This is a genomic window from Mycobacterium ahvazicum (assembly GCF_900176255.2).
Classification (GTDB): domain Bacteria; phylum Actinomycetota; class Actinomycetes; order Mycobacteriales; family Mycobacteriaceae; genus Mycobacterium; species Mycobacterium ahvazicum.
Genome location: NZ_FXEG02000005.1, coordinates 1,129,971 through 1,187,641, shown reverse-complemented (window position 1 = coordinate 1,187,641; position 57,671 = coordinate 1,129,971). Strand labels below are relative to the sequence as shown.

Annotated in this window: 45 protein-coding genes and 1 pseudogene (2 of these 46 cut by a window edge); 21 read left to right on the top strand and 25 right to left on the bottom strand. The window is 67.2% G+C overall.

Going from position 1 to position 57,671, the window contains the following annotated elements; all coding sequences use genetic code 11:
* The 5 genes from MAAFP003_RS26785 to MAAFP003_RS26765 all read left to right on the top strand — a co-directional run.
* Window positions 1-293: the final stretch of a lysophospholipid acyltransferase family protein gene (locus MAAFP003_RS26785; RefSeq protein ID WP_096290609.1), read on the top strand. It extends 493 nt beyond the left edge of the window; the window shows 293 of its 786 coding nt (coding positions 494-786); its start codon lies off the left edge, out of view; the stop codon is at window positions 291-293.
* A gap of 45 nt (window positions 294-338) precedes the next feature.
* Window positions 339-1,166, top strand: a complete 828-nt coding sequence (locus MAAFP003_RS26780) for an HAD family hydrolase (protein ID WP_096290608.1) — start codon at window positions 339-341, stop codon at window positions 1,164-1,166.
* Window positions 1,167-1,266: 100 nt separating this feature from the next.
* Window positions 1,267-1,935, top strand: a complete 669-nt coding sequence (locus MAAFP003_RS26775; RefSeq protein ID WP_243394211.1) for a hypothetical protein — start codon at window positions 1,267-1,269, stop codon at window positions 1,933-1,935.
* Window positions 1,932-3,098 carry a glutathionylspermidine synthase family protein gene (locus MAAFP003_RS26770; protein ID WP_096290607.1) on the top strand — a complete coding sequence of 389 codons (1,167 nt, stop codon included), beginning with the start codon at window positions 1,932-1,934 and terminating at the stop codon, window positions 3,096-3,098. Before MAAFP003_RS26775 ends, MAAFP003_RS26770 begins: the two co-directional genes overlap by 4 nt.
* Before the next feature lie 32 nt (window positions 3,099-3,130).
* The gene (locus tag MAAFP003_RS26765; RefSeq protein ID WP_096290606.1) at window positions 3,131-3,598 is read left to right on the top strand and encodes a DUF350 domain-containing protein; all 468 of its coding nucleotides are present in this window, start codon (window positions 3,131-3,133) and stop codon (window positions 3,596-3,598) included.
* A gap of 10 nt (window positions 3,599-3,608) precedes the next feature.
* Here MAAFP003_RS26765 and MAAFP003_RS29780 read toward each other — a convergent pair whose 3' ends face one another.
* The 3 genes from MAAFP003_RS29780 to MAAFP003_RS26745 all read right to left on the bottom strand — a co-directional run bounded on the left by MAAFP003_RS29780 (window position 3,609) and on the right by MAAFP003_RS26745 (window position 8,424).
* On the bottom strand, window positions 3,609-5,534 hold the full coding sequence (locus MAAFP003_RS29780; protein WP_243394210.1) for a spermine/spermidine synthase domain-containing protein: 1,926 nt from the start codon (window positions 5,532-5,534) through the stop codon (window positions 3,609-3,611).
* Between the two features lie 47 nt (window positions 5,535-5,581).
* A complete protein-coding gene (locus MAAFP003_RS26750; protein ID WP_423790959.1) occupies window positions 5,582-7,237 on the bottom strand; it encodes an N-acetylmuramoyl-L-alanine amidase in 1,656 nt (551 codons plus the stop codon).
* A 146-nt stretch (window positions 7,238-7,383) separates the two neighbouring features.
* Window positions 7,384-8,424: a PirG gene (locus MAAFP003_RS26745; protein WP_207768618.1), complete on the bottom strand. Its 1,041-nt coding sequence runs from the start codon at window positions 8,422-8,424 to the stop codon at window positions 7,384-7,386.
* A gap of 252 nt (window positions 8,425-8,676) precedes the next feature.
* Here MAAFP003_RS26745 and glf point away from each other — a divergent pair, with 252 nt between their 5' ends.
* The 11 genes from glf (at window position 8,677) to MAAFP003_RS26690 (ending at window position 28,090) form a co-directional block, all read left to right on the top strand.
* Window positions 8,677-9,876 (top strand): UDP-galactopyranose mutase, encoded by a 1,200-nt coding sequence (gene glf / locus MAAFP003_RS26740; RefSeq protein WP_096290603.1) that lies wholly within the window; start codon window positions 8,677-8,679, stop codon window positions 9,874-9,876.
* A 115-nt stretch (window positions 9,877-9,991) separates the two neighbouring features.
* Window positions 9,992-11,902: a glycosyltransferase gene (locus tag MAAFP003_RS26735; protein ID WP_096290602.1), complete on the top strand. Its 1,911-nt coding sequence runs from the start codon at window positions 9,992-9,994 to the stop codon at window positions 11,900-11,902.
* Window positions 11,895-12,413, top strand: coding sequence for a phosphatase PAP2 family protein (locus tag MAAFP003_RS26730; RefSeq protein WP_207768617.1), 519 nt, complete (start codon window positions 11,895-11,897; stop codon window positions 12,411-12,413). The genes MAAFP003_RS26735 and MAAFP003_RS26730 overlap by 8 nt, the downstream gene beginning before the upstream one ends.
* A 26-nt stretch (window positions 12,414-12,439) precedes the next feature.
* Window positions 12,440-13,351, top strand: a complete 912-nt coding sequence (locus MAAFP003_RS26725) for a decaprenyl-phosphate phosphoribosyltransferase (RefSeq protein WP_096291446.1) — start codon at window positions 12,440-12,442, stop codon at window positions 13,349-13,351.
* Window positions 13,338-15,335: a terminal beta-(1->2)-arabinofuranosyltransferase gene (gene aftB / locus MAAFP003_RS26720; RefSeq protein WP_279304561.1), complete on the top strand. Its 1,998-nt coding sequence runs from the start codon at window positions 13,338-13,340 to the stop codon at window positions 15,333-15,335. The genes MAAFP003_RS26725 and aftB overlap by 14 nt, the downstream gene beginning before the upstream one ends.
* A 324-nt stretch (window positions 15,336-15,659) precedes the next feature.
* Window positions 15,660-16,700 carry a diacylglycerol acyltransferase/mycolyltransferase Ag85A gene (ag85A, locus tag MAAFP003_RS26715; protein WP_096290600.1) on the top strand — a complete coding sequence of 347 codons (1,041 nt, stop codon included), beginning with the start codon at window positions 15,660-15,662 and terminating at the stop codon, window positions 16,698-16,700.
* Between the two features lie 151 nt (window positions 16,701-16,851).
* Complete coding sequence (locus tag MAAFP003_RS26710; RefSeq protein WP_423790947.1) at window positions 16,852-17,757, top strand: esterase family protein; 906 nt, start codon at window positions 16,852-16,854, stop codon at window positions 17,755-17,757.
* 130 nt (window positions 17,758-17,887) lie between these two features.
* On the top strand, window positions 17,888-18,904 hold the full coding sequence (culp6, locus tag MAAFP003_RS26705) for a carboxylesterase Culp6 (protein ID WP_096290599.1): 1,017 nt from the start codon (window positions 17,888-17,890) through the stop codon (window positions 18,902-18,904).
* Between the two features lie 313 nt (window positions 18,905-19,217).
* Window positions 19,218-21,116, top strand: a complete 1,899-nt coding sequence (fadD32, locus tag MAAFP003_RS26700; RefSeq protein ID WP_096290598.1) for a long-chain-fatty-acid--AMP ligase FadD32 — start codon at window positions 19,218-19,220, stop codon at window positions 21,114-21,116.
* 11 nt (window positions 21,117-21,127) lie between these two features.
* On the top strand, window positions 21,128-26,488 hold the full coding sequence (gene pks13, locus MAAFP003_RS26695; protein WP_096290597.1) for a polyketide synthase Pks13: 5,361 nt from the start codon (window positions 21,128-21,130) through the stop codon (window positions 26,486-26,488).
* Window positions 26,489-26,509: 21 nt separating this feature from the next.
* The gene (locus tag MAAFP003_RS26690; RefSeq protein ID WP_096290596.1) at window positions 26,510-28,090 is read left to right on the top strand and encodes an acyl-CoA carboxylase subunit beta; all 1,581 of its coding nucleotides are present in this window, start codon (window positions 26,510-26,512) and stop codon (window positions 28,088-28,090) included.
* A 51-nt stretch (window positions 28,091-28,141) separates the two neighbouring features.
* Here the strand turns inward: MAAFP003_RS26690 and MAAFP003_RS26685 are convergent, their stop codons facing one another.
* The 3 genes from MAAFP003_RS26685 to MAAFP003_RS26675 all read right to left on the bottom strand — a co-directional run bounded on the left by MAAFP003_RS26685 (window position 28,142) and on the right by MAAFP003_RS26675 (window position 30,926).
* Complete coding sequence (locus MAAFP003_RS26685; RefSeq protein ID WP_096290595.1) at window positions 28,142-29,935, bottom strand: acyl-CoA dehydrogenase family protein; 1,794 nt, start codon at window positions 29,933-29,935, stop codon at window positions 28,142-28,144.
* Between the two features lie 53 nt (window positions 29,936-29,988).
* Window positions 29,989-30,387 carry an FHA domain-containing protein gene (locus tag MAAFP003_RS26680; RefSeq protein ID WP_243394237.1) on the bottom strand — a complete coding sequence of 133 codons (399 nt, stop codon included), beginning with the start codon at window positions 30,385-30,387 and terminating at the stop codon, window positions 29,989-29,991.
* A gap of 71 nt (window positions 30,388-30,458) precedes the next feature.
* Window positions 30,459-30,926 (bottom strand): hypothetical protein, encoded by a 468-nt coding sequence (locus MAAFP003_RS26675; RefSeq protein ID WP_096290593.1) that lies wholly within the window; start codon window positions 30,924-30,926, stop codon window positions 30,459-30,461.
* A gap of 179 nt (window positions 30,927-31,105) precedes the next feature.
* Between MAAFP003_RS26675 and MAAFP003_RS26670 the strand changes: the two genes are divergently transcribed.
* Window positions 31,106-31,372: a DUF1918 domain-containing protein gene (locus MAAFP003_RS26670; protein ID WP_096290592.1), complete on the top strand. Its 267-nt coding sequence runs from the start codon at window positions 31,106-31,108 to the stop codon at window positions 31,370-31,372.
* Between the two features lie 24 nt (window positions 31,373-31,396).
* Here MAAFP003_RS26670 and MAAFP003_RS26665 read toward each other — a convergent pair whose 3' ends face one another.
* The 3 genes from MAAFP003_RS26665 to MAAFP003_RS26655 all read right to left on the bottom strand — a co-directional run bounded on the left by MAAFP003_RS26665 (window position 31,397) and on the right by MAAFP003_RS26655 (window position 38,637).
* A complete protein-coding gene (locus MAAFP003_RS26665) occupies window positions 31,397-31,903 on the bottom strand; it encodes a hypothetical protein (RefSeq protein WP_096290591.1) in 507 nt (168 codons plus the stop codon).
* Between the two features lie 192 nt (window positions 31,904-32,095).
* Entirely contained in the window at window positions 32,096-35,329 is a 3,234-nt protein-coding gene (locus MAAFP003_RS26660; RefSeq protein ID WP_096290590.1) for an arabinosyltransferase domain-containing protein, read from the bottom strand.
* Window positions 35,326-38,637, bottom strand: coding sequence for an arabinosyltransferase domain-containing protein (locus tag MAAFP003_RS26655; protein ID WP_096290589.1), 3,312 nt, complete (start codon window positions 38,635-38,637; stop codon window positions 35,326-35,328). The genes MAAFP003_RS26660 and MAAFP003_RS26655 overlap by 4 nt, the downstream gene beginning before the upstream one ends.
* A gap of 136 nt (window positions 38,638-38,773) precedes the next feature.
* On the opposite strand from MAAFP003_RS26655, the gene MAAFP003_RS26650 reads away from it, so the two are divergent.
* Entirely contained in the window at window positions 38,774-39,907 is a 1,134-nt protein-coding gene (locus MAAFP003_RS26650) for a BTAD domain-containing putative transcriptional regulator (RefSeq protein WP_096290588.1), read from the top strand.
* A gap of 3 nt (window positions 39,908-39,910) precedes the next feature.
* Here the strand turns inward: MAAFP003_RS26650 and MAAFP003_RS26645 are convergent, their stop codons facing one another.
* From MAAFP003_RS26645 to MAAFP003_RS26635, 3 genes are read right to left on the bottom strand one after another with little or no spacing between them, the layout of a single operon-like run.
* Complete coding sequence (locus tag MAAFP003_RS26645) at window positions 39,911-40,537, bottom strand: maleylpyruvate isomerase family mycothiol-dependent enzyme (protein WP_096290587.1); 627 nt, start codon at window positions 40,535-40,537, stop codon at window positions 39,911-39,913.
* Window positions 40,534-41,019, bottom strand: a complete 486-nt coding sequence (locus MAAFP003_RS26640; protein WP_096290586.1) for an SRPBCC family protein — start codon at window positions 41,017-41,019, stop codon at window positions 40,534-40,536. Before MAAFP003_RS26640 ends, MAAFP003_RS26645 begins: the two co-directional genes overlap by 4 nt.
* A complete protein-coding gene (locus MAAFP003_RS26635; protein WP_207768630.1) occupies window positions 41,016-41,339 on the bottom strand; it encodes an ArsR/SmtB family transcription factor in 324 nt (107 codons plus the stop codon). Before MAAFP003_RS26635 ends, MAAFP003_RS26640 begins: the two co-directional genes overlap by 4 nt.
* Before the next feature lie 210 nt (window positions 41,340-41,549).
* Here MAAFP003_RS26635 and MAAFP003_RS26630 point away from each other — a divergent pair, with 210 nt between their 5' ends.
* Both MAAFP003_RS26630 and MAAFP003_RS26625 read left to right on the top strand, forming a co-directional pair.
* Window positions 41,550-41,774: a hypothetical protein gene (locus tag MAAFP003_RS26630; protein WP_096290584.1), complete on the top strand. Its 225-nt coding sequence runs from the start codon at window positions 41,550-41,552 to the stop codon at window positions 41,772-41,774.
* Between the two features lie 41 nt (window positions 41,775-41,815).
* Window positions 41,816-42,166 (top strand): hypothetical protein, encoded by a 351-nt coding sequence (locus MAAFP003_RS26625; RefSeq protein WP_133160894.1) that lies wholly within the window; start codon window positions 41,816-41,818, stop codon window positions 42,164-42,166.
* Here the strand turns inward: MAAFP003_RS26625 and MAAFP003_RS26620 are convergent, their stop codons facing one another.
* The 8 genes from MAAFP003_RS26620 to MAAFP003_RS26585 all read right to left on the bottom strand — a co-directional run bounded on the left by MAAFP003_RS26620 (window position 42,167) and on the right by MAAFP003_RS26585 (window position 52,153).
* Window positions 42,167-45,442 (bottom strand): arabinosyltransferase domain-containing protein, encoded by a 3,276-nt coding sequence (locus MAAFP003_RS26620; RefSeq protein ID WP_096290582.1) that lies wholly within the window; start codon window positions 45,440-45,442, stop codon window positions 42,167-42,169.
* Complete coding sequence (locus MAAFP003_RS26615; RefSeq protein WP_096290581.1) at window positions 45,442-47,433, bottom strand: galactan 5-O-arabinofuranosyltransferase; 1,992 nt, start codon at window positions 47,431-47,433, stop codon at window positions 45,442-45,444. The genes MAAFP003_RS26620 and MAAFP003_RS26615 overlap by 1 nt, the downstream gene beginning before the upstream one ends.
* A 2-nt stretch (window positions 47,434-47,435) precedes the next feature.
* The gene (dprE2, locus tag MAAFP003_RS26610; RefSeq protein WP_096290580.1) at window positions 47,436-48,200 is read right to left on the bottom strand and encodes a decaprenylphospho-beta-D-erythro-pentofuranosid-2-ulose 2-reductase; all 765 of its coding nucleotides are present in this window, start codon (window positions 48,198-48,200) and stop codon (window positions 47,436-47,438) included.
* Window positions 48,201-49,595, bottom strand: a complete 1,395-nt coding sequence (dprE1, locus tag MAAFP003_RS26605) for a decaprenylphosphoryl-beta-D-ribose oxidase (RefSeq protein WP_096290579.1) — start codon at window positions 49,593-49,595, stop codon at window positions 48,201-48,203.
* Between the two features lie 32 nt (window positions 49,596-49,627).
* A complete protein-coding gene (locus MAAFP003_RS26600; RefSeq protein WP_096291444.1) occupies window positions 49,628-49,993 on the bottom strand; it encodes a GtrA family protein in 366 nt (121 codons plus the stop codon).
* Between the two features lie 96 nt (window positions 49,994-50,089).
* The gene (locus MAAFP003_RS26595) at window positions 50,090-50,569 is read right to left on the bottom strand and encodes a GreA/GreB family elongation factor (RefSeq protein ID WP_096290578.1); all 480 of its coding nucleotides are present in this window, start codon (window positions 50,567-50,569) and stop codon (window positions 50,090-50,092) included.
* 188 nt (window positions 50,570-50,757) lie between these two features.
* A complete protein-coding gene (locus MAAFP003_RS26590) occupies window positions 50,758-51,882 on the bottom strand; it encodes an SPFH domain-containing protein (protein WP_096290577.1) in 1,125 nt (374 codons plus the stop codon).
* A gap of 46 nt (window positions 51,883-51,928) precedes the next feature.
* Window positions 51,929-52,153, bottom strand: coding sequence for a hypothetical protein (locus MAAFP003_RS26585; protein WP_096291443.1), 225 nt, complete (start codon window positions 52,151-52,153; stop codon window positions 51,929-51,931).
* Between the two features lie 303 nt (window positions 52,154-52,456).
* Between MAAFP003_RS26585 and MAAFP003_RS26580 the strand changes: the two genes are divergently transcribed.
* Window positions 52,457-53,179, top strand: a complete 723-nt coding sequence (locus MAAFP003_RS26580) for a C39 family peptidase (protein ID WP_096290576.1) — start codon at window positions 52,457-52,459, stop codon at window positions 53,177-53,179.
* Here MAAFP003_RS26580 and MAAFP003_RS26575 read toward each other — a convergent pair.
* The 5 genes and pseudogenes from MAAFP003_RS26575 to MAAFP003_RS26555 form a co-directional block, all read right to left on the bottom strand.
* Window positions 53,160-54,701: a carbon-nitrogen hydrolase family protein gene (locus MAAFP003_RS26575; RefSeq protein WP_096290575.1), complete on the bottom strand. Its 1,542-nt coding sequence runs from the start codon at window positions 54,699-54,701 to the stop codon at window positions 53,160-53,162. The two genes, MAAFP003_RS26580 and MAAFP003_RS26575, sit on opposite strands and share 20 nt — an antisense overlap.
* A 124-nt stretch (window positions 54,702-54,825) precedes the next feature.
* Window positions 54,826-55,656, bottom strand: a complete 831-nt coding sequence (wzm, locus tag MAAFP003_RS26570) for a galactan export ABC transporter permease subunit Wzm/RfbD (protein ID WP_096290574.1) — start codon at window positions 55,654-55,656, stop codon at window positions 54,826-54,828.
* Between the two features lie 233 nt (window positions 55,657-55,889).
* Window positions 55,890-56,795 (bottom strand): annotated as a pseudogene (gene glfT1, locus MAAFP003_RS26565) (galactofuranosyltransferase GlfT1); the annotation flags it as partial.
* On the bottom strand, window positions 56,788-57,636 hold the full coding sequence (gene wzt, locus MAAFP003_RS26560; protein ID WP_096290572.1) for a galactan export ABC transporter ATP-binding subunit Wzt/RfbE: 849 nt from the start codon (window positions 57,634-57,636) through the stop codon (window positions 56,788-56,790). The pseudogene glfT1 and the gene wzt, both read right to left, overlap by 8 nt.
* Window positions 57,637-57,648: 12 nt before the next feature.
* Window positions 57,649-57,671: the 3' end of a bacterial proteasome activator family protein gene (locus tag MAAFP003_RS26555; RefSeq protein ID WP_096290571.1), read on the bottom strand. The gene runs 523 nt beyond the window's last position; only the last 23 of its 546 coding nucleotides appear in the window; its start codon lies beyond the right edge, outside the window — the gene reads right to left on this strand; the stop codon is at window positions 57,649-57,651.

Genomic DNA, 57,671 nt, shown 5'->3' with positions numbered 1-57,671 from the left:
TCCGCAACAAGATTCCGATCACGGTGTCCGCCGGGCGCCCGATTGCTCCGCACGGTTCCGTCGAGCAACTCAACGCGACGCTGCGCCGCGCGTTGAACGAGTTGCTCTACCGGGTGCAGGAGGAGTATCCGCATCCGCCGGGCGAGTTCTGGGTGCCGCAGCGCCTCGGCGGTGGCGCACCGAACCGCGATGACTCCCAGCAGATCCGGCTGGTCGAACTGCAGCAGCGGGCCCTGAAGTACGGGACCGACGGAGTCACCCGGCCGGGCGAGAAGCAAAGCGGACGGCATTGACGAGGGCGGCCGGCCCGGCGGGCGGATCGCCTGAGTGACGGCTCAATGACGGCGCCGACTTCGCGGCCGGCGCTTATCGCCTGCGACGTCGACGGCACCCTGTTCGACGACGACGAAACCATCACCCCGCGTACTCGTGCGGCGGTGCGTGCCGCCGTGGCTGCCGGCGCCAAATTCATTGTGGCGACCGGTCGTCCACCGCGCTGGATCCGTCCCATCGTCGACGAGCTGGGCTTCGCGCCGATGGCCGTGTGCGCCAACGGCGCCGTCATCTACGACCCCGCCACCGACCGCGTGGTGTCGACACGCACGCTGCCCGTCGACACCCTGGCCGAACTGGCCGAGCTCGCGACCCGCGTGATACCGGGGGCTGGTCTGGCGGTGGAGCGGATCGGCCACAGTGCCCACGACACGGCGACCCCGCAGTTCGTCAGCTCGCCGGGCTATGAGCATGCGTGGCTGAATCCGGACAACACCGAGGTGTCGATCGAAGACCTGCTCAGCGCGCCGGCCATCAAACTGTTGATCCGCAAGGCCGGTGCCCGCAGCGCGGACATGGCCGCCGAGCTGGCCAAGCACGTCGGCGTCGAGGGCGACATCACCTACTCCACCAATAACGGCCTGGTGGAGGTGGTGCCGCTGGGAATCAGCAAGGCCACCGGCATCGAGGAGATCGCCCGGCCGCTGGAGATCGTCAGCGACGAAGTGGTGGCGTTCGGGGACATGCCCAACGACCTGCCGATGCTGCGGTGGGCCGGTCACGGCGTGGCCATGGGCAATGCCCACCCCGAAGTGCTTGCCGCCGCCAACGAGATCACCGCGCGCAACAGCGACGACGGCGTCGGACGCGTGCTGGAACGGTGGTGGGGCTAGCCCGGCCGCGCCGGTGCTTATCTCTGCCGAAGCCTCAGCAAATGTGGCAGACTGCCCGCGTGCCCGCCTTCCGGCCTGTTGCCCCTCGTCAGGTGTTGTAGTGGGGTCGCAAGACGAGCCGCCGAAGGGCGGTGAGCCCATCGACGACAACCCCGACGATGTGGACGCCAGGGCCGGCGATAAGCCGGAGCCGGACAAGCTCACCGGCAGCGACGAGGCCGAGCAACCCGAGGACGACCCCGGACGATTCCCGTCCGGCGGCAGCATGGAGTTCCAGGACGCGGCGACGACGAAGCCACGCCCACCCACACCGGCCGAACAGCGGGCCCGGGCCAAGTACGAAAAGAAGCAGAAGGAGCTGGAAGAGGCGCGGCTGGCCGCCGAGCAGAAGCGCCGCCACCAGCGCCGGGCGTTGATGGGCGCCGCGGCCGCCGTGGGCGTGGTGGGCCTGGTGGCCGGCCTCGGATATTGGATGTTGTCGGAACCGGCGACCGTCACCGCCCAGTGCGTCCAGGACGATTCGAGCGGTCAACCGGTGATCGTGCCGGACAGTTACTGCACCGGCCACACCGAGGGACTCAACGGGTTCTTCTACTACGGCGGGCACCAATACCGTTACTACTACGGTAGTTCGGGCTCGGTGGGTTCGCGACCGAGCGGTGGGACGACGACCGCGCCCAAGGGCGCCAACATCACCACCAAGTCAGGGAGCAGCATTTCGCGCGGCGGCCTGGGCGGCTCGTCGCCCGGGAAGAGTAGCGGCTCGTGAAGCGCGCCAGGCAGCGACCGCGGCCGAACTGGCAGACGATCGTCGAATCGCAAGGCCTGGTGTATGGAACGCCCGCGCGTGACGCCAGGGGCCGCGACCGCCCGTACTGGGACGAATCGGTGTATTACGAGTTCGAGATGGACGAGATCCTGGCGCTGGAAGCCGATGTCGAACTGCTGCACTCGATGTGCCTGAACGCCGTCGAGCAAGTGGTGCTGATGGAGCGCTACGCGGAATTCGGTCTGCCGGAATGGAGTTGGCAGCCGATTGCCGAATCGTGGCGGCGCGCTGACCCACATGTGTACGGCCGCTTCGACTTACGCTACGACGGGCGGCGGCCGGCGGTGCTGCTCGAGTACAACGCCGATACACCGACCACGCTGCTGGAAGCCGCTATCCTGCAATGGTATTGGCTCAAGGACTGCTTCCCCGGCGATGACCAGTGGAACTCCCTGCACGAACAGCTGGTCGACCGGTGGAAGCAGCTGCGCGATCTGCTGCCCAACGACGAGCTGCACCTGAGCTGGTCGGGCATGGAGGCCACCGGCGAAGACCAGATCACCACCACCTACATGCAGGAAACCGCCGCGGAGGCCGGCTTTGCGACCGTAGGCCTGACGATCGAGGACATCGGCTGGGACTCCGCGCTCAAGCGCTTCGTCGACCTCGAAGAGTCACAGATCCACGCGGTCTTCAAGCTCTACCCGTGGGAGTGGGTGCTTGACGACGAGTTCGGCAAGAACGTGGTGTCCAGCCTGCCGCAGACGGCTTGGATCGAACCGCTGTGGAAGACGTTGTTGTCCAACAAGGCGATTCTCGGAATCCTGTGGGAGATGTATCCGGGTCACCCGAACCTGTTGCCCGCCTACATCGACGATCCGCATGAACTGACCGAATACGTCCGCAAGCCCAAGCTGGGGCGTGAAGGCGCGAACATCACCGTCGTCGGCGCCGGCATGCAAACCGCGACCGGCGGTGTCTACGGCGAAGAGGGATACGTCTATCAGCTGCTGGACCCGCTACCGGAATTCGACGACATGCGGCCCGCGTTGGGCGCGTGGATCGTCGGCGACACCGCCGCCGGCCTCGGCATCCGCGAGACCGCGGGCCTGATCACCGACGACGGCGCAGCCTTTGTCCCACACCGGATCCCCCAGAAGTGAACTTCTGAGCAAGTGAACGGAGTTGATCGTCGATGACAACCATCGTGGCGCTGAATTCAGGCTATTGGGACCAGGGCTATTGGGCGGTGCTCGGCCGTGGCGCCGGCGCCATCATCTTGTACGCGATCGTCGGACTGATCCTGATGCTGGTCGGGTTCTACGCCATCGACCTCACCACGCCGGGTCCGCTGCGCAAGATGGTCAACGCGGGAAAGCCGAACGCGATCGTCGTGTCCGCGGCGGGCATGGTCAGCATGGCGTTGATCGTGGTGCTGGCGATCTATTCGTCGTCCGGAAAACTGGCCGAAGGCCTGGTGGGGTCGGCGGTCTTCGGACTGGTGGGCATCGTCGCCCAGGTGGTGATGATGCGGATCGCGACCATGGTGATCGGCATCGACATGGACGCGTTGTTCAACTCCGATGAGTTCAACTACGAGGCGCTGATGGTGGCCGCCGCGCAGGTGGCGCTGGGCATCGTGGTGGCGGTCGCGATCCTCTGACGGTACCCGCCTAGCGGGAGTCGCGGTCCCGCAGGCTCTTTGGCGGCACGGTGGACGAGGTGAGCGTGTCCGCATCGATGGTGTGGGGTCGGTAGGGCAGCGTCGGCAGGCGCGCCGACATCGTTGCGACGGGATGGTCGCAGGTTTCGGTCAGCCCGCACAGAAACGCCCATTCATGTTCGTCGCTACCGAAATAGACGACGGTCGGGAAGGTTTCGCGGAATCGCTGCCACGACGCGTGCAGCGACTCGTTGCGCCACAGCGTAGGACAGCCGGCCTGAGCGACGATCACCCTGCCGATACCCGCGCAGCGTCGCAGGAACTCGGTGCCGTAGAGCCGGTTGTGCTGCACCGCCTCGGTGCGTTCGTCGGGAAGATCGATCACCACGACGTCGTACTGCGTGGTGACGCGCTCGACGAATTCCCAACCGTCGCAATAGTGCATGACAACCGGACCGGAACCTGTTTCCGCCCTGAGGAGTTCGTCCACCGTGTAGCCGTAGGGCAGGTGTCGCGCGCACAGCCGCACGGCCTCGCGATCGATGTCGACGTGATCGACGTGGAGGGCGCCCGCCGACACGGCTTGCTGGCTGACCACGCCCTCGCCCGAGCCGATGACGAGCACGCGCTCGATCCGGCCGGCCAGCAGCAGCGCCGGTACCAGCAGCGCCTCGTGGTAGACCAGCTGACTGAATTCGGTGCTCTGACGTTCGCTGTCGCTGAACAACGACACGCCTTGCCGGGTGCGGCCGATCACCAGGTTCTGGAATTCGGTGTCGACGTCGCAGATGACCTCGGCGAGGTCCCAGATTCGGGTCAGCCCCGGCGCCAGCGGTTCGGCGACTTCCCACCGGTTGTCGGAAGGCTCGTCGAAATATGTTGGCAGCGAGGGGAAGCCATTGAACTGGACCGAGGAATAGCTCGCGGTGTACGCACCGGCATCGGCGATCTCGATGCGGTCGCCGGGACTCAGGGTGACCGGGAGCGGATAGCTCTGATACAGCACATCGTCACCGTCGCAGGTCGGACCCGCGATTACCGCATCTCCGACGGGATCACCATCACGGCCGGTGCGCAGGCGGTACCGGATGTACTCGTTTTCGGTCTCGGCGAGACCGCCGTAGCGGCCGATGTCCAGGTACACCCAGCGCCGGGTGTCGGTGCCCGTGCGCACCGCGACCACCTCGCAGCTGATCGTGCCCGCCGAACCCGCGATCGCCCGTCCGGGTTCGATCGCCAGCTGCGGCCGGTTCGCGCCGAAGTGGCGGCGTAGTGCCGCGTGGACCGCCTCGGCGATGACGTCGAGATCCGGTGCGCCGACTGCGTACGCCAGCGGGTAACCGCCTCCGATGTTGATCGTGCCGATTTCGCCTATTTCTTCGAATACGGCCGCCGCACAACGTATTCCGATCTCCCACGCTGACGGGTCCAGCTGCTGTGACCCGACGTGAAAGCACACTCCCTCGGGGCGAAGTCCCAGCCGCGCGGCCCGGTTCAGCAATTCGGCAGCGGCATCCGGGGCGCAGCCGAACTTGTGACCGAACGGGGTCACCGACGACGGAAAGTCGGGCGCGATACGGCATTCCACCGCCGCGGCCGGCGCGCGTTCGGCGATGGCGTCGAGTCCGCGTTCGGTGTCAAACGCGAACCGCCGCACCCCGCGCGCGTGTGCCAGGGCGATGTCGGCGGGCTTCTTGACGGGGTTGCCGAACGTCAGCAGGCGGCCGTCGATCCCGGCGGAGCCGCACGTGTCGATCTCGCCGACCGATGCGACGTCGAAAGCGCAGTCCTCGGTGGCCAGCAGGCGCAGAATCGGTTCGGCGGGGTTCGCCTTGACTGCGTAGCGGATCTGCGCCTGGGGAAACGCGGCGCGCATCGCTTGGAAGTTCTTGCGCACCCGAGAAAGATCGATGCTCAGATACGGCGTCTCGGGCACAGGTCGCAGACTAGTACGCGCGGCAGCGCCGTGTGCGGGGCCCGCGGTCAGGCGTCCGGATGTGCCGGCAGCGAGAAGTGTTCCGGCGGGACGGCCGGGGCGCTCGGGGCCTGTCCAGAAAGCTGCGTGGTGATCCCGTCGAGGATCTGGCTGACGTCGCCGGTGAGGCGGTTGTAGTTCAGCGTGCCATGCTGGAAATTCTGCGTGATCCGCAGCGGCTCTTGGATTTCGGCGCTGGTCGGCAAGCCGAGCGGGCCGCGCTCGTAACTTTGTGCGGCCCAGGCGTCATAGATCGCACCGGTGACGGGTTGTGCTCCGGTCGCCGGCGACCAGTACATCGCGCCCCTGGCGAAGGTGGAGTAGCGGGCACCGCCTTCGGCGTTGTCCTCCGGCGAGGTGGGCGCGCCCAGCACGCTGTTCATCCCGCCCAGCTCCAGCCAGTGCTGGTAGATCGCGCCGCCCTGCAGCGCCTTGATCAATTCCTCGGGTGGGTCGTTGAAATGAGATGCGATATCCCGGATTTCGTCCATCAGCGCGTAGGCGGCGTTACCGGGGCAGTCGGTGTTGCCGACGTCGCGGTGGGTGAAGATGGTCGGCAGCGTCGCAACGGCGCCGGCCGGGTAGGTGGTGTAGTGGCTGCCCGCGGACTCCAATGTCACCGTGCCCTTGGGGTCCACGCCGTCCAGGCCGAGGCGCCAGCCCAGCAACCGGCCGACCGAGCGAAGCTGCAGCGGCGTCGGTGGCACGTCGTCGAAGTTGCCGATCATCGCGACACCCCAGGTGTTGCGGTTGAAGCCGCCGGTGTGGAAGCCCTCGACGGCCTTGGTCAGACCGCCGGCGCTGCCTTCGAACACCTGGCCGTACTTGTCGACCAGTGCGTTGTAGGCGATGTCGCACCAGCCCAACGTCTTGCTGTGGTAGGTGTAAATGGCCTTGACGATGCCCGCCGATTCGAGCGGTGAGTAGTCGTTGCTGCCCGCCGTGTGATGAATGACGGCCGCGCGAATCCCGTTGTCGTACTGCGGACTACCGCAGCGCAGTGACTCGTCGGCGCCCCATTCCTCCCGGCTGATGATGGGCGGCGCCTGGCCGGGCATCACGACTCCGGCCGGCGGCGTCCACTGTGTCTTGACGGGCGCCTGCGGCGGGGAGATGAGGATCGCGGAGATGTTCTGCCCGAACGGTTGTTCCCGGGAGGCGGGGCGGTAGCCCAGACCGTTGACCGGTGCGGCGGGTGGCGCCGCCACGGTTTCCGCGGCGTCGAGCGGGCGGGTGACCGCGATCTGCACGGTCGTCGTGGTGCCGACGAACACCGGATCGGTGCTGCGGGGTCCCTCGGTCGGTCCCGGCGGCAGGGCCGATTCGGCGGCCGGTGGGCCGTTGTCCGGCGCCGCGGTCTCGTACTCGGTCTGGTACCAGGGCCCCCACGAACCGTCCGGGTGCTTAGCCCGCACCCGGGTGGAGGTGCCGGCCAGGTCGCCGGTGAGCGCGACCAGAGAAAACGGCGTCTCCTGGGTCACTTCGCGAACCGTGACGCCGCCGCCGAGCCCGACCAGCGGCTGCTCGGCGAGCTTGGTGTCGTGGGTCGGCCGAGGGGCGGGCGGGGCGCCGTGGTCGCGGGTCAGGTCCGCGACCGCCGAGACCAGGACAACCGTCGCCGCGATGGCGGTCAGCAACATCGTGGGCGGACGGTGACGAGACAACACCAGCTGATGTTACGTGTGTTTCTGATGTTATTAATGAGGCGACACGTTTTTCCGCGTGTCAAAACCGGTCCTGAAACTGTTCGACGGCACCGCAGAGCAGTGGTGACTCTGCGGTGCCGTCAGGTGACAGGACCCCCGAAGTTCTAGACGGGCGGCAGCGCCGGCGGCAGCGCCGCAGCCGCGCCCGGCAGGGCGCCAACGGCACCCGGGAGCGCACCGGCGGCACCCGGCAGGGCACCGGCGGCACCCGGCAGGGCCGCAGCCGCACCCGGCAGGGCACCCGCCGCACCCGGCAGGGCGCCAGCGGCACCCGGCAACGCACCGGCCGCGCCGCCCTGAGCCTGCATGATGGCAGGCATCACCAGGCCCTTGAGCAGGTCGATGGCCTGACCGGCGCCAAGCTGGTTGGCGGCCTGCATCACGTCGTTGACGAGGCCGCCACCGCCGCTGCTGCCGGTGCCGGCACCGCCGATCGGCGAACCGCCGCCCAGCGTCGACGGGTCACCGAGGATCGGGTAGGTGCCGTCGGCACCCGGGTCCATCGGCGCGCTGATCGGCACCTCGTTGGGAGCGCCCAGGCCACCGGGAGTCAGTCCGGCCGGGCTGGTCAGCCCGGGGTTGGCCAGCGCCGGGTTCAGTCCGGCACCAGGCATCGTCGGCATACCCGGCGTGGTCGGCGTACCGGGCACACCGGGCGTCAGCGCACCGGGCGCGGCACCAGGCGTCAGACTCGGGCTGGTAAGACCGGGGGTCAGGCCGGGGCTGGTCAGACCCGGACTCGTCAGGCCCGGACTGGTCAGGCCCGGACTCGTCAACCCCGGACTCGTCAGGCCGGGGGTGCCCAGGCCCGGGCTGGTCAGACCGGTGGTCCCGAGGCCCGGAGTGCCCAGGCCCGGGCTGGTCAGTCCAGTCGTCCCGAGGCCCGTCGTCCCGGTGCCGGCACCGCCCAGGGCGGGAATCGGCGGCAGGTTGACCCCGAACTGGGACAGACCCTGGGTCAGCGCGCCCACCAACTCGCCGGGCAGGTCGGTCATGACCGCGGCCTGCTTGAAGTCGTGGTGCTCGACCGGCTTACCGCTGGCGGTCGATTCGTAAACAAGGAAGTAAGCGCATGGACTCGCCACTGCCAGGGCGGCGACCGCGCTCATGGCTGTCGAGAGCTTGCGACGGCGTCGGTTCGGCACGGAAGTCTCCTCAATTCATCGGTTGTGTCGGAAGATCCCGCCGGTCCGTATCCGGTGGGAACCACACAGAGTCGATGGTACGAGTGGGAAAGCTGTTACTAGAGTGGTGATATTGAATCGTGAGGTATTTGCGACCCTGGGCGTTACGTGCGATTCGGGTCACTGCAAACCAGTCTTCACGTGCTCGAATCCCACCGCGCCAGCCTCGCCAACTGGGGTAGCGCCCTTGGGGTCGGATACCCTAAGCAACCGATGACCGCTCGTTTTGACCTCCTCGTCGTCGGATCCGGATTCTTCGGCCTCACCATCGCCGAACGTGTGGCCACCCAACTCGGAAAGCGTGTGCTCGTCGTCGAGAGACGTCCGCACATCGGTGGCAACGCGTACTCCGAAGCGGAGCCGCAGACGGGCATCGAGGTCCACAAGTACGGTGCCCACCTGTTCCACACCTCGAACAAGAGGGTGTGGGATTACGTGCGCCAGTTCACCGAATTCACCAACTACCAGCACCGGGTGTTCGCGATGCACAACGGGCAGGCATACCAGTTCCCGATGGGGCTGGGGCTGGTGTCGCAGTTCTTCGGCAAGTACTTCACTCCCGAGCAGGCCCGGCAACTGATCGCCGAGCAGGCCGCCGAGATCGACACCGCCGACGCGCAGAACCTCGAGGAAAAGGCCATTTCGCTGATCGGCCGGCCGCTCTACGAGGCGTTCGTCAAGGGTTACACCGCCAAGCAGTGGCAGACCGACCCGAGAGAACTGCCCGCGGCCAACATCACCCGACTACCGGTGCGCTACACCTTCGACAACCGCTACTTCAACGACACCTACGAGGGCCTGCCACTGGGCGGCTACACCGCCTGGCTGGAGAACATGGCCGCCGACGAACGCATCGAGGTCAGGTTGGACACCGACTGGTTCGACGTCCGCGACCAGTTGCGCGCCGAGAGCCCCGATGCACCGGTCGTCTACACCGGCCCGCTGGATCGCTACTTCGACTACGCCGAGGGGCGGCTCGGCTGGCGCACCCTGGACTTCGAGCTCGAAGTGTTACCCGTCGGCGACTTCCAGGGCACCCCGGTGATGAACTACAACGATCCCGACGTCCCGTACACCCGCATCCACGAGTTCCGTCACTTCCACGTCGAGCGCGACTACCCGACCGACAAAACGGTCATCATGCGTGAGTACTCCCGGTTCGCCGCCGACGACGACGAGCCCTACTATCCGATTAATACCGAGGCCGACCGCGCCCTGTTGGCCGCCTACCGGGGGAGGGCGAAGTCAGAGACGGCCTCGTCGAAGGTACTTTTCGGCGGGCGGCTGGGCACCTATCAGTATCTGGATATGCACATGGCGATTGCCAGCGCACTGAACATGTACGACAACACCCTCGCGCCGCACCTGCGCGACGGAACCCCGTTGGCCGAAGAGGAAGGCGCGCGCCAATGACCCGTGCCGACGACGATGCAGTGGGGGCACCCCCAGCCGCGCAGCGGCGAGGGGGACGCAGCGATGAGGTGGGGGTACCTCCCAGCCGCGAAGCGCTAGGGGGAGAGTGGCACCAATGACCGCCGTGAGCTTGCTGTCCCGAATCATCCTGCCCCGTCCGGGGGAACCGCTCGATGTACGCAAGCTGTACCTCGAGGAGTCGACCACCAACGCCCGTCGGGCGCACGCGACCAGCCGCACCTCGCTGGAGATCGGCAAGGAGTCCGAGGTCTCGTTCGCCACGTATTTCAACGCCTTCCCGGCGAGCTACTGGCGACGTTGGTCCATCTGCACGTCGGTGGTGCTGCGGGTCGAGCTGACCGGGACCGGACGCGTCGACGTGTATCGCACCAAGGCCACCGGGGTGCGGATCTCGGTGGAGGGCCGCCAATTCGTCGGGACCGACGAGCAGCCGGCCGTCGTCGAAATCGAGGTGCCGCTCAAGTCGTTCGAGGACGGCGGCTGGATCTGGTTCGATGTCACCACCGACACCGCGGTCAACGTGCTCAGCGGCGGTTGGTATGCGACCGAGCCGGCTCCGGGTACGGCCAACATCGCCGTCGGCATCCCGACCTTCAACCGTCCCGCCGACTGCGTCAACGCGCTCGCCGACCTCACCGCGGACCCTTTGGTGGACAAGGTAATCGGTGCGGTGATCGTCCCGGATCAGGGCACCCGCAAGGTGCGCGATCACCCGGACTTCGCCGCAGCCGCCGCGGGTCTGGGCAGCCGGCTCTCCATCCACGACCAGCCCAACCTCGGCGGCTCCGGCGGCTATAGCCGGGTGATGTACGAGGCGCTGAAAAACACTGACTGCCAACAGATTCTGTTCATGGATGACGACATCCGCATCGAGCCGGACACGGTGCTGCGGATCCTGGCGATGAACCGCTTCGCCAAGACGCCGATGCTGATCGGCGGTCAGATGCTCAACCTGCAGGAGCCGTCGCACCTGCACATCATGGGCGAGGTGGTCAACCAGGCGAACTTCATGTGGACCGCCGCGCCGCACGCCGAGTACGACCACGACTTCGCCGAATTCCCGCTGAATGACAAGAACGATCGCAGCGCGCTGCTGCACCGGCGCATCGATGTCGACTTCAACGGTTGGTGGACGTGCATGATCCCGCGGCAGGTCGCCGAGGAGATCGGCCAGCCGCTGCCGTTGTTCATCAAGTGGGACGACGCCGAATACGGTTTGCGCGCAGGCGAACACGGCTACCCGACCGTCACGCTGCCTGGTGCCGCGATCTGGCACATGGCCTGGAGCGACAAGGACGACGCGATCGACTGGCAGGCCTACTTCCATCTGCGCAACCGCCTGGTGGTCGCGGCGCTGCACTGGGACGGCGAGGTCCGCGGCCTGGTGCGTAGTCACCTCAAGGCAACACTGAAACATCTTGCCTGCCTTGAATATTCGACTGTCGTGATCCAGAACCGGGCCATCGACGACTTCCTCGCAGGCCCGGAGCACATCTTCTCGATCCTGGAGTCGGGGTTGCCGGAAGTTCATCGGCTGCGCAAGGAGTATCCGGACGCGGTCGTGCTACCGGCCGCCAGCGAACTGCCCCCGCCGCAGCACAAGACCAAGGCGATGAAGCCGCCGGTGAACCCGGTGTCGATCAGCTACCGGCTGGCCCGCGGGATTGCGCACAACCTCAAGACCGCCGACCCGGAGAGCCACCGGCGCCCGGAGTTCAACGTGCCGACCCAGGACGCGCGCTGGTTTCGGCTGTGCACCGTCGACGGTGTCACGGTCACCACGGCCGACGGATGCGGTGTGGTCTACCGCCAGCGTGACCGGCGCAAGATGTTCACCCTGCTCCTGCAATCGCTGCGCCGCCAGCGCCAGCTGCTGAGCCGATTCGACGAGATGCGCCGGGTGTACCGCGACGCGCTGCCGGTGCTGTCCAGCAAGCAGAAGTGGGAAACCGTGCTGTGCCCCGCAAACGGGAGGCACCCCCAGCCGGAAACAAGCCATGCCTGAATCGGCGCCGCGCGGCGAAGTGGCCGCGATGGTCGCCGTTCAGTCGGCACTGGCTGACCGCCCCGGGGTGCTGGCCACGGCGCGCGGAATGTCGCACTTCGGGGAGCACAGCGCCGGGTGGTTGATCGTCGAACTGCTGGGCGCCCTGTTATGGGAGCGCCGCCGCCGGGAGTGGCTGGTGGCCGCGGCCGGCACGTTCGCAGCGCACGCGGCCGCCGTGCTGATCAAGCGGGGGGGGCGCCGCAAGCGTCCGCATCATCCGGCCGTCGCGGTCAATGTCGGTACTCCCAGCCAGCTGAGTTTCCCGTCCGCCCATGCCACTTCCACGACGACCGCGGCCATCCTGATGGGCCGGGCCACCGGACTGCCGCTGCCGGTGGTGCTGGTTCCGCCGATGGCGGTGTCGCGGATACTGCTGGGCGTGCACTATCCCAGCGACGTGGCCTTCGGCGTGGCGCTCGGCGCCGTGGTCGCTCGCCTTGCACTCTGGCTCGATAGAAAGTCGAGATAGGTGTGGCCGAAATGAGCGAAGCCGAAATGGACGGAGAAGTGGTGACCGGACGACCTCCGGCCAACTTGATCACCGGCGTGATCAAGGCCATGCGCCCGCGCCAATGGGTGAAGAACGTGCTGGTGGTGGCCGCGCCGGTGGCGGCGGCCGGCCGCGGTGTCCGTTACGACTATGCGGAGGTGGCGTCCAAGGTCGGCGTGGCGTTCGTGGTGTTCTGCCTGGCGGCCTCGGCGATCTACCTGATCAACGACGTCCGCGACGTCGAGGCGGACCGTGAGCACCCCACCAAGCGATTCCGGCCGATCGCCGCCGGCGTGGTACCCGAATGGCTGGCCTATGCGCTTGCCGTGGTGCTCGGCGCGGCGTCACTGGGGATTTCCTGGTGGCTCACGCCGAACCTCGCGGTGGTGATGGGCATCTACCTCGCGATGCAGCTGGCCTACTGCTTCGGCCTGAAACACCAAGCGGTGATGGACATTTGCATCGTGTCGTCGGCGTATCTGCTGCGGGCCATCGCCGGGGGTGCGGCTACCGACATCCCGTTGTCACAGTGGTTCTTGCTGACGGCGGCGTTCGCGTCGCTGTTCATGGTGGCGGGCAAGCGCTACGCGGAATTGCAGTTGGCCGAGCGAACCGGAGCGGCGATCCGCAAATCGCTGGAAAGCTACACCAGCACCTACCTGCGATTCGTCTGGACGCTGTCGGCGACGTCGGTGGTGTTGTGTTACGGGATGTGGGCGTTCGAGCGGGACCGCTATTCGGGTTCCTGGTTCGCGGTCTCGATGGTCCCGTTCACGATCGCGATCCTGCGTTATGCGGTCGACGTCGACGGCGGACTGGCCGGCGAGCCCGAAGACATAGCGCTGCGTGATCGGGTGTTGCAGCTGCTGTTCCTCGCGTGGATCGCAACAGTTGGTGCCGCCGTTGCCTTCGGCTAGTCCGGGTCTCGAGACCATCAAGCGCTTCAACGGCACCATGATGCGCCGCCGGTCCAGGGTCGGTCGCCGGTCGCCGTTCCCATACGACACCTCGGTTCGGGTGAGCCTGTGGGTGAGCGTGGCGGTGGTCGCCGCGCTGTTCGGCTGGGGCGCTTGGGAGCGACGCTGGATCGCCGACGACGGACTGATCGTGTTGCGCACGGTACGCAACCTGCTGGCCGGCAACGGGCCGGTTTTCAACCAGGGTGAGCGGGTCGAGGCGAACACCTCCACGGCGTGGACCTACCTGGTGTACGTCGGAAGCTGGGTCGGCGGACCGGTGCGCATGGAGTACGTCGCGCTGGCGCTGGCGCTGGCGCTGTCCGTGTCGGGCGTGGTGCTGTTGATGCTGGGCGCCGGCCGGCTGTACGCCCCCAGCCTGCGGGGACGCCGGGCGATCATGCTGCCCGCCGGGGCGCTGATCTACATCGCGTTGCCCCCGGCGCGGGACTTCGCCACCTCAGGGCTGGAGAACGGGCTGACGCTCGCCTATCTGGGATTGCTGTGGTGGATGATGGTCCGCTGGGCGCAGCCGTTGCGGAACCGGCCGGACAACGACGTGTTCCTCGGGGTGCTGGCCTTCGTCGCCGGGTTCAGCGTGCTGGTGCGTCCGGAGCTGGCGCTGATGGGCGGTCTGGCTCTGATCATGATGCTGATTTCGGCGCGGACCTGGCGCCGGCGGGCGCTGATCGTCGCCGCCGGCGGGTTGCTTCCGGTGGCCTACCAGATCTTCCGGATGGGCTACTACGGCCTGCTGGTTCCCGGGACGGCGCTGGCCAAGGACGCCGCTGGTGACAAGTGGTCCCAGGGCATGATTTACCTGTCGAATTTCAGCGCGCCCTACGCCGTGTGGCTGCCGGTGCTGCTGCTGGTGCCGCTGGGGCTCCTGCTGACGATGGTGCGGCGGCGGCCGTCGTTCCTGCGCCCGATGCTCGCGCCCAACTACGGCCGGGTGGCGCGGGCTGTGCAAAGCCCGCCGGCGGTGGTGGCCTTCGTCCTCGTAAGCGGTCTGCTGCAGGCCCTCTACTGGACCCGGCAGGGTGGCGATTTCATGCATGCGCGTGTGCTGCTGGCACCGCTATTTTGTTTGCTGGCCCCGGTCGCCGTGATCCCCGTGCTGATCCCCGACGGGCAGGATTATTCGCGCGAAACCGGCTACTGGCTGGCCGGTGCCGCCAGCCTGCTCTGGCTGAGTATCGCGGGCTGGTCGCTGTGGGCAGCAAACTCGCCGGGGATGGGTTACGACGCCACTCACGTCACCTACAGCGGCATCGTCGACGAGCGCCGCTTCTATGCCCAGGCGACCGGGCACGCGCACCCGCTGACCGCCGCCGATTACCTCGATTACCCGAGGATGGCGGCGGTGCTGGCGGCCCTGGACAACACCCCGGACGGGGCGCTGTTGTTGCCGTCGGGCAACTACATTCAGTGGGATATCGTGCCCCAGCTGCAACAGCCGCCGCCGGCCCCGGGAAGTCCCCCCGACAGCAAACCGCCGCAAAAGCCGCAACACGCAGTGTTTTTCACCAACCTGGGCATGCTGGGCATGAACGTCGGGCTCGACGTCCGGGTCATCGACCAGATCGGATTGGCGAACCCGCTCGCGCAGCACACCCAGCGCCTGACGCACGGCCGGATCGGGCACGACAAGAACCTTTTCCCGGACTGGGTGATCGCCGACGGCCCCTGGGTGAAGGTGTATCCGGGCATTCCTGGCTATCTGGACGCGAATTGGGTTGCCCAGGCGGTGGCGGCGCTGCAGTGCCCGGAGACCAAGGCGGTGCTGGCGTCGGTGCGCGCCCCGATGTCGCTGCACCGGTTCGTCTCAAACTTCTTGCACTCCTTCGAATTCACCGCCTACCGAATCGACCGGGTCCCGCTCTACGAACTCGCCAGGTGTGGCCTGCCGGTGCCGGAGCCGAGTCCACCGCCGCCCCGCGAGTGAATATTGCGTGGACAAATCTCACAGATCGCGAACCCATCACAATTTCCCGGACCAGCACACGTACAGCAAATTCACATTTGCACCGTCACCAGTAGTCGTTCACCGTCCGGCACATGCGGAAATGCCGATTTCGACCGCCCGATGCCGTGCGAAAACCCCACGAAAACGGCCTGGAATGACGGTTTGCCCAGCGTCCTCGATGAGAGCCCGTGGGGGTTCGTGTGGTTCACTAAGCCAGTACTGCCGCGCCCGTTGCGCATGCAGTGCGAACCAATCACCGACGCGCCCTGATGACGGATGCGCCGAAAAGATGAGGAAGCAAGAATGACGCTTGTTGACAGGTTTCGCGGCGCCGTGGCTCGGATGCCACGTCGGCTCGTGGTGGGTGCCGCGGGGGCGGCTCTGCTCTCGGGTCTGATCGGCGTCGTGGGGGGCCCGGCCACTGCGGGGGCGTTCTCGCACCCCGGTCTGCCGGTGGAGTACCTGCAGGTTCCGTCGGCCGCAATGGGCCGCGACATCAAGGTTCAGTTCCAGAGCGGTGGCGCCAACGCGCCGGCGCTGTACCTGCTGGACGGTATGCGTGCGCAGGACGACTTCAACGGCTGGGATATCAACACCCCCGCGTTCGAGTGGTACAACCAGTCCGGCATCGCGACCGTGATGCCCGTCGGTGGCCAGTCCAGCTTCTACTCCGACTGGTATGCGCCCGCCTGCGGTAAGGCCGGCTGCACCACCTACAAGTGGGAGACCTTCCTGACCAGCGAGCTGCCGCAGTACCTGGCGGCCAACAAGCAGGTCAAGCCGACCGGCAGCGCGGCTGTCGGTCTGTCGATGGCCGGTTCGTCGGCGCTGATCCTGGCGGCCTACCACCCCGACCAGTTCGTCTACGCCGGCTCGCTGTCGGCGCTGCTGGACCCGTCCCAGGGCATGGGGCCGACCCTGATCGGCCTGGCCATGGGTGACGCCGGCGGCTACAAGACCAAGGACATGTGGGGACCGTCCAGTGACCCGGCCTGGCAGCGCAACGACCCGTCTCTGCAGGTCGCCAAGCTGGTTAGTAACAACACCCGGATCTGGGTCTACTGCGGTAACGGCAAGCCGTCCGACCTCGGTGGCGACAACCTGCCCGCCAAGTTCCTGGAGGGCTTCGTGCGGACGTCCAACCTGAAGTTCCAGGAGGCCTACAACGCGGCCGGCGGTCACAACGCGGTCTGGAACTTCGACGCCAACGGCACCCACGACTGGCCCTACTGGGGCGCGCAGTTGCAGGCGATGAAGCCTGACCTGCAGTCGGTCCTGGGCGCCACCCCGGGCGCCGGTCCGGCGACGGCCGCGCCCGCAACCGCGCCGAGCCAGGGCACCTAAACCCGGTAGAACACAAGACTGACGGCGGGAACCCTTCGGGTTTCCGCCGTTGGTCGTTGTGCGGTGTGACTTGTTTCACTACCCTGCGGGTCGGCCGCACTTCGGCCCTGGTTACTGTGCAAACACAGCGACTACACGATGGAGGGCGGACATGGGTAGCGTGCGGGGTCTGGCGATGCTGCTGCGGGTGCTTTGCGTTGCCGCGCTGACACTCGGATTCGGCGGTCTGGCGGCCGGAATCACGGGTAAGGCCAAGGCGGCGCCCTACGAGACGCTGATGGTGCCGTCCGGCGCGATGGGCCGCGACATCCCGGTCGCCTTCCTCGGTGGTGGTCCGCACGCCGTGTATCTGCTGGATGCGTTCAACGCCGCGCCCGACGTCAGCAACTGGGTGACCGCGGGCAACGCGATGGGCACCCTGGCCGGCAAGGGGATCTCCGTGGTCGCACCCGCCGGCGGCGCCTGGAGCATGTACACCAACTGGGAGCAGGACGGCAGCAAGCAGTGGGACACCTTCCTGTCCTCCGAGCTCCCCGACTGGCTGGCCGCCAACAAGGGGCTGGCACCCGGCGGCCACGCCGCCGTGGGCGCATCCCAGGGTGGATATGCCGCGTTCGCGCTGGCGGCCTTCCACCCCGACCGTTTCGGCTTCGCCGGCTCGCTGTCCGGATTCCTGTATCCGTCGAACACCACCACGAACGGTTCGATCCTGGCCGGCCTGCAGCAATTCGGCGGCGTGGACGGCAACGGCATGTGGGGCGCTCCGCAGCTGGGCCGGTGGAAGTGGCACGATCCCTACGTGCACGCCGCGCTGCTGGCGCAGAACAACACCCGGGTGTGGGTCTGGAGTCCGACCAACATGGGCGGCGACGCGCCCGCGATGATCGGGCAGGCCGGCGAGGCGATGGGTAACAGCCGCATGTTCTACCAGCAGTACCGCAGCGTCGGCGGCCACAACGGCCACTTCGACTTCCCGGGCGGTGGCGACAACGGCTGGGGCTCGTGGGCCGGGCAGCTGGGCGCCATGTCGGGCGACATCGTGGGAGCCATCCGCTAGCCACGCGGGCCCGCTGGCAGGACGGACGGCGCGGCGCGGCGAGCCGGTACCGTGTATTGAGCAGCAGAAGGCGGGGTGGCCGCTTGCCTGGTAACAAGCTGCGACCTACCGACTCTGCTAGCAGGAGACCATGACCTCGAATGCCCAGCGGCTGCGCAAGCGCCGCCGAATTCTCGCCTGGGTGGCCGCGCTGTCCATGGCCGGCGTCGTGCTGTTGGTGATCGTGGCCGTGGTGACGATGCTGCGCAGTACCGAGGCGCCGCCCAGCGCGGTTCCGCCGGGCATTCTGCCGCCTTCCTCGACGACGACGCATCCGCACAAGCCGCGGCCGGCCTCCCAGGACGCTTCCTGCCCGGACGTGCAGATGATCGTCGTTCCCGGTACCTGGGAGTCGTCGCCGACCGACGATCCGCTCAACCCGATGCAGTTCCCGAATGCGTTGTTGCACCCAGACACCCTGGCGATCGCCCAGCAGTTCCCGTCGTCGCGGTTGCAGACGTTCACCGTCCCCTACACGGCTCAATTCAACAATCCGCTGGGCGGCGTCAAGCAGATGTCGTACAACGACAGCCGAGCCGAAGGCACCCGCGCGACGATCCAAGCGCTGACCGATATGAACAACAAGTGCCCGTTGACCAGCTACGTTCTGGTCGGCTTCTCGCAGGGCGCGGTGATCGCCGGCGATATCGCCAGCGATATCGGCAACGGGCGCGGACCCGTCGACGACGACCTGGTGTTGGGTGTGACGTTGATCGCCGACGGTCGTCGCCAGCAGGGGGTGGGCAACGACATCGGGCCGAACCCGCCGGGCCAGGGCGCGGAGGTCACCCTGCACGAGGTGCCGGTGCTGTCCGGGCTGGGTTTGACGATGACCGGCCCGCGGCCCGGCGGCTTCGGCGACCTCAACGGCAAGACCAACGAGATCTGCGCGGCCGGCGACCTGATCTGCGCGGCTCCGGACGAGGCGTTCAGCGTCGCGAACCTGCCGAATACGCTCAACACGCTGGCCGGCGGGGCGGGCCAGCCGGTCCACGCGATGTACGCCACCCCCCAGTTCTGGAACCTGGACGGCGCCACCTCCACGGATTGGACATTGAACTGGGCGCGTAATCTCATCGCAAACGCGCCACACCCCAAGCACGGGTAACCGCCCGGGTGCCTTGCACATCGCCAAGGCAATGCCGGCGAGCTGGGCAAGGGGACACAGCAGTTAGGTAGGCGGTGCCGAGGGCAATCGGCGGTACCTTGAGATTTGGTCTGCCGCGCGCTGCCGCCTAACATTAAGAGAAAACTAAGAGCGATAAGAGTTTGGTGGTTCCCGACCGGGTGAAGCTCGGCCGGACTGGCGCAAGTTTGCGCCGCGTACGAGGCCGGCCCGCGCGCAGAGAACATCGTCGGCAACGCCGACACCAGAACCGCCGGAGTAACTGACCGGCGAGTGTGTAACAGGAGAGGGCGGCATGGCGTACCACAACCCGTTCATCGTGAACGGTCGAATCAAGTTCCCGGATAACACGAACTTGGTCAAGCACGTCGAGAAATGGGCGAAGGTTCGCGGCAGCAAGCTGGCCTACCGGTTTATCGACTACTCCACCGAGCGCGACGGGGTCTACCGCGACATCGTGTGGTCGGACTTCAGCGCACGCAACCGCGCGGTAGGCGCGCGCCTGCAGCAGGTCACCGAGCCCGGCGACCGCATCGCCATCCTGTGCCCACAGAACCTGAACTACCTCATCGCCTTCTTCGGCGTGCTGTATGCCGGCCGGATCGCGGTGCCGTTGTTCGACCCCAGCGAGCCCGGCCACGTCGGCCGCCTGCACGCCGTGCTCGACGACTGCACCCCCTCGACGATCCTGACCACCACCGAGGCCGCCGAAGGCGTCCGCAAGTTCATTCGCGCCCGGGCCGCCAAGGAGCGGCCCCGCGTCATCGCCGTCGACGCCGTGCCCGACGAGGTCGCCGCCACTTGGGTCGCACCGGACGCCGACGAGAACACGATCGCCTACCTGCAGTACACCTCCGGCTCCACCCGCACCCCGACCGGCGTGCAGATCACCCACCTGAACCTGCCGACCAACGTGCTGCAGGTGCTCAACGGCCTGGAGGGCAAGGACGGCGACCGCGGCCTGTCCTGGCTGCCGTTCTTCCACGACATGGGTCTGATCACCGCCCTGCTGTCACCGGTGCTCGGCCACAGCTTCACGTTCATGACGCCCGCCGCGTTCGTGCGCCGGCCCGGCCGCTGGATCCGGGAGATGGCGCGCAAGCCCGAGGACGGCCCGGACTGCGAGGTCTTCACCGTGGCGCCCAACTTCGCGTTCGAGCACGCCGCCGTGCGCGGCGTCCCCAAGGACGGTGAGCCGCCGCTGGACTTGAGCAACGTCAAGGGCATCCTCAACGGCAGCGAACCGGTGTCCCCGGCGTCGATGCGCAAGTTCTACGAGGCGTTCGAGCCCTATGGTCTGCGCAAGACCGCGATCAAGCCGTCCTACGGTCTGGCCGAGGCGACGCTGTTCGTGTCCACCACCCCGATGGACGAAGCGCCCACCGTCATCCACGTCGACCGTGACGAGCTGAACAAGCAGCGCTTCGTCGAGGTGGCCGCGGACTCGCCGAACGCCGTCGCACAGGTATCGGCCGGCGTCATCGGCGTCGACGAGTGGGCCGTCATCGTCGATCCCGACACCGCCAGCGAGCTGCCGGACGGCCAGATCGGCGAGATCTGGCTGCACGGCAAGAACCTGGGCACCGGCTACTGGGGCAAGGAAGCCGAGACCAACGAGGTGTTCCGCAACATCCTCAAGTCGCGGATCAGCGAGTCCCACGCCGAGGGTGCCGAGGACGACGGGCTGTGGGTGCGCACCGGCGACTACGGCACCTACTTCAACGGCCACCTCTATATAGCGGGCCGCATCAAGGACCTGGTCATCATCGACGGCCGCAACCACTACCCGCAGGACCTCGAGTACTCGGCGCAGGAGGCCAGTAAGGCGCTGCGCACCGGATACGTCGCCGCGTTCTCGGTGCCGGCCAATGAACTGCCGCAGGAAGTTTTCGACAACCCGCACACCGGGCTCAAGTACGACCCCGACGACACCTCCGAGCAGCTGGTGATCGTGGCGGAGCGCGCCGCGGGCTCGCACAAGCTCGAGTACCAGCCCATCGCCGACGACATCCGGGCGGCCATTGCCGTCCGGCACGGGGTCACCGTCCGTGACTTGCTGCTGGTGCAGTCGGGGACGATTCCCCGCACCTCCAGCGGCAAGATCGGACACCGTGCCTGCCGCGCCGCCTACCTCGACGGCAGCCTGCGCAGCGGTATCGGGTCCCCGGACGCTTTTGCCAGTGCCACAGACTGAAATCAGGAACCATGGCTGACACCGAACCTGACCTGCCCGACAACTCCGACCAGGCGGCCGCCGACGGTCCTGGCGGGAACGCGCCCGCCAAGAGGACTGATTTAACGGTCCCCGAGATGCGCGAATGGCTGCGTAACTGGGTGGGCCGGGCCGTCGGGCAGTCACCCGACGCGATCGACGAGTCGATCCCGATGGTGGAACTGGGCCTGTCCTCGCGCGACGCGGTGGCAATGGCCGCCGACATCGAGGACATGACCGGTGTCACGCTGTCGGTCGCGGTGGCCTTCCAGCATCCGACCATCGAGTCGCTGGCCACCCGCATCATCGAAGGCGAGCCCGAACGCCCCGACGACGCCGGCGAAGTCGACTGGACCCGCACCGGGCCGGCCGAACGCGTCGACATCGCGATCGTCGGGCTGTCCACTCGGCTTCCCGGCGACATGAACAGCCCCGAGGAAACCTGGCAGGCCCTGATGGAGGGCCGCGACGCGATCACCGATCTGCCCGAGGGCCGCTGGTCGGAGTTCCTCGAAGAGCCGCGTATCGCCGCGCTGGTCGCCAAGGCCCGCACCCGCGGCGGTTACCTCAAGGACGTCAAGGGATTCGACTCCGAGTTCTTCGCCATCGCCAAGACCGAGGCCGACAACATCGACCCCCAGCAGCGGCTGGCGCTCGAGCTGACCTGGGAGGCCCTCGAGCACGCCCGCATCCCGGCGTCCAGCCTGCGCGGCGAGGCCGTCGGCGTGTATGTCGGTTTCTCCAACCACGACTACCAGTTCCTGGCGGTGTCTGACCCGACGGTCGCGCACCCGTACGCGATCACCGGTACCGCGAACTCGATCATCGCCAACCGGGTGTCCTACTTCTACGACTTCCGCGGCCCCTCGGTCGCGCTGGACACCGCCTGCTCGAGCTCGCTGGTGGCCACGCATCAGGCGGTGCAGGCGCTGCGCAACGGCGAATGCGACGTGGCGCTGGCCGGTGGGGTCAACGCGCTGCTCACCCCGCTGGCGACGCTTGGTTTCGACGAGATCGGCGCGGTGTTGTCTCCCGATGGCCGGATCAAGTCGTTCTCCGCCGACGCCGACGGATACACCCGCTCCGAGGGTGGCGGCATGTTCGTGCTCAAGCGGGTCGCCGACGCCCGTCGCGACGGCGACCAGATCCTGGCCGTGATCGCCGGCAGCGCGGTCAACCACGACGGCAGGTCCAACGGCCTGATCGCCCCCAACCAGGATGCCCAGGCCGAGGTGCTGCGCCGGGCGTACAAGGACGCCGGGATCGATCCGCGCAACGTCGACTACATCGAGGCGCACGGCACCGGCACCGTCCTGGGTGACCCGATCGAGGCCGAAGCATTGGGCCGGGTGGTCGGCCGAGGCCGGAGCGCCGACCGCCCCGCGCTGCTGGGCGCGATCAAAACCAATGTGGGACACCTGGAGTCGGCCGCCGGCGCGGCCAGTCTGGCCAAGGTCGTGTTGTCGTTGCAGCACAACAAGCTGCCGCCGTCGATCAACTTCGCCGGGCCGAGTCCTTACATCGACTTCGAGGGCACCCACCTGAAATTCGTTGACAGCGCGACCGATTGGCCGCGCTACGGCGGCTACGCGCTGGCCGGGGTGTCGAGCTTCGGCTTCGGTGGCGCCAACTCGCATGTGGTGGTTCGCGAGCTGTTGCCCCGCGACCTCAAAGAGCCCGAGGCCCCGGCCCAGGTCATCGCGCCGGCCGCGCCCGGCGCCGACCCGACCGAGGCGCCCACGCTGGAATCGCACTCGCTGCGGTTCGACGACTTCGGCAACATCATCACCGACGAGTATGAGATCCCGGATTTCGAGCCCGAGCTGCCGGGCGTCACCGACGAGGCGTTGGAGCTCAAAGCGGCTGCGCTGGAAGAGCTTGCGGCCCAACAGGAGTCAGAGCCCACCAAGCCATTGATTCCGCTTGCGGTGTCGGCGTTTTTGACCTCCCGCAAGAAGGCCGCCGCGGCCGAACTGGCGGACTGGATGGAAAGCCCCGAGGGGCAGGCGGTTTCGCTGGAGTCGATCGGCCGATCGCTGTCGCGGCGCAACCACGGCCGCTCGCGGGCGGTGGTGCTGGCCCACGACCACGAGGAAGCCATCAAGGGCTTGCGCGCGGTCGCCGAGGGCAAGCAACGGCCCAACGTGTTCAGTGTGGACGGTCCGGTGACCAACGGCCCGGTGTGGGTGCTCGCCGGATTCGGTGCGCAGCACCGCAAGATGGGCAAGAACCTGTACCTGCGCAACCCGGTGTTCGCCGAGTGGATCGAGAAGGTCGACGCCCTGGTGCAGGACGAGCTGGGCTACTCGGTGCTCGAGTTGATCCTGGACGACTCGCAGGACTACGGCATCGAGACCACGCAGGTCACCATCTTCGCGATCCAGATCGCGCTCGGTGAGCTGCTCAAGCATCACGGTGCCAAACCCGCTGCGGTAGTGGGACAGTCGCTGGGTGAGGCCGCCTCGGCCTACTTCGCCGGCGGCTTGTCGCTGCGCGATGCGACCCGGGCGATCTGCTCGCGCTCGCACCTGATGGGCGAGGGCGAGTCGATGCTGTTCGGCGAGTTCATCCGGCTGATGGCGCTGGTGGAGTACTCCGCCGACGAGATCAAGACGGTGTTCTCCGACTTTCCGGACCTGGAGGTGTGCGTCTACGCCGCGCCGTCCCAGACCGTCATCGGCGGACCGCCCGAGCAGGTGGACGCGATCATCGCCCGCGCGGAATCCGAGGGCAAGTTCGCCCGCAAGTTCCAGACCAAGGGCGCCAGCCACACCTCGCAGATGGACCCGCTGCTCGGCGAGCTGGCCGCGGAGCTGCAGGGCATCAAGCCGATGAGCCCCACGGCCGGGATCTACTCGACCGTGCACGAGGGCAGCTACGTCAAGCCCGGCTCGGAGCCGATCCACGACGTCGACTACTGGAAGAAGGGGCTGCGGCACAGCGTCTACTTCACCCACGGCATCCGCAACGCCGTCGACAGCGGGCACACCACGTTCCTGGAGTTGGCGCCCAACCCGGTGGCGCTGATGCAGGTGGGTCTGACCACGGCGTCGGCCGGATTGCATGACGCCCAGCTGATCCCGACGCTGGCCCGTAAGCAGGACGAGGTCGAGTCGATCACGTCGACCCTGGCGCAGCTCTACGTCTACGGACACGACCTGGACATCCGGACGATGTTCACCCCCGCCAAGGGGCCCTGGGACTACGCCAACATTCCGCCGACCCGGTTCAAGCGCAAAGAGCACTGGCTGGACGCGCACTTCAGCGGCGACGGCTCGATCATCATGCCCGGCACGCACGTCGCATTGCCGGATGGCCGCCACGTGTGGGAGTTTGCACCCCGGGGCGAGACGGCAGACCTGGCCGCGTTGGTGAGAGCCGCTGCGGCTCAGGTGATTCCGGACGCGCAGATGACGGCGGCCGAGCAGCGCGCGGTGCCGGGCGAGGGTGCCCGGCTGGTGACGACGATGACGCGGCATCCCGGCGGCGCCTCGGTGCAGGTGCATGCCCGCATCGACGAGTCGTTCACGTTGGTCTACGACGCGCTGGTCGCGCGGGCGGGTGCGGCCGTGGGCGCATTGCCCACCGCGGTGGGCGCGGGTGCCGCGATTGCACCCGTGGCCGAAGCGGGATCGACGCAAGCACCGGTCGCGGGGCCCGTCGAAGAGGACGTCGACGCGGAAACGTTGTCGGACAGCCTGACCAACCGCTACATGCCGTCCGACTTCGTCAAGTGGTCACCGGATTCCGGTGAGACCATCGCCGATCGCCTGGGCGCGATCGTCGGCGCCGCGATGGGTTACGAGCCCGAGGACCTGCCGTGGGAGGTCCCGCTGATCGAGCTGGGGCTGGACTCGTTGATGGCGGTGCGGATCAAGAACCGCGTCGAATACGACTTCGACCTGCCGCCAATCCAATTGACGGCGGTGCGTGACGCCAACCTCTACAACGTCGAGAAGCTGATCGAGTACGCGATCGAGCACCGCGACGAGGTCGAGCAGCTGCACGAGCACCAAAAGACCCAGACGGCCGAGGAGATCGCCCGGGTGCAGGCCGGGTTGCTCAGCGGCGCAACGCCGGAATCGCTGACCGCTCCCGCGCCGGATCCGCAGGCTGAGCCGCAGACCCAGCCGGCTGCACCGCCGTCGGATGTGGCGATTCCGCCGCCGCCGACCGATCCGTCCGGCCCGGCGGGCAACGGCGCCAAGCCGAACCTGGCCGGAGCGGCCGAAGCGCTCAACTCCGAAGCGGTCGCCAAGGCGCTGAACTCCGATGTGCCGCCGCGCGATGCCGCCGAGCGGGTCACGTTCGCCACTTGGGCGATCGTCACCGGCAAGTCCCCGGGCGGCATCTTCAACCCGCTGCCCAAGCTGGACGACGCCAGTGCCGCCAAGCTGGCCGAACGGCTTTCCGAGCGCGCCGAAGGGCCGATCACCGCCGAGGACGTGGTGAGCTCAGAGAACATCGAGGCGCTGGCCGAGAAGGTGCGCCAGTACCTGGAGGCCGGCACCGTCGACGGGTTCGTGCGCACGCTGCGGGCGCCGGTCGAGGGCTCGACCAAGCCACCGGTGTTCGTCTTCCACCCCGCCGGCGGATCGACGGTAGTGTACGAGCCGCTGCTCAACCGGTTGCCCGCGGACACTCCGATGTACGGGCTGGAGCGCGTCGAGGGCACGATCGAAGAACGTGCGGCGCAATACGTTCCGAAGCTGATCGAGATGCAGGGCGACGGGCCCTACATCCTGGCCGGCTGGTCGCTGGGCGGGGTGCTGGCCTACGCCTGCGCGATCGGACTCAAGAAGATGGGCAAGGACGTCGCCTGGGTGGGCCTGATCGACGCGGTGCGCGCCGGCGAAGACGTCCCGCAGACCAAGGAAGAGGTCCGCGCTCGCTGGGACCGCTACGCCCGCTTCGCCGAGAAGACCTTCCAGGTCACCATCCCCGCGATCCCGTACGAGCAGCTCGAGGAGCTCGACGACGAGGGTCAGATCCGGTTCGTGCTGGAGGCCGTCAGCCAGAGCGGGGTGCAGATCCCGGCCGGGATCATCGAGCACCAGCGCACGTCGTACCTGGACAACCGGGCCATCGACACCGCCGAGATCCAGCCTTACGACGGGCATGTGACCCTCTATATGGCCGATCGCTACCATGACGACGCGATCATGTTCGAGCCGCGATACGCCGTTCGGCAGCCGGATGGCGGTTGGGGCGAGTATGTCGCCGACCTTGAGGTCGTGCCGATCGGTGGCGAGCACATCCAGGCCATCGACGAGCCGATCATCGCCAAGGTCGGTGCGCATATGACCCAGGCGCTGAACAAGGTCGAGGCAAATTCCACGAGCCGGACGAGTTAGAACTAGATAGGTAGGCAAGTAGTGACGGATGTAGCGCCTGGGCCGGCTCCTGTCGTCCACACCACGGCCGAGAAGCTAGCCGAGCTCAACACTCGTCTGGAACTGGCCAAGGAGCCCGGCGGCGAGAAGGCCGCCGCCAAGCGCGACGCGAAGGGCATCCCCAGCGCCCGGTCCCGCATCCACGCACTGGTCGACCCGGGCACCTTCCTGGAAGTCGGGGCGCTGGCCAAGACCCCGAACGACCCCAACGCGCTCTACGGCGACGGCTGCATCACCGGCCACGCCATGATCGACGGGCGCCCGGTCGGGGTGTTCTCTCACGACCAGACCGTCTTCCAGGGCACCGTCGGCGAGATGTTCGGCCGCAAGGTGGCCCGGCTGATGGAGTGGTGCGCGATGGTCGGCTGCCCCATCATCGGCATCCAGGACTCCGGTGGTGCCCGCATCCAGGACGCGGTCACCTCGCTGGCGTGGTACGCCGAGCTGGGCCGCCGTCACGAAGCGTTGTCCGGAGTGGTGCCCCAGATCTCCCTCATCTTCGGCAAATGCGCCGGGGGAGCGGTGTATTCGCCCATCCAGGACGATCTCCTCGTCGCGGTGCGCGACCAGGGCTACTTCTTCGTCACCGGGCCCGACGTGATCAAGGAAGTCACCGGCGAGGAGATCACGCTCGACGAGCTCGGTGGCGCCGATGTCCAGGCCCGCTACGGCAACATTCATCACGTGGTCGACACCGAGGCCGAGGCGTTTCAGTACGTCCGCGACTTCCTGTCATTCCTGCCGTCCAACATCTTCGACAAACCGCCGGTCGTCAATCCCGGGCTGGAGCCCGAGATCACCCCGACCGATCTGGAACTCGACGCGATCATCCCGGACTCCGACAACGCGGCGTACGACATGCACGAGATTCTGCTACGGATCTTCGACGACGGCGATGTTCTCGAAGTCGCCTCGCAGCAGGGGCCCGCGATCATCACCGCGTTCGCCCGGGTCGACGGGCGTCCGGTCGGAGTGATCGCCAACCAGCCCATGTTCCTGGCCGGGTCGATCGACAACGAAGCCTCGGACAAGGCAACACGTTTCATCCGGTTCTGCGACATCTTCGAGCTCCCGCTCATCTTCGTCGTGGACACTCCCGGCTTCCTGCCGGGGGCCGAGCAGGAGCGCAACGGCATCATCAAACGCGGCGGCCGGTTCCTGTCCGCGGTCGTGGAGGCCGACGTACCAAAGGTCACGATCACGATCCGCAAGTCCTACGGCGGCGCCTATGCCGTGATGGGATCCCGGCAGCTGACTGCCGACTTCAACTTCGCCTGGCCCACCGCGCGCATCGCGGTGATCGGCGCCGAGGGCGCTGCCCAGCTGCTGATGAAGCGGTTCCCCGACCCGACGACGCCCGAAGCCCAGCAGATCAAGAAGGACTTCATCGAGGGCTACAACCTCAACATGGCGATCCCGTGGACGGCGGCCGAGCGCGGCTTCATCGATGCGGTCATCGATCCGCACCAGACCCGGCTGTTGATCCGTAAGTCGCTCCATCTGTTGCGAGACAAGCAGATCTGGTTCCGCGTCGGACGAAAGCACAGTCTGCTTCCGCTCTAGCCACCACGCCGAGTGTGAGTCTTACGACGCGACACGCCGTTTCGGCGTCGCTCAGTTCACGCTCGGCATGACCAGCGCGCCGGCCGCCAACTCGTCGAACCGATCCAGCGCTTCGTCCGACTCGGCGTCGATGCCGCGCAGCGGTCCGCGATCGGCCAGATACCGCTGCGCGTAAAGCTGGGCCACCAGCGCCTTGCGCTCACCGCCGCGGGTCTCCCGCTCCCAGGCCGCCTGCTCGATCAGCAGCGCGCCCGCGTACACGTCACCCATGAATTGGGCCAGCGGGTACAGACGCGCCTCGGCGACGGTGCTGTCGAGTTTGGTCCAGGCCGTGATCGCGGCATCCAGGTCCTCGATGCGGCGCGCCACCAGCCCGGTGGTCTCGTCGTCATCGGAGACCGACACCGCGTCGTGCAACCGCGCCAACAGCGTCTCGTGCGCCTGGGTCTGCTGGATGCCGCGGCGCACATCGAGACACAGGATATTGTCGGGCCCTTCCCAAATCGTGTTCACTTGTGCGTCGCGCAAAAGCCGTGCCACCGGCCAGGTTTCGATGTAGCCGTTGCCGCCGTGGATCTCGATCGCGTCCGAGGCCGCCGTGATGCCCAGCCGGCACACCTTGAGCTTGGTGACGGGCACCGCGATGCGCTGGCGCACGCTGCGCGGCTGGCGATGGTTGGCGGCGCCGGTGCCGTCGAAAACCATTGCTTGGGCGGCCTCGACGTCGACGATCAACTCGGCCAGTTTGCGTCGCATCAACGGCTTGTCGATCAGCGCGCCGCCGAACGCGTGCCGCTGCCGCGCATAGCACAGCGACTCGACCAGGGCGCGGCGCGCATTGCCCAGCCCGAACAAGGCGATGCCCAGGCGCGCGGCGTTGGTCAACTCCATCATCCGGCTCAGGCCTTTGCCATCGGAGGGGCCCGTCTGGGCATCCGGGCCACTTGGTTCACCGGACAACAGGAACGCCTCGGCGTCGACGAACTCGACCTCGCCGGACGCCACCGAGCGGGTGCCGAGCTTGTCCTTGAGCCGGCGCACCCGCACGCCGTTGCGCGAACCGTCGCGGCGGGTGCGCAGCACCAGGAAGTTGGCGATGCCGCGGGTGGAGTCGGGCGCCCCCTCCGGCTTGGCCATCACCACGAATGCCTCGCCGGCGCAGTTGGACGCAAACCACTTGAATCCGTTGAGCAACCACGAGTCACCGCTGCGCCGTGCCGTCGTCTCCAGCATCCCGAGGTCGGAGCCGCCGGTGCGTTCGGTCAGCAGCTGCGCGGTCTCGCCGGCCCATTCACCGGAGGCGAACTTGGCCTGCACATGCTCGGCCACGTCGGCCGGCGCGTAGGCGGCCACCAGCGACTGGACCATGCCGCCGCCGGTGCCCAGCGCGCAGCCCATCCCGATGTCGGCCTGGTTGAGTAGATAGTTGGACGCGAACAGCGCCAGCCCGGAGCTCACCTTCGCGGCCCGCGCGTCGGTGCGCAGTGCCTGCTGAGCCGCCAGCACCGCGCGCTTGGACTGGGTGAACGACGTCGGCATGACGACCTGGCTGACGTCGTGTCCCCACCGGTCGTAGCGCTCCAGCCGCGGCGGGTTGCGGTCCGTTTCCTCCGCCCAGCGGGCGACCGGGCCGCCCATCAGTTCACCGATACTGGTCAAATGTGGCTCTACGACCGCTAATTCATCCGGCCGCAGATAGTAGGCCATCGTGAACTGCAGCGTGGGGTCGGTGCGGTACCAGTTCAGGCCGACCGCTCCGGTGTAGTTGTCCGTCTGGTAGCGCCGCGACTTTTCCTCGGTCCAGAAGGGCAGCCGGTCCACGGCCTCAACGTCGTAGTCGCTCATCCCGCGACGGTATTACAGCCCGGACTCCGGGTGAAGACGCTGCGCCGTACGGTTCAGCTCTTCACCGGCCCGACAAGAAAGAGCAGACGGAAATTGCCGATCTGGATCTCGTCGCCGTCGCTGAGCACAGCCGAGTCGACAGGCTCACGGTTGAGATAGGTCTTGTTCAGGCTGCCGAGGTCGACGATGTGGAATTTGCCGTCTTCCCTGCGGAATTCGGCATGCCTGCGGCTGACCGTGATGTCGTCGAGGAATACGTCGCTGGCGGGATGCCGGCCGACCGTGACGACGGGCTGATCCAATCGGAACTGCGATCCGGCATTGGGACCGCGTTTCACCACCAGGACGGCCGTCCCGCTTCCCACCGTCCGCATATCCTCGACGGCTGCCTCCGCGATCGCCGCCGAGTCGTCGAAGTCGCTGGGCACGCCGTTGCGTAACGCAGCGGGCATCCTGGTGGTCCGCTGCGGGATGTGTTCTGCTGCCGCGGTCATCGTTACCTCTCGGCTCGATCAGGACTCGATCAGGCGGCTCGGGGTAACTGCGGATCGGTGCTCACGGCCTGCGGCTCCGGCCGATGCGGTAGCGGAACCCAGCCGGCGTAGGTCAGGTACAGCCCCACCAGCGCGAATGCGATGCAGATCGCCATCCACCATCCCTGCGCACCGATCATGCTGCTGGCGACCGTCGCGAAGGCCTTGGGAAAGGCCAACAGAAGCACGCCGCGCAGCGTGATGAGCCAGCCCGTCAGCGACACGATGATCGCGGCGGCGCCGTTCCAATACTGGTGGGTCGCCACGATGACCAGGCCGAAGGCCAGGATGAAGGCACCAGCCACCCACGACCACAGCGGGCTTGCCTCGAAGTCTGAAAGGACCGCCTGCATGTCCGACGCGCGCGCCACGGCCGTGACGTCGACGATGACCAGGAACGGGCCGAGCACGCGGGCGAACATGCGTGTCTTGGCCTGCGCTTGCGGTGAAGCGTCCATTGCCGTGCCTCCGTGGTGTGCTGGTTGTTCACCCTCATCGCAGCATTCGATGGCGTGCTGCGGTAGGGACGGAAGTCCCGTTCGGTTGGGAAATTCGTCAGTGGTGACTTACGGCCCTCGCCGAGCGTGCGAGCCGGGCGCATGATCGGCCCAGAGGTCACAGAGCGAGGGAGACGGCGATGAAGGCCGACGTGGGTGACTGGCTCGTGCTCAAGGGCACCACGACCGGGGTAGTGGATCAGCGCGGCTTGATCATCGAGGTGCGCGGCGCGAACGGTGCACCACCGTTTGTGGTGCGCTGGCTCGCCAGTGGCCACGAGGCGACGGTGTTTCCGGGTTCGGATGCCATCGTCGTCACGGCGGCCGAGCAGCGACGGTCCGACGAGCAGGTACGCGAACGGGTAGCCGCAATGCAGTCGGAGCTGACGCATCACCATTACCAGTGACGGTGTTGCGCCGGCCAGTGGGTGTTAGACCGGCGCGACGAACTCCGAGGTGTAGAACTCGGCCGGACTCTGCGAGTGCGGATTCGGACGCTGGATAACGACCCAGACGCCCGTCGTGCCTGGGCGGATGGTGTCGGAAACGGTCACCGTTGCGCCGCCGGCGGGGTCGGTGTCCATCCCGGAAAACGCGGTCCCGGGATCCCCGGGACCACAGCCACCCGACCCCGGCCGGGGTTCCTGAATCAAGCCGACGTCGAAATGGGCTCCCGGTTCGGGCGCGTCCGACAAGTGCACCTCGGCAATCGCTTTCCCTCCGGCGGAATGGACAATGACCGACCCGGTGCCGAGGGCAGATTGCGGCACCATAGGTACGGTACTTACCAGACTGAAATCGCAACGCCGCAATTTGCTGTCCAAAACGACTGTTGTCCCGGCTTCGGCCCCCGCGGTGGCGATCCCCGTTGTCGCCACCGTCGACATGGCCGCTATGAATGCCGCCCGGTATCCGGCGCGGCGTGTTCGTGTGTGCATAAGGTCCTCGATCCCTCCCCTGCTGTGTTACCCGGATCACAGCGGAGTAGGTATTGACCCTTATTTGCTGAATTTAAACCAATTCAGCGAATTACACCTGTGCCAATTTAATAGCTCTATTCGACCGGTGACTAATTATGATTTCCGCATTTCGTAAAACCCTTGCAAGGCAGCCGTTTTCGTCGGGCCCTTTTAGGGCTTGATCCGGATCTGGCCGGGCGACCACCATCCGGTGCGCGTCGCGGTGCCCAAGTCGAGCTGCGCGGGCTGGGCGTCGGCGATCGTCTCGAACCGGCGCAGTGACCCCCAGTCCCGGCCCCAGTCGTGGGACAGGTAGGTCGACATCACGTGGGCACGCAGCAGCAGGTCGGTGATGCCCAGCAGGCCGCCGTTGACGCCGTCCTGCCAGGTGTCGGTGTCCTGCTTCTTGGCGTTGTAGTCCGGGGTGATGCGGAACCGCGGGATCTCGGTGACACCGTTGACGTGCAACATCGGTTGCTGGCACGGGAACGCCAACCCGACCGCCCAGTCCATCAGCACCGGCTGCGTCGAGCCGACGTACTCCTGCAACGAGCGCAGTTCCGGCACCCGCGGCGGGGTCACCGCAATCCAGTCGTCGGCCGTCAGGGACAGGTCCTCGGCCACCACTCGCACCGCGACGGCGTCTGCGGGCATCGCCGAGCGCGCGAAGCGAAGATTGCGCCACACCTTGGGCTGTTCCCCGTACAGGTCGTACGGCACCAGTCGGCCACCCGGCGCCACGGTGCCGCCGGGTCCGGGCAAGCCGAATTCCAGTTCCACGGTCTGCCCGCCGGTGTGGTGGTGCAGGATGCTGTTGCCGGCGATCGTGCCCGCGGCGGTCACCACCACCAGCGGGTGCCCGGCGTCCGGCTTCGGCAGCTGGTACCACGCTGAGGTGAGCCTGCTCTGCTGTTGCGCGCCGCTGGTGTAGCTGCCGGCCACCGGCACCCGCGCGGGGTCCAGCCCGTAGGGCAACGGGAGTAGTGACCCGTTGACGCCCGGCGCCGTGAGCTTGGTCGGCCCGTACCAGTCGTAGTCGGTACCGGGCTGCGGGACCGCGGTCTCCCGCACCGCTTCGGCCAGGGTGCGTTCCGGTATCCCGTTGGGGCTGAACCCCGTTGGGTTCACTCCGCCCAGCGGGCCCAACGGGCCGTAATCACCCGGCTCCGCGGTTTTGACGGGCGCCATGAAGCCGGCATTGCTGTCCGGCTCGACGAGCACGTCGTCGGCCAGCCCGCAGCCGCCGCTGAATTCACGCAAGTTGTCCCAGGCGTTGGAGTAGGTGGGGTACTGACGCACGATGCCGGCCGTCATCGACGCGATGAACACCAGCGCCATGAAGCCGGCCGCGATCGGGATCGGCGCCGCCGTCAGTGCCCGCGCCAACCGGCCCTCGCCGTGGCTCGGGTCGGCGAAGTGTAACCACGCCGCGTACACCGCGGTAATCGCGAAGAGTGCGAAAAAGATTGTACTGATTGAGATTCCGCCGACCTTCGGCATCGAACTGTTGAACGGCACGCCATAGCTCGACACGTACCACCAACCGTTGGTGGTGGCGAAGCACAAGGCCAACACGAACATCAGCGCCGCCAGGAACGCCATGCGATTGCGCGACCAGCGCAGCACCTTCGGCGACACCAGCACCGTCGTCAGCGCGGCCATCGCCGCACCCACCGCGGCGAACAGCCCGAAGTGGTGCACCCACTTGGTCGGGGTGAACATCAGGAAGAACATGGTGCCGAAGATGACACCCATCAGCCGCCAGGCCGGGCCGCGCGCCACTCCGGGAACTCGCTTGCGCCGCAACATGATGAACAACGCGGTGAACAAGCACAGCGCGGTGACCAGGAAGCCGAACCGGCGTGACAGCGAACCGTCCACGGTCGGCAGGATCAGATAGTAGTAGCGCAGGTTCTCGGTGTACCAGGCCTGGCTGGGCCCGATGTCGGTGCGAATCCTGGTGGCTTCCAACACCGTTGACAGCGTCTGGTCGGCGAATACCACGGTGAGGATCACGAAGCCGGCGGCCAGGATCGGGGCCACCAGCGGCCAGGTGCCGACCAGGCGATGCCGCTTGACCAGAATGCGCAGGATCGGACGGCCACCGGCGACCAGCGCGGCCACCGCTATCAGACCGGTCGGCTGGACGCCCAGCGTGAATGCCGCGGTGATCACCGCCAACGCCGCCGGGGTCAGCCGAGAGGCGCACATCGAGCGCTCGATCAGCACGTAGGTGATCAGCGAACCCACCGCGATGATCGGCTCGGGGCGCAGCCCGTTGTCGAACGGCATCCACGCGGTCAGCAGGACCAGGCCCGCCGCCCAGTTCGCGGCCTTGCTCGACGTCACCGCGGGCCCCAGCCGGGGCAGCACCTCACGCGAGAGCAGCAGCCAGCACACCAGCCCGGCGATCAAGTCGGGCAGTCGCATCCACAGGCTGGCGTCGCTGACATGGGTCATCAGCGCCAGCAAGTTGTAGTACCAGCCGAACGGGTCTTCCGGACTGCCGAACCAGCGGAAGTAGTTGGACATGTAGCCGGCGCGATCGGCGACCCGGGCCATGCCCAGGATGTAGCCGTCGTCCGACGAGTTCGCCCCGATCACGTGCCACAGCACGAACCCGAAGATCACCGTGGCGTCGGCGAGGGTGAACTTGCGCCAGCGCGTCGGGATCAGCCGGTGCATCCGGTGACCGTCAAGCTGGTCCAGTCGCCACAGCGCGACCAGCGAGACGATCGTCGACAGGATCGCGCCGACCATTGCCAGCAGCTTCAATGTCGTTGGGGTGGTGGAGAACCGGGTGTCGATGGTCGCCGAGAAGCGCAATCCCGGCGGCGCCGGGCCGGTCAGATCGGTGAAGACCCCGACGATCTGCGGGCGCAAATTGGGGTCGTTGAATCCGCCGCCGAGCGGCTTGCCGGCCGGGTCGGTCAGCCCGACGAAGGTGGCGAAAGTGCCGGCACGCGTGGAGGTTATCTCGATGCGCTGGCACTGTGTGGACTCCACCTGCGCGCGCGACGCACTGGCGATCACCACGTTGCGGTCGGTGACGTCGACGCGCTTGGCGTTGACGACGACGAACAGCGCGTTGAGCGCCGCGTCCTTCCCCTTCTTGGGTGCGGTGCTCAGCACCACGCCGCCCTCGGGCGGCAGCCCGCGCGTCGCGTCGCACGGCACGGTGGCCGTCACGTCGACCGGGCTCAGGGAAATGAGCGGAGCCGTCACGCTGTTGAACTGGCCGTTTTGAGGCCAGTTCAGCATCGCGGTGGTCTGCACGACAGGCAGCAGCGGTGTGGCGACCGACAATACGAAGCCGATCAATCCGGCGATCGTGGCGACCCACCGGGTCACCCGGACGTCGTCACGGGCGGCGGCCTCGGCCGGTCTGTCGACGACGATGCTCATGGCAACGCCCGAATCGGTCCCTGGCGGCTCCAGCCGTTCACGGTCATCACACCCTGTTCGATCACGGCATCCGGCGCCTGATCACTCGGCACCAACGGGAAATACTGCTCAACCGATCCCCAGTCGCGATACCAGTCGCCGCGCAGGTAGGTCGAGATCGTCGACGTCCGCAGCATCACCTGGGTGAACAGGAACGGCCCGCCGGTCTCGCTGGCCTCCCACCCGTTCGACGACGACGCCGTCTGCTTGTGGTCGGGCAGGATGCGGAAGCCGGGAAGTTCGGCAACGCCGAGGTGTTCGGAGAACGGCCGCTGGCACGGGAAGTTCGCGGCGGTGGCGATGTCCATCAGCACGGGCGTCTGCGATCCCATCAGCTGCTGCAGGGTCTGCAGCACCGGGACCCGCGGCGGCGTGAACGCGAACCACTGATCCTCACTGAGGTTCGGGTCGTAGGCGACGATGCGGGCCACGTTGGCCTCCGGCGGCGCCCAGGTCAGTGGGAAGCGCAGATTGCGCCACGCCGGCTCGGGCCCGATGTCGATCGGCTGCACCTCGGCGAGCGGCTGGGTGGTCCCATCGGGGCGGGTGACACCCCACTGCAGTTTCAGCGACTGCCCGTAAGTGAACGTGCCGTCCTCTTTGTACGACCAGATGGCGCCCGCGGCGGATACCACCACCACCGGCCGGTCCGGTGTGCGCGGCGGCAGCTGATACCAGGACGAGGTGGCGGTGGCCGCCAGCGAGTTCTCGCCGTAGCTGCCCATCACCGGGGTGCGGGCCGGGTCGAGGCCGAACGGCAGGGCCACGTTCGACCCGTTCACCCCGACCGGGCCCTTCCCGCCGGCGGTCCCCGCGGAGTCACTCATCGCGGCGTTGGGCTTGTTGGGGGACGCGTCGGAATTCACCACCCCGGGTTTGGTCACCACCGGATAGGACCGCAGGTCGTCGCCCACCCCGCCGGGTTTGAACCCGACCGGGTTAACGCCCCCGAGCGGGCCGTCAGGTCCGAACGTCTGTCCCGGAACAGGTTGCAGCAGGCCGAGGTTGGGGTTCGGCTCGGCCAGCACGTCGTCGGCCATCGCGCAGCTGGTCTTCGAGAGCCCCGACTCCAGCGCGGCCAGGTTGGCTTTGGCCGTGGTGTAGAGCGGGTAGCGGAACACCGCGCCCTTGGCCAGCGAGCCGACCTCGCCCAGCACCATGATCGTCGCGACGATCAACAGCGGAGTGGATGCCAAGACGCGGTTACGCCGGCTCTCCTTGATCTCGGTGTGCCCGGCGTAGTCCATCCGGAAGTGCAGCCATGCGGCCAGCAGTCCGGTCGCGATCGACAGCGCCAGGAACATCGTCGTCACCGGGTGGCTGGCGACGACGGGCTGGATGTCGAACCACGGCACCCCGTAGTTGCCGACGTAGAACCAGCCGTTGACGCCCGACGTGGCGACTGCCAGCACGAACAGCAGGGCGGTCACGTACAGCGCCAGGTTGCGGCGGCTGTGCAGACCGATCCGGGCGAAGGCGAACGCGGTGATCGCGCCGAGCGCTCCGGCCAGGCTGGCGAATGCGCCGAACTGCACCGCCCATTTCGTCGGCGTGAACGTCAGCAGCAGCAGCCCGAGCGCGGTGGTGCCGATCAACCGCCAGGCCGGGCCGCTGGCCAGCCCTTGCACCCGGCCACGGCGCAGCAGCACCATCAGCATGCCGAACAGGCAGAGGAACAGCACCAGGACCGCGAAGCGCCGCGCCATCGATCCGTCGGGGTTGGACTCGACGGTGAGGAAGTAGTAGCGCAGCCAGTCCTGGTACCACGCGATCGTCGGCCCGACCTTGTATTTGATGCGGGCCGACTCGGCGATCGTCGCCAGCGTCTGGCTGCGGAACACCACCACCAGGATCAGCGACAGCGACGCCGCCAGCACGGCCAGTGGCGCGAGCAGCCCGTCGGTCGCCCGTCGGCGCCGGATGATCGTCGCGATGGCCCGGGCCCCGGTCAACAGGGCCGCGACGGCGATCAACCCCTGCGGTGCCAGCGTCACGGTGAGCATCGCGACCACGATCGCTACCGCGGCGGGAGCCAGCCGTTGCAGCGCGATCGCACGCTCCACCAGCATCCAGGTGACAATCACGCCGAGCGCGATCAGCGGCTCGGGGCGCAGGCCGTTGTTGAACGGCAGCCACGCGGCCAGGAACACCACGCCGCCGGTGAGCACCGCCACCGTGTTGGATCCCAGTCCGCCCTTGCCGGGCCCGAGCCGGCGCAGCCCCCAATGGCTAAGGATCAGCCAACAGGCGATACCGGCCAGCGTGGCCGGCAGCCGCATCCACACGCCTGCGGTGCTGACCGCCGCCAGCTTGGACAGCACGGCGAGATACCAGTCGAACGGCGCCTCGGTGGTGCCGAAGTAGCGGTAGTAGTTGGCCACGTAGCCGGCCTTCGGGGCTACCCGCGCGATGGTCAGGTTGTAGCCGTCGTCGGACGAGGTGGCGCCGATGACGTGCCACAACAGCAGCGTCGCGATCACGCCCACGTCGCTGAGCCAAGCGGCCCAGCCGACCCGCCACCAGTTGGCCCGTTGCTCACCGGGGCGGTACCGGGACAGCCACGCCACCGGGGAGCGCCAGTTGACCAGGGTGCCACCGCGGCTGTGGCGATCCAGCATCGCCAGCGCGACGATGGCGACCAGGACCGCCAGCACCCCGGCGGCCATCACCAGCTTCTTGAGGGCCGTCGGCGCCGTGATGAAGCGGGTGTCGATATCGACCCGGGCCGACAGCCCCGGTTGCGGCGCGACCTTCAGGTCGGTGAAGATACCGCCGACCTGCGGCTTCTTTTCGGCGGGCAGCACGCCGGCGGCGCCGGGGATGCCGACGAAGTCCGCCCCGGCCGCGCCCGCGTCGGCCCAGACGTGCAGCACGCTGCAGGCGCCGATCGCCGAGCGCTTGGCCACCGCGGCCACGGTGTCGCGGAACGCGACGACGACCACGTCCTTGTCGGCCCGTACGAACAGGCCGTTCTTACCCGGGTCCACGCCGCCGGTCGGCAATGTCGAGACCACTAATCCGCCGCTGTCCGGCAGGGTGGCCATCGCCGGGCAGGGAATGGAGATGTCGAGGGCCCGCGGCGCCCCGGATACCAGGGGCGAGGTGACCTGAGTGATGTGTCCGTCGACCGTGCCCTGCGGCCACAGAATGGTCGCGGTGGTCTGCTTGACCGGGAGCAACGGCACCACGAGGCACAACAGCAGGCCCGCTAGCCCGGCAACGACGGCGACCAAGCGCAGGATCGGCTGCGGTCGCTCGTCGTGGGGCACGGGGTTCGATGGTAAGCGACGCACCTTTGTCGGTTGAGGATGCGGGGCCGCGCAACGGGCCGGTTGCCGCGGTAAGTGCCGCGCACGTTCGAGGATTCATACCTTTCTCCGGCCAGGTCTGAAACCATTTACTGCGATGACGGCCTCAGGTCTGCGGTTCGGTGTGTTGGGTCCCTTGCAGGTGACCGCCAACGACACCCGGCTGAATCTGGGCGCACCGAAGCAACGCGCCGTCCTGGCGATGCTGGTGATCAACCGCAACCGGCCGGTGTCCGTCGACTCGTTGATCGGCGCGGTCTGGGACGAGGATCCGGTGCCGGCCGCGCGGATCAGCATCCAGTCCCATGTGTCCAACCTGCGGCGGCTGTTGCGCACCGCCGAGGCCGAGCAGATGCTGGCGAGCGTCCCGCCCGGTTACCAGCTCAGCATCGCCGACGCCGACTGCGACCTCGGCCGCTTCAGCACCGAGAAGGCGGCGGGCACCCAGGCCGCCGCCGCGGGCCGGTTCGAGGACGCCGGCAGCCACCTGTCCGCCGCGCTGAGCCAGTGGCGCGGGCCGGTCCTCGACGACCTGCGCGAGTTCGCCTTCGTCGACGCGTTCGCCACTGCGCTGATCGAAGAGAAGGTCGCCGTCCACACCGCCCGCGCCCAGGCAGAAATCGCCTGCGGGCGCGCCGAATCCGTCATCGGTGAGCTCGAGGCGATCACCGCCGAGTATCCGTACCGGGAACCGGTGTGGGCGCAATTGATGACCGCCTACTACATGACCGAGCGGCAATCCGACGCCCTGGGTGCGTATCGGCGACTGAAGACGGCACTGGCCGAGGGGCTCGGCATCGATCCCGGGCCGACGGTCACTGAGCTGCATGAGCGCATCCTGCGCCAGGAACCGCCGCCGCGCACCCGGGCGGCCCTGACCACCCTGAAGGTCAGCGTCGACGCGCCCGTCGTCGAGTCTGCCCCGATTCCGACCGACGGGTCGGTCGTTGTGTTGTTGCGCGACAAGGCCGGAAGCCAGTACCGGCTCCACGACGCGACCACCCGGATCGGGCGTTTCATGGACAACGACATCGTCCTCGACGACAACGACGTCAGCCGCTATCACGCCGTGATCACCGACAGCGGAACCGGTTTCGTAATCACCGATCTGCGCTCCACCAATGGCATCGAGGTGCAGGGCAAGCGCGTCCGCGGCAGCGTTGTCCTTGGCGACGGCGATCACATCAAGATCGGCAGCCGAGAGTTCACCGTCGAAATACGTTCGGAATAGCCGTTATTCGGGTAGCCTTGCCGCCAGTGTCGCGCAGCCGGGGCCGTCGAGGTCGGCCAGTGCCGCCCGGCGCCCGGCCATCGCCATCAGCAGGGCCTCACCCGGGCCGGTGACCTCGGGGCCGCTGCCGTGGGTCCAGTCGACATCGCTGGCCCGCAGCCGCAGCCCCCTGATCCGCCGGCCCGCGCCCAGGCGTGGGTTTCCCGGCACCAGGCCGAGCACCCGCTTCAGCCGTTCGGCCGGCACACTGCGGGGCCGACCCAGCGACCGGCGGATGTCCTGGTGATGGATCGTGCCGTCGACGAGGGCGATCATGCCGCCGAAACCCGCTGTCAATCCCCGCGGTTGGAGGTGGCTGCGCAGAAATACGAGCAGTTGCTGGGTGCTCAACACGGCGAATTCGTCGACCCCCACCTGATTGGCCCGGACCACCCGCCCCTTCGCGAAACGCTTCAACAGCCCGACCATGCCGAGCTCCTCGTAGCTGATCACATGTGCGACAACGTCTTTGACGGTCCACCTGGAGCACAGGCTCGGCGTCTCCCAGTCCTGCGGTGACAACGTGGTCAGGAAATCCGCAAGGTCGGCCCGCTCGTCGTGGGCCATGCTCATCATGGACGGGGCGGTCATTCCCGTACTCCGGCGGTGAGGCCGACGTAGCGCTGCAGGTACAACGGCCACCCGGCCTCGCCGTCGACTCCGTCGGCAACCGACTGCCAGCCGGGGCCGTGCCGGTCGAGGTGGCGGTGCTCGAGCTCGACACGCGTGCGTGTTTCGGACTCCGCGGTGAAACGCACCTCGACCTCGCTGGTTCGTGACTGGTCGGCTTCCGGTTGCCAGGACGGACTGATGTCCCAGGTGAACAACTGCCGGTGCGGGGGTTCGTAGGCCAGCACGCGCGCCCATCGGCACTCGGTGCCGTCGACGCCGCGGTCGTATATGTGCCCGCCCGGGTGGGTTTCGAATACCGTCTCGGCGATCGGGACCGCGAGTAGGTTGTGCTCACGTGGTTTGAAGTCACCGAACTGCTCGGTGAAGACGGCGAACGCACGCTCGATCGGGGCGTCGACGATGACCTGATGCTGAATCTCGGATCTTCGCGGCTGGGTCATGACTCCTGTCCTTCGATCTCGGGGAATTTGGCCGCGTAGTTGGCCAGGGCTTGGGTCCAGAACCGGTCCAGCTCGGCGCGCATCGCATCTAGGCCTGTCGGGTCGAGCTGGTAGACGCGGCGGGTCCCCGCCGCCTGGTCACGCACCAAGCCGGCGCATTTGAGCACCTTGAGGTGCTGTGAAACGGCCGGGCGGCTGACGGGTAGATCCCGGGCCAGTTCCCCGACGGCCGACGGACCGTGCGCAAGGCGCTCCATGATTGCCCGACGGGTGCGATCCGCCAGGGCGACCCACGCGTCACCATCGACTTGGTAAGTCATCACGAACCGTAAGTCTACGCTTACCTACCGCGAAGGGCAATGCCTGCGCGGCACCCCCAGAACATCGAATGCCCAGGTCACGGGCACATGAATTTTGCAAGGATCTCGCAAAGACCCGGCAAGCGGCGCGCGTGAGACTACCGGCGTCGGCAAACAAACCAAGAAAGAGTCGCACAAGCCGACGGCGACAAAAGCGCAAAGGAATCGATCATGAACTGGACGCGGATTATTGCCGGGGCGGTGGTGGCGGGTGGCGTTTCGGCTGCGGGGCTGGGCTTGGCCGTGTTCGCGACCTCCGATGGGCCTCAGTACTGGTGCCCCGGGGACGCGATGCCCGCTTCCCCCGGGCTCACCTGGGACATGACCGTCTGCCACCAATACCACCAGCTTTCCGGCGGCCAAATCGCCGAGGGTCCCGCGCCCGGCCGCCGCTGAATGTGGGATCGGTAGCGCTGTTGACCGGATGCACTGGCGACATGAACGTGAACTTCACCATGAAACGAGTACTCGCCGGGGCGGTGCTGTCGGGCGGATTCGCCGTCGCTGGGTTGGGCTTGGCCGCGGGAATCGGCCAGGCTCAGCCCGCCCCAATGGTGTGTCAGGACGGTGGCACCGTCCCAACCCCGACGAACAGCTGCACCTATCAATGGTGCCCGGGCTCACCGATCATGAAGAACATGCCCAACTGGGACCGAAGCGTTTGTCACCCTTGGTATTTCGATCAGAACAGCCCGGTGACCAACTCGACCATCATCGAAGGGTTCCCGCCGCCGCGGCCGCCGTCGCCGCCCTGCATCCCCTTCATCAACTGCCTGCCGGGGCTGTGACTAGCCCCGGCGAAGCGGAGCCGGGTCCCACAGGCCACTGCGCGTCGCCGTGCCCAACTGCAGACGGGCGGGCTGGGCATTGGAGTAGTACGGCGTCAGGCGCTGCAGCGAGCCCCAGTCGCGCGACCAGTCGTCCTTGAGGTAGGTGGAAATCGTGGTCGCCTTCACCAGCAACTCGGTGACACCCAGTGGCCCACCGCCGTTGTTGTCCATCACCGGCGAATTGGCCTCGGCGCCAAACCGATCCGGCAGAATCCGCCACTTGGGTGTCTCGTCGACACCGTTTTGATGGCCGAACGGCCGCTGGCACGGGAATGCCAAACCCACCAGCCAGTCCAGGAACACCGGGTCCGCCGAGCCCACCACCTGCTGCAGCGTGTGCAGCTGGGGAATCCGCGGCGGGGTGACCGCGATCCAGTGCTGCGGCGCCAGATCTTCGTCGTTGGCGATCAGGCGGACCTGGGTCGCGTTCTCCGGAATCCATGACATCGGCATCCGCAGATTGCGCCACGCGGGGGAGGCGCCGACATCGAAGAACTGGAACGACCCACCCGGGTGTCCGCTGGCCGCCTGGTCGTCGGTAGCCCACTGCATCTGCACCTCGCGGGGATCGAACCGGCCGGCCGCCGAGACCACCAGTAGCGGACCGGCCTTGTCGCGCGGCGGCAACCGGTACCACCCGGAGCGAAGCACGGCGGGCACCTGGATGCCAGGCCGCCAGCTGCCCAGCACCGGAGTATGCGCCGGATCAAGGTTGTAGGGCAGCTGGGCGCGCGAGCCGTTGACTCCGGGCGCGGCGCTGGTACCGCCCTCGGTGCCGGCCTCACTGGTGGTCGTCTTACCGTCTTCGTTGACGAAGCTGCGGTCACCCGGACGCTCCATAACCGGGTCGGCCGAGACGTCGGCGGGAATACCGTTGGGCGTGAAGGCTTCTGACAGTCCGGCGCCCAGCGCGTCGCCCACCGGGCCCGACATCGGCGACAGCATGCCGGCGTTGGGATCCTGCTCCACCATGACGTCCTCGGCCAGGCCGCAGGACTTGCCGGTCAATGCCTCCAGGTTGGACCGGCCCACCGACCAGGCGGGGTATTGGCCGGTCATCGCCAGCGTCAGTGAGACGACCTCGAATGTCACCAGTGCCCACGCCGCAATTGCCAACGGGGACTGGACGATTGCGGACATCCGCGCCCGACTGCGGGTCTTCGGTGGTCCACCGGATGGCCCGTCGGGAGACACGAAATGGAACCACGCCGCCAGCAACAGCACCACCAGCGTCAGCCCGAGCAGGACGGTCGCGAACGCGTAGTGCCACGCCGGGAATGCATTCGACCATGGCACACCGAAATTGGAGACGTACCACCAGCCGTTGACGCTGGCGAACGACATCGCCACCAGGAACAGCACGGTCGCGGAGAACACGGTGCGGTTGCGGCGCGAGCGCATCGCCACCCCGGTGACCGCGACCGCCGCCAACGCGCCCAGCGAGCCGGCCAGCCCGGCGAACACGCCGAAGTGGTGGGTCCACTTGGTCGGGGTGAACATCATCGCGAGGAACGAGATGATCGTGATGCCGACGATGCGGCGGCTCGGTCCGGCCGCGGTGCCAGGAATTCGGCCCTTGCGCAACGACATTGCCACCGTGATGCCCAGCGCGAGCAGCACCGCCAGCACCGCGAAGCGGCGGGCGACCGATCCGTCGGGGCTGGCCATGAACAGCCGCTCGTAACGGATGTGCTCGTCGAACCAGCTCAGGCTCGGCCCGAGGGCACGTTTGAGCGCGGTCGCCTGCAGTTCGCCGGCCAGGGTCTGGTCGCGGAAGATCAGGATGATCGTGACGGTGGCCGCGGCCGCAATGGGCGCCAGCAGCGGCAGCGCCCCGAACTGTCGGGATCTGCGGTGGATGATGGTGCGCAACGGCCCGACCGCCACCAGCAGGGCGCCGATGGACGCAATGCCGGTCGGCCCGGAGAACAGGGTCAGCGCGCCGATGATGCAAGCGATCGCCACCGGCAGCAGCCGGTTGGTGGCCACCGCCCGCTCGACCGAGCACCAGGTGAGCAGGATGCCCAGGGCGATGATCGGTTCCGGCCGCAGCCCGTTGTCGAGCGGCAACCACGTCGCCAGGAACAGCCCCGCGGCCGTCCACGCCGCCGCGCGGTTGGTCTTCACGGCGTGGCCCAGCCGGGGGATGACCTCACGGCTGATCGCCCACCAGCAGGTCAGGGCCATCGCCAGGGTGGGCAGCCGCATCCAGACGCTACTGGTGCTGACGTGCGCCCAAATCGCCAGCAGGTCGTAGTACCACCCGAACGGCGCTTCGGGCGTGCCCAGCCACCGGTAGTAGTTGGCCATGTAACCGGCATGTTCGGAGACCCGGGCCATGGTCAGGATGTAGCCGTCGTCGGAGGTGTTGGCGCCGACGAAGTGCCACCACACCAGCACGGCGATCACGAGCGCGTCGAGCCCGCCGATCGACCACCACCGCGACGGCAGGAAGCGGCGGTGCCTGGTGCCGTCGGCGGTGTCGAGCACGTGCAGGGCGATCAGCGCGACGGCGGTCAGCACGACGCCGAGGATCATCGCGGCCATCTTCAGCGGTGTGGGGCTGCTGCTGTAGCGCGTGTCGACGGTCGCCGAGAAGCTCAGGCCCGGCGGCGCCGGCCCGGACAGGTCGGTGAACACGCCGACGATCTGCGGCCGGAAGTCGTAGCCGCTCTTCTCCCCGCGCAGCGGGGAGCCGGGGTGTTCGGCGTTGGGTCCGTAGCTCAGGCCGACGAATTCTGCGGTGACCCGGTCGGCATGCGCGGTGAAGGTCAGGCGCTGGCAGGCCGGACTGAGGACCTGGCTGAGCGGCGCGACCACGACCGGGACATTGCGGACGATCAGCACCAGCTCGTCGTTGGCGCGCTGGATCAGCAGCCCCCGGTCGATGGCCTTCGGAGCCTGCTTGGGCACCGTCGACAACAGCACTGTCTTGCCGGCGCTCTGCGGTCCGATCAGCCCAGCGGCGGCCTGACACGGGACGGAGATGTTCAACTCGGTGGCCACATAGCCGATCAGCGGCGCTTCGACGCTTTGGAAGGTGCCGTTCTGCGGCCAGTTGAGCTGGGCGGTGGTTTGGTTGACCGGCAGCAGCGGTGTGGCGATCGCTAGCAGCGCTCCGAGCAGACCGGCGACGACGGCCACGATGCGAGCGGTCCGGTGCCTTGCTCCCGCTCCCTTCACGGACCTAGATGGTAGTTCTTCGGCCAAGTCGCGCGCGGTGTCGGTCGCCATCAGCGTCCTGCCGCGGGTTGGGCCAGTGGCCGGCGGATGGCCAGCACAAACGGGCCGACGCTTTGCACGGCGAATCGCGGGTCGTCGAACAGGGCGGCCCGCAGGTCGACGGTGTAGCGACGCACGTTGGGCTGGTTGGGGTAAACGTCCTCGGCGAGCCGCAGCGTGTAGGTGTTGTTCGCGCCCCGGCGCATCAGAAACACCGTCGGCGGTGGCCACGGCGAGGTGTCCAGCGCGTGCAGGAACTCGTCGGGACTCGTCAGGCTGGACCACTTCTTGATCTGCGCGGCCCGTAAGTCGAACTGCGCCAGGGGATTGGCATAGTGCGACGTCAGCCCCTGGAAGCCCCAGTAGGGGTAGTAGGACAGGAAGCTGTAGTCGGCGGTCAGCACCACGGTCTGATCCCGCGGCTTGCCGGTGACTGCCGTGATGGCGGTGTCGATGGCGGAGTAGAACTTCTCGGCACCCGGCGGGCGCCGGTCGCCGCGCTGGCCGTGTCCGTCGGTGTCGGTGTAGGCGATGGTCAGGTCCGGGCGCAGCACGTCGGGAATGTCTTGGCTGAAGGCGATGGTGGCGGTCATCCCGATCGCGCCGGCCACCGGGATGGTCGCCCTTTCCCAGGCCCCGCCGCGTTCGTGGAGGGCAAGCGTGGCCTCGATGAAGCCGAACACCCCGGCGGCCACCAGCAGCACGCTCAGCGTCGGCTGTAGCCGGAACGACAGCAGCGTGGTGCGCGCCAGTGTGGTCAGCATCGACAGCAGCGACCAAAGGTAGATGGCCAGCACGCCGATCGTCAGCGCGCCCGCACGCGTGGACGCTCGCGTGCGCACGACCAGCCACAGCGTGCCGAGCATGCAGATCGCTCCGAGCAGCGAGAACTGCAGCATCGGGAAGGTCAGCTCGGCGCCGTCGGCTGGGAGGTAGTGAAACGCGCTGCCGCTGTTGCTGACCGGATTGCTCGCCGCCCGTATCAGGAACGGCAGCCAGGTGGTTGCCGCGATGGCGGCGGCGATGCCCGCAATGACGGCGATCCGGCGCAGCGGGTCGAGCGCGGCTTTCCAGCCGGCCGCCCGCCAGCGTGAGACGGCCAGCACCAGCGTCATCAGCGCGATCGTGAACGCGGTGTAGCCGAACAGCAGCGAGTACCAGGTCGCGGTGAAGCCGAGGAACAACCCGGCGCCGACGACCGCGGCCCACCCTTGAGCCCGCGGCCGGTCCCCCTCTTCGCCCACTGCCCGGCTGGCCGGGCTTTCGGGCTCGGGCGCCCCGCCAACCGGGCGTCCGGTGCCCGGGGAGCGCTCGCCGGCGCGCAGGCCCGACCACGCCAGCACCAGCACCGGCGGCAGCAGCACGGTGATCATCGCGGTGTAGGGCTCCGGCGAGCTGTAGGCCAGCGTCACCGCCGCGGTCGCGGTGGTGACGATCAGCGCGTACTCGAACCGGATCATCCGCCACCACAGCACCAGCGCAACCGCGATGGCGATGGTGATCGAGGTGATCGCCCACGGCTTGAACAACTCCCACGCCGGCATCCCGGTCAGCGCCGCCGCGCGCCCGCCGATCCAGAACCAGCCCGGCGGGTAGAACGACGGCAGCCCGAGATAGGTCATGTCGTGCAGGGCGGGGCTGTCGGCCAGGCGTGTCAGGTACTCGGTGCGGAACTGCTGATCGACGGAGATGCCGAACAGATACAACTTGGTCGCTCCCAGGGGCATGCCCAACGTCACGACGGAAAACGCCGACACGAACACCAGCCCGCAAAGCTGGGCGACCCACCGCCACCGGCCGGCCCGCCGCCACAGCCAACCGGCGCCGAGCAGCCCGATCAGGCAACCGACCTGGCCGACGGTGGTCAGCGCGTGCAGCTGGTTCGACGACGGGAAGGCGGGCCACTGGACCCGCGCGATGGCGATCAGCGAGGCCACCGAAACGACGGCTGCCACCAGCACCGCCGCCAACATCTGGCCGAGGCTGGCCAGCGCGTTGCGCATGATCAGATGGGCAGCTTGCGGAAGATGGGCCGCGGGATATGTCGCAACACCATCATCACGTACTTGAATGCTGCTGGCGCCCAAACCAATTCCTTACCTTTTGCGGACGCGGTCACCGCGAGGTCGGCGACGTACTCCTTGTCGACGGTCAGCGGCGCTTCCTTGACGTGCGCGCTCATCCGGGTACGTACTTGGCCGGGGCGGATCACCAGAACGCGAACCCCAAACTCGCGCAACGCCTCTCCGAGGCCCAGATAGAAACCGTCCAGGCCGGCCTTGGTGGAGCCGTAGACGAAGTTGGACCGCCGCACCCGCTCGCCGGCTGCCGAACTCATCGCGATGATCTGACCGAAACCCTGAGCGCGCATCTTCTCGCCTAGCAGCACACCCACCGAAACCGCTGCCGTGTAATTGATCTCGGCGGCAAGCACAGCCTTGTGCTGGTTCTGCCACAGCTCCTCGGCGTCGCCGAGGATGCCGAACGCGACGATGGCCACATCGACGTCACCCCCCGCGAAGGCCGCGTCGATCATCTTGGGGTGGCTCTCAGGGTCGGTGGCCTCGAAGTCGATCAGCTCGACCGAGCGCGCACCGGCGGCCTTCATCTGCGCGACGGCGTCCTCACGCCCGGGGTCACCGGGCATGGCGGCCAACAGGATTCGCGCATGCGCGTTCTTCAGGTAGCGCGCGCAGATCGCGAGCCCGATCTCGGAGGTGCCGCCCAGCAGCAGGATTGTCTGCGGGTTTCCCACGGCGTCAAGCACCATCTAGAGCAGCTCCAAACGTCGGGCCATGTCGGAGGCGAAGACCCGCAACGGGTCGGCCTTGCGGCGCACGGCAATCCATTCGTCGATGCGCGGATACATGGCGTGAAAGGTTTCGGCGGTGGTGCGCGAGTCCTTGGCCGTATAGACCCGTCCGCCGAATTCGAGTACCCGGCGGTCGAGTTCGTTGAGGAACTCGTTGATCCCGGGCTTGTTGGGGAAGTCCATCGCGACGTTCCAGCCGGCCATCGGGAAACTCAGCGGCGCGCGGTTGCCCGGACCGAAGAGCTTGAACACATTGAGCGCCGAGTAATGCCCCTGCGTTTGGATCCAGCGGATGATGGCCTTGAATTCGTCAAGCGCATCCGGCGGCACCAGGAACTGGTGCTGTGCGAAACCCGTTGGCCCATAAGCGTTATTCCAGCCGCTGACCAGGTCGAGCATGTGGTAGAACTGCGACAGATTCTGGATCTTGCCGGTGTAGTTGCCGCCCAGGCGGTAATACGTCTCGCCGATCGCCATGAACGACAGTTTGTTCATGGCGCTGACCGGAAACAGGTTCGGCACCGTCAACAGTTGTGGTGCATCGAATTTCAGCGGGTTCTTGGCGAGCTTTTTCGGCAGCTGATCCAGCGTGGCGAGGCTGCCCCGGCTGATCGAGGCCCGGCCGAGTTTGGGTGGTGGGCTGATCAAATCGAACCAGGCGCTGGAGTAGGTGTAGCGGCTTTCGCTGCCGTCGACGTGCACGGCGACCGTCTCGTCGAGGTCCTTGGTGGCCACGCCGTCGGCGATGAAGTACGCGGTCTCGGTCGGGGTCATCGCGATCGTGGCGCGCAACACGATCCCGGTCAGGCCGTTGCCCCCGACCGTCGCCCAGAACAGTTCGGACTCAGGGCCCTCGGGGGTGATCGTGTGCACCGAGCCGTCGGCCATCAGCAGGTCCATCGACCGCACATGACTGCCGAAGCTGCCCGCACTGTGATGGTTCTTGCCGTGGATGTCCGACGCGATCGCGCCGCCGATGGTGACTTGGCGGGTTCCCGGCAACACCGGGACCCACAGCCCGAACGGCAGCGCCGCCTTCATCAGCTGGTCCAGGCTGACTCCGGCGTCGACATCGACCAATCGGGTGTCGGCGCTGATCGAGTGGATGCGGTTGAGCACCGTCATGTCGATCACCAGGCCGCCGCCGTTTTGCGCGCTGTCGCCGTAGGAGCGGCCCAGCCCGCGGGCGATCACACCCCTCCCGTTTTGCAGGCCGCCGGCGTCGGCCACCCGGGCCACTGCCTTGGCGATCACCTCGGGATCCGGCGTCGACAGCACGTGCGCCACCGACGGCGCGGTGCGGCCAAAGCCCGTCAGCCGGGTGGGGGTGGTCGGGAAGTCGGCGCTCAACATCGTCAAAGAGGGTACCGCTTGCGCGGGACGGCTCAGTGTATGCGGAAGATTACGACTCGCTGCACGATGAAGTTGATCACCGTGGCAGTGCCCTGCGCGATCACGAACGCGACCACGGCCGCCCACCCTCTGTAGTGCATCAACATCAGGCACAAGTGGTTGAGCCCGACCTGGACCGCGAAGGTGACGCCGTAGAGGACCATGACCGCGACGAACCGCGCGGTGCTCGGCTCCGCCTGGAAGGTCCACCGTCGGTTGATCAGGTAGGCGGTAATGGTGCCCACCACGAAACTGGTGGCCTTGGACAAGTCGACCTGCACGCCCAGGACTTTCCACAGCAGCATGTACAGGCTGAAGTCGACGACGGCAGCCAGCCCGCCCGTCGCCACGAAGCGCACGATCTGGGTGGTCAGACTCAGGCGCGCCGGCGCGGTACCCGGCTCCGGGGGAAGCATTGGGGGAGTTTATCGGGGTCGTGGCCGCCCCAGCGGCAGCTACTTCGGCAGCTTCACCGAGATCAGTTCGACCTGGCTTTCACCCTGCGGGGTGGAGTAGGTGACCTTGTCGCCCGCCTTGTGTCCCACCAGGGCCAGCGCCAACGGGCTGTGCGACGTCAACGTCTCGGCCTCGCGACCGACGGGGGTCTCCTCGACGATCGAGATGACGTGCATCGTGACGACCTCGCCGTCGGCGAACTTCAGGGTCAGTTCGGTGCCGCCGGGCAGCGCCTCGTCCTCGTCGGAATGCGACGGCCCGGCCCGCAGCCGCCGGTCCAGCTCGTTGATCCGGTCGCCGAGGCCCACCAGTTCCTCTGCTCGCTGGATGGCCTCGGCCGCGTCGCCGTGATCGCCGATCATCCCGCGGTCGTCCTTCACCTCGGCCTCGAGCGCGTCGCGCCGCTGCCGCAGCCGGTCCAGCTCCGCGGCGAGGTTCTCCCGCGCCGCATCCGCCACTGATTGGACTTTTTTACTCACGTCCGTCGACCTTCCGCGGTGCCCGTTTCTGTCACGAAGCGCGCTAATTTGCCTGGTGGTGAATTTGTGGTGTTCCAGTGTTGCACCACACGAACTCGGCCGCCACCGATATCCGGCAAGCGGTTGTCATCGGTTATACACGCGCGCGCCGACCGGGCGGCGGCGGAATCCGCGCTGCCGGGAGCGTATTACTCGTGCGATTCGCCGTTGGGAACCAGCGAACTTTCCTTGGCGTCATACTCGACGACCTCGCCGCGCAGCGCTTCGTAGATGGCCAGGCCCTGCGACACCAGCCCGGCGGCCACCTGGCTGAGGCCGTCGGCGCCGTTGAGCACCGTGAGGTTGGAGTTGGACAGGCCGATCGCGGCCTTCTCGACGATCTGCGGCAGCTGCTGGATCAGCGCCTGGTCGAGAGCGACCCGGTTGTTCGACGCCGCCGCCTCGGCCTGGATCTTCATTTTCTCCGCGTCGGCGACGGCCAGGATCCGCACCCGTTCGGCTTCGGCCTCGGCGGGCTTGACCACCTCGGCGACCAGCTCCTGCTGGCGCAGCTCGGCGGCGCGCTGGGCCAGTTCGGTCCGCATCTGCAGCACCTCGCGCTGTGCCTCGGCTTCGGCCAGCGGCCCGGCCTGCGCGGCTTCGGCTTGGGCCTTGTCGACCTCGGCCTTGTACTGTGCCTTGACGATCGCGGTCTGGCGGGCGAACTCCGCCTGCTTGCGCTGCGACTCCTGCTCGGCTTCGGCGGCCGCCTGGTTCGCCTGCGCCTGAGCGATCTGCGCCTGCTGCTGGATGGCCGCGTTGTGCGGCGCCGACATCGCATTGATGTAGCCCAGGCCGTCGTCGTCGATGGATTGGATCTGCAGCGCGTCGACGGTAAGACCGATGCGGGCCATCTCCTCCTTGGAGCCGTCGAGCACCTCGGTGGCCAGCTTCTGACGTTCGCGGATGATCTGCTCGACGGTCATCGAGCCGATGATCGAGCGCAGGTGCCCGGCGAAGATCCGGCCGGTGAGCACCGACATCTGGTCCTGCTCGGACAGGAATCGCTGCGCGGCGCTGATGACGCTCTCGGTGTCGTTGCCGACTTTGAAGGCGATCACCGCCCGGACGTTGAGCGTGATTCCCTGTTGAGTGACACACTTCTCGGCCACTTCGGATTCGCACATGGCCAGCGTCAGGAACGCGGCCTTGCGGAAGAACGGGATGACGAAGGCGCCGTGGCCGGTGACCACGCGGAACGGCGCATTGCCCTTGGCCTTACCGCCCGAGATCAGCATCGCCTCGTCCGGCGCGGGCACCCTATAACCGAGCATTGTTGAACTCCTTACGGTTGATGTTGTCTAGCAAGGGATTTCACGCCTAGTCCGAGTCGGCCGCGTCATGCCAGGGTTCGACCACCACGGTCCGCCCACCCCGGATCTCGACCACTAATACCCTGCTGCCCTTGGGTAACGGATCGTCAGACCAGGCCAGGAACGTCTCCTTCGACCCCCGCACGGTCACCAACACCTCGCCCGGGCCGCGATCGCCGCGCGTTGCCACGACCAGCTTCCCCACACAACCGATTGCCAAGGCGTCGCTCACGATCGCATATTCCTCCATCGACGGGTTCCAGCGTCGAGTTTCGGCACGTTTGCCGCAAGGATAGACGCCGGCATCGCACTGTCGAATCGAGTGCATTCCAGACCTTTCTCGGTGCGCCGGCGCCCCGCCAAATCGGCTGTTGTTCAGGGCTTTTCCAGTCAGGACAGCGTCTGGCCGGGGTCTTGGCGGATTCTCAAAGGATCCTTGGCGCCGCCCCCGGTTCCAAGGATTCATAGAGGGCGATGACCGAGCCTTTCCGCACGCACCTCAATCGCCAGGCGCAGATGAGCAAAGGAGCCCATCATGACAACCGCCAAGCTGGCCGGAAAGGCCACTCGGACCGCCGGTCTCGCGATCATCGCTATCCTTGCGAGCCTCGCCTTCGCGACCGGGTTGGCGCACGCCGACGACGTCAGCTCCGGTGGGATGTACGGAGACCCGGCCGCGGCCGCCGCGTTCTGGAAGCCGCAGACCTACGACGACTGCGCGTTGATGGCCACCGCCGACGTGATCGGCGAGGTGACCGGCCACCCGGTCTCGGAGCAGGAGATCATCGCGCTGGCCCAGAAGCTGCCGAGCCAGAGCCACCCGGGGTCGATCTACACCCTGCCGAAGAACACCAACGACCCGAACAGCGGCCAGGGCACCAGCCCGGAAGACCTGCCCTTACTGCTGGCGCACTACGGCGTCACTGCCAGGTTGACCAACATCAGCGACGCGCCCACGACGGGTCTCGCCAGCGGCATGGCCGCCCTCAAGCAGTACTTGGCCGGCGGTCGAAAGGTGATCGTCGAGGTGAACGGCGAGATGATCTGGGGCCAGCCGGTGGATGCCAAGGACCGCAACGGTCAGCCCACCTCCGACCACGCGGTCGTGGTCACCGGGATCGACGTCGTCAACTCCCAGGTGCACATGAACGACAGCGGTGCCGATGATGGCGCGAACGAGACGGTGTCCCTGGACCTCTTCACCAGGGCCTGGGCCACCAGCGATGACGAGATGATCGTCACCGACGCCGCACACTAGACGCAGTACGGCGCCAGGACACCGCCATGACGCACAGCAGCGCCGCTGTCGCCGCGTATTCGAGCCACTGAAATGGTGCGTCCCCGTAGTGCGTGAACGGCGCGCCGCGCGGGCCGAGCGGAACGTCGGCGACCAACAGCGCCTGGCCGCCCAGCTCATCGTGCACCGCGGTCCCGGTGATCACTTCTCCGTTCGGAGCCACCAGCATCGAGTCCCACGCCACGTCGGCCTTGACGAGCGCGACCCTGTTCTCGACCGCCCGGAAGACCGCCATGGACTTGCGAATATCGACTTTGGACGGCAGGTCGAGGCTGGGGGACAGCACCATCTGGGCGCCGTTGAGAACCGTTCGGCGGGTCGGACCATTCGGGAAGTCCATGTCGAAGCAGATGACCATGCCCAGCACACCCTGGGGTGTGGGGACCGCCGGGTAGACCCGGCCGGGTGTGAAGGCTTCTCCGGCGGTCAGCACCCGCATGGTCTTGTAGTAGACCGCCACCACCTCACCGGCCGGACTCCACAGCAGTGCGGTGTTGGGCGCGGCGTCGTTGGCGGCGTCCGGCGTGAACCCCATGGCCAGGTAGACCCCGGTCTGCCGGACGAGCGCCGGGATCCAGTCAGGGTGGCTCACCCGGGGGTCGTAGTCGAGCGTCTCCTCGGGCCACACCGCCACCTTCGCGCCCTGCGCCGAGGCCGCCCGCGTCATGGCGCTGAGCTGTGCGATCTGGTCTTTGATCCGCTCTTCTTGGCTGCGGCCGTGCGAGAAATCCGCGGATGCCAGTGTCCCGGGGAAGGTGTTGTCGAGCCCGGGCTGGACGGTGGCGACGCGGACCCTGGGTCCCATCCGGTCCGAGACGTCATGGAAGATCGCCAGGCTGGTGCCCGTCCAGGCGATCATCACCACAACCGGGATCACCACCGACCACGCCAGCGCGCGGCGGGGGACGACAGTGTCGGCCCACTGCGGCCAACGGCGGTCCAGCAACGAGATGACCACGAGCGCCATCGCGGCGTTGACGACGTGCAGCAGCAAACTCAGCGCCGGCGCGCCGGTGATGCTGATCGGCTGCACGATTTGCGGGAGGTCGGCCAACCGGTAGGCGATCCACAGATACGTTCCGTCGAACTCGTTGTCCTGCAGCAGCAGATCGATCGCCACCCAGAGCAAGCCAAACTGCACGACGAACCAGCGGTAACCCGTCCGCTCGGCGAAGGGCCGCAGGAACACCCCGACGACCAGGCCGATGAACCCGAACGCTAGTGCGCCGCCGATGATGACGCCCACCGACAGTGCCGAAGCGATGTGCATGAGCAGCCCCAGGTAATAACCCGCGAAGGCTGTTGCCACCGGTACCGCGCTCCAGCGACGGGGCAGCACCCGGTATTGGGCGGCATACATCGGCACGAACGCGATGAAGCAGAGCCACCAGAGGTTGCCGAACGACGGCCACATGATCACCAGCAGCGCCGCGCTCGACAGCGACAGGCCGAGGCCGGTGGTGATGCGGCTGATCTCACTCACGTCGGCTGGCGCCACCTTGCCATTCGCGAAATCCCCCGCTGGGGCGCAGTCTATGGCAGCAATCTCTCATGCGCCGATGTGTGGAGCCACTTCGAATTCACGCCGCCCAGAGCACGGCCCGCGGCTAGACCCAGTACGGCACCCGGGCGCGGTATTGCCGCATCGCGAACGCCGCCAGCAGCCAGCCGACGACGGTCAGGGCCAGCACCACCGCCCAGTGCCGCATCTCCTGGTGGGCGCCCAGCAACGGCGCCCGCACGATGTCGAGATAGTGCAGCAGCGGGTTGAGTTCGACGGTCTTGGCCCAGCTGCCCGCACCCTGCTGGCGCAAGGTGTCGTCGTTCCAGATGATCGGCGTCATGAAGAACAGCAACTGCACGATCGAGAACAGCAGCGGACCGATGTCGCGGTAGCGGGTCGCCAGAATGCCGAAGCACAGCGAAACCCAGATGCAATTGAGCACGATGAGCGCCAGCGCCGGAATCACGGACAGGTCGGCCCACGACCACGGCTTGGGATAGATCATCGCGACGACGACGTAGATGACGATGTTGTGGCCGAACAGGATCATCTGTCGCCACACCAACCGGTAGACGTGCACGCTCAACGGCGTCGGCAACTGCTTGATCAGACCCTCGTTGGCGACGAACACGTCGGCGCCTTCCAGGATGGCGGCATTGATCAGGTTCCAAATGATCAGGCCCAGCGTCACATACGGCAGATGCTTGGCCAGTTCGAGGTGAAACAGCTTCGAATACAGCCCGCCCATCGCGACGGCCGTCGTCCCGGTGGCGATCGTGATCCAGAATGGGCCCAGCACCGAGCGGCGGTAACGCTGCTTGATGTCCTGCCAGCCCAGGTGCAGCCACAGCTCACGACGGCGAAACCCGTCGACCAGATCGTTGCGGGCCCGGGTGAAGGTCCGTGACTGTGCGGCGGCGTCGATGAATGTCACGGGGTTCCTCCAGGTCCGGATGGTGGCGACCCGGTTCGCCCGGCTGCGCCGCGCTCCCGATCGCCACTGGGTTCCGATGGTGGCGACCCGGTTCGCCCGGCTGCGCCGCGCTCCCGGTCGCCACTGGGTTCCGATGGTGGCGACCCGGTTCGCCCGGCTGCGCCGCGCTCCCGATCGCCACTGGGTTCCGATGGTGGCGACCCGGTTCGCCCGGCTGCGCCGCGCTCCCGATCGCCACTGGGCTTACCGAATTGCTCACGACGTCCCAAGCGGCGCAACCGAATCCACTCCAGCAGGCCCTTGGGATCGCGCCGCGATATCAGGAAGAACCAGCCGAACCGAACCCACTCCTGGACCAGCAGCTTGCGCAGACCCGGTTGGGACAGCAGATAGCCGCGGTTGCGGTAGGTGTAGAACCGCTTGGTCGCGTTGTCGGGATACTGCGTGTGCATCCGGCCGCCCAGGATTGGCCGGAATTCGTCGGATCCACAGGGGTGCAGGTAGGTCGCGTCCAGACTGGTCCCGAACGGCAGGCCCGAGCGCACCAGCCGGCGATGCAACTCCACCTCGTCGCCCCGGATGAACAGCCGCATGTCCGGGACGCCGACGGCGTCCAGGGTGGACGCCCGGAACAACGCGCCGTTGAACAGCGACGCGATCCCGGGCAGCAGGTCCTGTCCCGTTTCAGTGCGCAATTCGCTTGCGCGCCTGCGCCATACCAGGCCGCGCCGCAACGGGAAGGCCAGCCGCTCGGGATCGTCGGAGTTGCATACCATCGGCGACACCTCGGCCAGCCCGTGCTTATCGGCGCAGGCCAGCAGCGTGGCCAGCACCTGCGAGTCCTGGGGACGTCCGTCGTCGTCGGCCAGCCACACCCAATCGGCGCCCTGCGCCAGCGCGTGCAGCATGCCCAGCGCGAAACCGCCTGCGCCGCCTAGGTTTCGGCGTGACGCGAGGTAAGTGGTCGGGATCGGCTGGGCAGCAACGAGATCACGGATCCGGCTATCCGCGCCGCCGTCGTTGTCGACGACGATCAGGTGGTCGGGCAGCCGGGATTGCGTGCTGAGCATGCCCAGCGACTTGGCGAGTTCCTGCGCGCGCCGGTGCGTGACCACGACGGCGACGATGGATTCACTCATCCCCGGAAGCGCTTTGCGCCAACGGCTTTTCCGCCTGGATCTGCAGCCGGGTCTCTTCCAGCACCTCGCGGACGTGCCGGGCGGCGTCCTCGCCCTCGTAAGCGCGCACCACGTCTTCGATGCCGCCGGTTTGGCGGATAACACCGTGGTCGATCCACATCGCGGTCTTGCACAGCCTGGCCAGGAATTCGTTGGAATGGCTTGCGAAAACCAGGATTCCGGAGCGTTCCACCAGGCCCTGCAATCGCGACTGCGCCTTCTTCAGGAAATCGGCGTCGACGGCGCCGATGCCCTCGTCGAGCAGCAGGATCTCGGGGTCAATACTGGTGACCACGCCCATCGCCAGCCGGACCCGCATCCCGGTGGAATACGTGCGCAGCGGCATCGACAGATAATCACCGAGCTCGGTGAACTCGGCGATCTCGTCGACCTTGGCCAGCATCTGCTTTCGGGTCTGCCCCAGAAACAGTCCGCGGATGATGATGTTCTCGTAGCCGGAGATCTCCGGGTCCATCCCGACGCCGAGGTCGAACACCGGCGCGACCCGACCGGTGACTCTCGCCCAGCCCCGGGTGGGTTCATAGATACCCGAAAGTAGGCGCAGCAGAGTCGATTTGCCAGCTCCGTTATGGCCGACCAGGCCGACGCGGTCGCCTAGCTCGAGTGACATGGTGATATCGCGCAACGCTTCGACCACGACGACGTTGGAGGTGTTGCGACCGATCGCGCCGCCGGCCTTGCCGAGGAAGGCCTTCTTCAGCGATCGCGACTTCGCGTCGAAGATAGGGAATTCCACCCACGCGTTACTGGTCTCGATATGCGGACCGCGAGGACCTGACACTGACGCCTGCTCTTATAGGTACTGCCCGGTGCCCG

What these genes read in the sequence shown, in the direction of transcription:
- MAAFP003_RS26640 (WP_096290586.1), bottom strand. Translation starts at nt 41,019, where the DNA reads ATGACCCAGCCGCGAAGATCCGAGATTCAGCATCAGGTCATCGTCGAC.
- MAAFP003_RS26780 (WP_096290608.1), top strand. Translation starts at nt 339, where the DNA reads ATGACGGCGCCGACTTCGCGGCCGGCGCTTATCGCCTGCGACGTCGAC.
- MAAFP003_RS26645 (WP_096290587.1), bottom strand. Translation starts at nt 40,537, where the DNA reads ATGACCGCCCCGTCCATGATGAGCATGGCCCACGACGAGCGGGCCGAC.
- MAAFP003_RS26670 (WP_096290592.1), top strand. Translation starts at nt 31,106, where the DNA reads ATGAAGGCCGACGTGGGTGACTGGCTCGTGCTCAAGGGCACCACGACC.
- MAAFP003_RS26580 (WP_096290576.1), top strand. Translation starts at nt 52,457, where the DNA reads ATGACAACCGCCAAGCTGGCCGGAAAGGCCACTCGGACCGCCGGTCTC.
- pks13 (WP_096290597.1), top strand. Translation starts at nt 21,128, where the DNA reads ATGGCTGACACCGAACCTGACCTGCCCGACAACTCCGACCAGGCGGCC.
- dprE2 (WP_096290580.1), bottom strand. Translation starts at nt 48,200, where the DNA reads ATGGTGCTTGACGCCGTGGGAAACCCGCAGACAATCCTGCTGCTGGGC.
- MAAFP003_RS26680 (WP_243394237.1), bottom strand. Translation starts at nt 30,387, where the DNA reads ATGCCCGCTGCGTTACGCAACGGCGTGCCCAGCGACTTCGACGACTCG.
- ag85A (WP_096290600.1), top strand. Translation starts at nt 15,660, where the DNA reads ATGACGCTTGTTGACAGGTTTCGCGGCGCCGTGGCTCGGATGCCACGT.
- MAAFP003_RS26725 (WP_096291446.1), top strand. Translation starts at nt 12,440, where the DNA reads ATGGACGGAGAAGTGGTGACCGGACGACCTCCGGCCAACTTGATCACC.
- MAAFP003_RS26735 (WP_096290602.1), top strand. Translation starts at nt 9,992, where the DNA reads ATGACCGCCGTGAGCTTGCTGTCCCGAATCATCCTGCCCCGTCCGGGG.
- MAAFP003_RS26620 (WP_096290582.1), bottom strand. Translation starts at nt 45,442, where the DNA reads ATGGCGACCGACACCGCGCGCGACTTGGCCGAAGAACTACCATCTAGG.
- MAAFP003_RS26730 (WP_207768617.1), top strand. Translation starts at nt 11,895, where the DNA reads ATGCCTGAATCGGCGCCGCGCGGCGAAGTGGCCGCGATGGTCGCCGTT.
- MAAFP003_RS26650 (WP_096290588.1), top strand. Translation starts at nt 38,774, where the DNA reads ATGACGGCCTCAGGTCTGCGGTTCGGTGTGTTGGGTCCCTTGCAGGTG.
- culp6 (WP_096290599.1), top strand. Translation starts at nt 17,888, where the DNA reads ATGACCTCGAATGCCCAGCGGCTGCGCAAGCGCCGCCGAATTCTCGCC.
- MAAFP003_RS26590 (WP_096290577.1), bottom strand. Translation starts at nt 51,882, where the DNA reads ATGCTCGGTTATAGGGTGCCCGCGCCGGACGAGGCGATGCTGATCTCG.
- MAAFP003_RS26660 (WP_096290590.1), bottom strand. Translation starts at nt 35,329, where the DNA reads ATGAGCATCGTCGTCGACAGACCGGCCGAGGCCGCCGCCCGTGACGAC.
- MAAFP003_RS26615 (WP_096290581.1), bottom strand. Translation starts at nt 47,433, where the DNA reads ATGCGCAACGCGCTGGCCAGCCTCGGCCAGATGTTGGCGGCGGTGCTG.
- fadD32 (WP_096290598.1), top strand. Translation starts at nt 19,218, where the DNA reads ATGGCGTACCACAACCCGTTCATCGTGAACGGTCGAATCAAGTTCCCG.
- MAAFP003_RS26685 (WP_096290595.1), bottom strand. Translation starts at nt 29,935, where the DNA reads ATGAGCGACTACGACGTTGAGGCCGTGGACCGGCTGCCCTTCTGGACC.
- dprE1 (WP_096290579.1), bottom strand. Translation starts at nt 49,595, where the DNA reads ATGTTGAGCGCCGACTTCCCGACCACCCCCACCCGGCTGACGGGCTTT.
- MAAFP003_RS26635 (WP_207768630.1), bottom strand. Translation starts at nt 41,339, where the DNA reads ATGACTTACCAAGTCGATGGTGACGCGTGGGTCGCCCTGGCGGATCGC.
- MAAFP003_RS26665 (WP_096290591.1), bottom strand. Translation starts at nt 31,903, where the DNA reads ATGCACACACGAACACGCCGCGCCGGATACCGGGCGGCATTCATAGCG.
- MAAFP003_RS26675 (WP_096290593.1), bottom strand. Translation starts at nt 30,926, where the DNA reads ATGGACGCTTCACCGCAAGCGCAGGCCAAGACACGCATGTTCGCCCGC.
- MAAFP003_RS26710 (WP_423790947.1), top strand. Translation starts at nt 16,852, where the DNA reads ATGGGTAGCGTGCGGGGTCTGGCGATGCTGCTGCGGGTGCTTTGCGTT.
- MAAFP003_RS26625 (WP_133160894.1), top strand. Translation starts at nt 41,816, where the DNA reads ATGAACGTGAACTTCACCATGAAACGAGTACTCGCCGGGGCGGTGCTG.
- glf (WP_096290603.1), top strand. Translation starts at nt 8,677, where the DNA reads ATGACCGCTCGTTTTGACCTCCTCGTCGTCGGATCCGGATTCTTCGGC.
- MAAFP003_RS26765 (WP_096290606.1), top strand. Translation starts at nt 3,131, where the DNA reads ATGACAACCATCGTGGCGCTGAATTCAGGCTATTGGGACCAGGGCTAT.
- MAAFP003_RS26630 (WP_096290584.1), top strand. Translation starts at nt 41,550, where the DNA reads ATGAACTGGACGCGGATTATTGCCGGGGCGGTGGTGGCGGGTGGCGTT.